The organism is Mucilaginibacter frigoritolerans, from assembly GCF_007830615.1.
GTDB classification, from domain to species: domain Bacteria; phylum Bacteroidota; class Bacteroidia; order Sphingobacteriales; family Sphingobacteriaceae; genus Mucilaginibacter; species Mucilaginibacter frigoritolerans.
The window spans coordinates 1-57671 of record NZ_VLLI01000019.1 but is presented as its reverse complement, the minus strand read 5'-3'; the positions used below and the strand labels follow the sequence as shown (position 1 = coordinate 57671).

Annotated in this window: 44 protein-coding genes and 1 pseudogene (1 of these 45 running past the window's edge); 25 read left to right on the top strand and 20 right to left on the bottom strand. The window is 39.3% G+C overall.

Annotated features, from left to right (window positions below; translation table 11 throughout):
* From JN11_RS23000 to JN11_RS22990, 3 genes are all read left to right on the top strand, one after another.
* Window positions 1-1267 carry the 3' portion of a radical SAM/SPASM domain-containing protein gene (locus JN11_RS23000; RefSeq protein ID WP_144916508.1) on the top strand. The gene continues 29 nt to the left of window position 1, outside the view, so only the last 1267 of its 1296 coding nucleotides appear in the window; the start codon falls outside the window, past its left edge; it ends in the stop codon at window positions 1265-1267.
* Complete coding sequence (locus tag JN11_RS22995; protein WP_144916506.1) at window positions 1254-3470, top strand: peptidase domain-containing ABC transporter; 2217 nt, start codon at window positions 1254-1256, stop codon at window positions 3468-3470. The genes JN11_RS23000 and JN11_RS22995 overlap by 14 nt, the downstream gene beginning before the upstream one ends.
* 496 nt (window positions 3471-3966) lie before the next feature.
* Window positions 3967-5070: a S41 family peptidase gene (locus tag JN11_RS22990; RefSeq protein ID WP_144916505.1), complete on the top strand. Its 1104-nt coding sequence runs from the start codon at window positions 3967-3969 to the stop codon at window positions 5068-5070.
* Between the two features lie 245 nt (window positions 5071-5315).
* Here the strand turns inward: JN11_RS22990 and JN11_RS22985 are convergent, their stop codons facing one another.
* A complete protein-coding gene (locus JN11_RS22985; protein WP_144916503.1) occupies window positions 5316-6230 on the bottom strand; it encodes an AraC family transcriptional regulator in 915 nt (304 codons plus the stop codon).
* A gap of 96 nt (window positions 6231-6326) precedes the next feature.
* On the opposite strand from JN11_RS22985, the gene JN11_RS22980 reads away from it, so the two are divergent.
* Window positions 6327-6692 (top strand): nuclear transport factor 2 family protein, encoded by a 366-nt coding sequence (locus JN11_RS22980; protein WP_144916502.1) that lies wholly within the window; start codon window positions 6327-6329, stop codon window positions 6690-6692.
* 427 nt (window positions 6693-7119) lie between these two features.
* Here the strand turns inward: JN11_RS22980 and JN11_RS22975 are convergent, their stop codons facing one another.
* Window positions 7120-8424 (bottom strand): glycoside hydrolase family 71/99-like protein, encoded by a 1305-nt coding sequence (locus tag JN11_RS22975; protein WP_144916500.1) that lies wholly within the window; start codon window positions 8422-8424, stop codon window positions 7120-7122.
* 462 nt (window positions 8425-8886) lie between these two features.
* Between JN11_RS22975 and JN11_RS22970 the strand changes: the two genes are divergently transcribed.
* From JN11_RS22970 to JN11_RS22915, 13 genes are all read left to right on the top strand, one after another.
* The gene (locus JN11_RS22970) at window positions 8887-11373 is read left to right on the top strand and encodes a galactose oxidase (RefSeq protein ID WP_144916499.1); all 2487 of its coding nucleotides are present in this window, start codon (window positions 8887-8889) and stop codon (window positions 11371-11373) included.
* Between the two features lie 190 nt (window positions 11374-11563).
* Complete coding sequence (locus tag JN11_RS22965; protein ID WP_144916497.1) at window positions 11564-13813, top strand: GH92 family glycosyl hydrolase; 2250 nt, start codon at window positions 11564-11566, stop codon at window positions 13811-13813.
* A gap of 30 nt (window positions 13814-13843) precedes the next feature.
* Window positions 13844-16108: a glycoside hydrolase family 3 N-terminal domain-containing protein gene (locus JN11_RS22960; protein ID WP_144916496.1), complete on the top strand. Its 2265-nt coding sequence runs from the start codon at window positions 13844-13846 to the stop codon at window positions 16106-16108.
* Between the two features lie 35 nt (window positions 16109-16143).
* Window positions 16144-17589 (top strand): GDSL-type esterase/lipase family protein, encoded by a 1446-nt coding sequence (locus JN11_RS22955; protein ID WP_144916494.1) that lies wholly within the window; start codon window positions 16144-16146, stop codon window positions 17587-17589.
* Window positions 17590-17632: 43 nt separating this feature from the next.
* Window positions 17633-19825 carry a DUF5703 domain-containing protein gene (locus JN11_RS22950; protein ID WP_144916492.1) on the top strand — a complete coding sequence of 731 codons (2193 nt, stop codon included), beginning with the start codon at window positions 17633-17635 and terminating at the stop codon, window positions 19823-19825.
* A gap of 540 nt (window positions 19826-20365) precedes the next feature.
* Window positions 20366-23419 (top strand): SusC/RagA family TonB-linked outer membrane protein, encoded by a 3054-nt coding sequence (locus JN11_RS22945; RefSeq protein ID WP_170227835.1) that lies wholly within the window; start codon window positions 20366-20368, stop codon window positions 23417-23419.
* A gap of 36 nt (window positions 23420-23455) precedes the next feature.
* Window positions 23456-24121: a RagB/SusD family nutrient uptake outer membrane protein gene (locus tag JN11_RS22940; protein ID WP_144916489.1), complete on the top strand. Its 666-nt coding sequence runs from the start codon at window positions 23456-23458 to the stop codon at window positions 24119-24121.
* Between the two features lie 47 nt (window positions 24122-24168).
* Entirely contained in the window at window positions 24169-24975 is an 807-nt protein-coding gene (locus JN11_RS22935) for a RagB/SusD family nutrient uptake outer membrane protein (protein ID WP_144916488.1), read from the top strand.
* Between the two features lie 45 nt (window positions 24976-25020).
* A complete protein-coding gene (locus JN11_RS22930) occupies window positions 25021-27078 on the top strand; it encodes a GSCFA domain-containing protein (RefSeq protein WP_144916486.1) in 2058 nt (685 codons plus the stop codon).
* Window positions 27075-27473, top strand: coding sequence for a hypothetical protein (locus JN11_RS22925; RefSeq protein ID WP_144916485.1), 399 nt, complete (start codon window positions 27075-27077; stop codon window positions 27471-27473). The genes JN11_RS22930 and JN11_RS22925 overlap by 4 nt, the downstream gene beginning before the upstream one ends.
* Window positions 27474-27477: 4 nt before the next feature.
* The gene (locus JN11_RS24995; RefSeq protein WP_394348834.1) at window positions 27478-27627 is read left to right on the top strand and encodes a DUF5989 family protein; all 150 of its coding nucleotides are present in this window, start codon (window positions 27478-27480) and stop codon (window positions 27625-27627) included.
* Window positions 27628-27633: 6 nt separating this feature from the next.
* Window positions 27634-29451, top strand: coding sequence for a carbamoyltransferase family protein (locus tag JN11_RS22920; RefSeq protein WP_144916483.1), 1818 nt, complete (start codon window positions 27634-27636; stop codon window positions 29449-29451).
* Between the two features lie 312 nt (window positions 29452-29763).
* Entirely contained in the window at window positions 29764-31065 is a 1302-nt protein-coding gene (locus JN11_RS22915; protein ID WP_211360891.1) for a hypothetical protein, read from the top strand.
* A gap of 245 nt (window positions 31066-31310) precedes the next feature.
* Here JN11_RS22915 and JN11_RS22910 read toward each other — a convergent pair whose 3' ends face one another.
* Genes JN11_RS22910 through JN11_RS22900 form a run of 3 tightly spaced genes read right to left on the bottom strand, consistent with a single transcriptional unit; the run spans window position 31311 to window position 34048 of the window.
* A complete protein-coding gene (locus tag JN11_RS22910; protein WP_144916481.1) occupies window positions 31311-31751 on the bottom strand; it encodes a c-type cytochrome in 441 nt (146 codons plus the stop codon).
* Window positions 31751-33022, bottom strand: coding sequence for a PQQ-dependent sugar dehydrogenase (locus JN11_RS22905; protein WP_246139083.1), 1272 nt, complete (start codon window positions 33020-33022; stop codon window positions 31751-31753). Before JN11_RS22905 ends, JN11_RS22910 begins: the two co-directional genes overlap by 1 nt.
* 30 nt (window positions 33023-33052) lie before the next feature.
* A complete protein-coding gene (locus tag JN11_RS22900; protein WP_144916480.1) occupies window positions 33053-34048 on the bottom strand; it encodes an aldo/keto reductase in 996 nt (331 codons plus the stop codon).
* 162 nt (window positions 34049-34210) lie between these two features.
* Between JN11_RS22900 and JN11_RS22895 the strand changes: the two genes are divergently transcribed.
* From JN11_RS22895 to JN11_RS22880, 4 genes are all read left to right on the top strand, one after another.
* Complete coding sequence (locus JN11_RS22895) at window positions 34211-34582, top strand: winged helix-turn-helix transcriptional regulator (RefSeq protein ID WP_144916478.1); 372 nt, start codon at window positions 34211-34213, stop codon at window positions 34580-34582.
* Window positions 34583-34698: 116 nt separating this feature from the next.
* Complete coding sequence (locus JN11_RS22890; RefSeq protein ID WP_144916477.1) at window positions 34699-35490, top strand: NIPSNAP family protein; 792 nt, start codon at window positions 34699-34701, stop codon at window positions 35488-35490.
* A gap of 168 nt (window positions 35491-35658) precedes the next feature.
* Window positions 35659-36237 (top strand): Crp/Fnr family transcriptional regulator, encoded by a 579-nt coding sequence (locus JN11_RS22885; protein WP_144916475.1) that lies wholly within the window; start codon window positions 35659-35661, stop codon window positions 36235-36237.
* Window positions 36238-36318: 81 nt separating this feature from the next.
* Window positions 36319-37488, top strand: coding sequence for a lipocalin-like domain-containing protein (locus JN11_RS22880; protein ID WP_211360890.1), 1170 nt, complete (start codon window positions 36319-36321; stop codon window positions 37486-37488).
* Window positions 37489-37627: 139 nt separating this feature from the next.
* Here the strand turns inward: JN11_RS22880 and JN11_RS22875 are convergent, their stop codons facing one another.
* Window positions 37628-38122, bottom strand: coding sequence for a hypothetical protein (locus JN11_RS22875; protein ID WP_144916474.1), 495 nt, complete (start codon window positions 38120-38122; stop codon window positions 37628-37630).
* A gap of 403 nt (window positions 38123-38525) precedes the next feature.
* Here JN11_RS22875 and JN11_RS22870 point away from each other — a divergent pair, with 403 nt between their 5' ends.
* Window positions 38526-39488 carry a family 43 glycosylhydrolase gene (locus JN11_RS22870; RefSeq protein WP_144916472.1) on the top strand — a complete coding sequence of 321 codons (963 nt, stop codon included), beginning with the start codon at window positions 38526-38528 and terminating at the stop codon, window positions 39486-39488.
* Window positions 39489-40172: 684 nt separating this feature from the next.
* On the opposite strand, the gene JN11_RS22860 is transcribed toward JN11_RS22870, so the two are convergent.
* Window positions 40173-41222, bottom strand: coding sequence for a PLP-dependent cysteine synthase family protein (locus JN11_RS22860; protein WP_144916470.1), 1050 nt, complete (start codon window positions 41220-41222; stop codon window positions 40173-40175).
* 170 nt (window positions 41223-41392) lie between these two features.
* Between JN11_RS22860 and JN11_RS22855 the strand changes: the two genes are divergently transcribed.
* Complete coding sequence (locus tag JN11_RS22855) at window positions 41393-41860, top strand: Lrp/AsnC family transcriptional regulator (RefSeq protein WP_144916469.1); 468 nt, start codon at window positions 41393-41395, stop codon at window positions 41858-41860.
* A gap of 174 nt (window positions 41861-42034) precedes the next feature.
* On the opposite strand, the gene JN11_RS22850 is transcribed toward JN11_RS22855, so the two are convergent.
* The 13 genes from JN11_RS22850 to JN11_RS22795 form a co-directional block, all read right to left on the bottom strand.
* Window positions 42035-42277 carry a hypothetical protein gene (locus JN11_RS22850; RefSeq protein ID WP_144916467.1) on the bottom strand — a complete coding sequence of 81 codons (243 nt, stop codon included), beginning with the start codon at window positions 42275-42277 and terminating at the stop codon, window positions 42035-42037.
* A 9-nt stretch (window positions 42278-42286) separates the two neighbouring features.
* A complete protein-coding gene (locus JN11_RS22845) occupies window positions 42287-43639 on the bottom strand; it encodes a glycoside hydrolase family 47 protein (protein WP_170227834.1) in 1353 nt (450 codons plus the stop codon).
* Window positions 43640-43694: 55 nt separating this feature from the next.
* Entirely contained in the window at window positions 43695-44453 is a 759-nt protein-coding gene (locus JN11_RS22840; protein ID WP_144916464.1) for a phytanoyl-CoA dioxygenase family protein, read from the bottom strand.
* The gene (locus JN11_RS22835; protein WP_144916462.1) at window positions 44450-45265 is read right to left on the bottom strand and encodes a sugar phosphate isomerase/epimerase family protein; all 816 of its coding nucleotides are present in this window, start codon (window positions 45263-45265) and stop codon (window positions 44450-44452) included. Before JN11_RS22835 ends, JN11_RS22840 begins: the two co-directional genes overlap by 4 nt.
* Before the next feature lie 189 nt (window positions 45266-45454).
* Window positions 45455-46327, bottom strand: coding sequence for an AraC family transcriptional regulator (locus JN11_RS22830; RefSeq protein WP_144916460.1), 873 nt, complete (start codon window positions 46325-46327; stop codon window positions 45455-45457).
* 255 nt (window positions 46328-46582) lie between these two features.
* On the bottom strand, window positions 46583-46705 hold the full coding sequence (locus JN11_RS24890) for a YciI family protein (RefSeq protein ID WP_262713305.1): 123 nt from the start codon (window positions 46703-46705) through the stop codon (window positions 46583-46585).
* Between the two features lie 47 nt (window positions 46706-46752).
* Complete coding sequence (locus JN11_RS22825) at window positions 46753-47907, bottom strand: type II secretion system F family protein (protein ID WP_144916458.1); 1155 nt, start codon at window positions 47905-47907, stop codon at window positions 46753-46755.
* On the bottom strand, window positions 47894-48400 hold the full coding sequence (locus JN11_RS22820; RefSeq protein ID WP_144916457.1) for a PulJ/GspJ family protein: 507 nt from the start codon (window positions 48398-48400) through the stop codon (window positions 47894-47896). Before JN11_RS22820 ends, JN11_RS22825 begins: the two co-directional genes overlap by 14 nt.
* A complete protein-coding gene (locus JN11_RS22815; protein WP_144916455.1) occupies window positions 48400-48750 on the bottom strand; it encodes a hypothetical protein in 351 nt (116 codons plus the stop codon). Before JN11_RS22815 ends, JN11_RS22820 begins: the two co-directional genes overlap by 1 nt.
* Window positions 48732-49997, bottom strand: coding sequence for a hypothetical protein (locus JN11_RS22810; RefSeq protein WP_144916454.1), 1266 nt, complete (start codon window positions 49995-49997; stop codon window positions 48732-48734). Before JN11_RS22810 ends, JN11_RS22815 begins: the two co-directional genes overlap by 19 nt.
* Before the next feature lie 12 nt (window positions 49998-50009).
* Window positions 50010-50486 (bottom strand): toxin-antitoxin system YwqK family antitoxin, encoded by a 477-nt coding sequence (locus tag JN11_RS22805; protein WP_144916452.1) that lies wholly within the window; start codon window positions 50484-50486, stop codon window positions 50010-50012.
* Window positions 50483-50989, bottom strand: coding sequence for a hypothetical protein (locus JN11_RS22800; RefSeq protein ID WP_144916451.1), 507 nt, complete (start codon window positions 50987-50989; stop codon window positions 50483-50485). Before JN11_RS22800 ends, JN11_RS22805 begins: the two co-directional genes overlap by 4 nt.
* Before the next feature lie 11 nt (window positions 50990-51000).
* A complete protein-coding gene (locus tag JN11_RS22795; RefSeq protein ID WP_144916449.1) occupies window positions 51001-51960 on the bottom strand; it encodes a fibronectin type III domain-containing protein in 960 nt (319 codons plus the stop codon).
* Between the two features lie 511 nt (window positions 51961-52471).
* Here JN11_RS22795 and JN11_RS22790 point away from each other — a divergent pair.
* Both JN11_RS22790 and JN11_RS22785 read left to right on the top strand, forming a co-directional pair.
* Window positions 52472-56494, top strand: a complete 4023-nt coding sequence (locus JN11_RS22790; protein ID WP_144916447.1) for a SpvB/TcaC N-terminal domain-containing protein — start codon at window positions 52472-52474, stop codon at window positions 56492-56494.
* Between the two features lie 130 nt (window positions 56495-56624).
* Window positions 56625-57671: pseudogene (locus JN11_RS22785) on the top strand (hypothetical protein); the annotation flags it as partial.

Here is a 57671-nt window from a genome sequence, read left to right as displayed (position 1 = left end):
TCCTTATGAGGATAAAATCATAGGTTTCAATGCATTAAAAAATGACTTTATTATTTTGATGCCAGAGTTATATGAAATGCTTAAATCAGCAATCCACTTTAAAAACTTAGATGAGTTAAAAGACATTCATGAAGATTTTTACAATCATCTTGTCGATAAGGGTTTTATTGTTGATATAGATTTTGATGAACTCAACGAAGTGAAAAGGATGGTTCAAGAGGTCGATCATGAAAATGAACACGTATTTCAATTAACCATAAATCCAACTATGAATTGTAACTTCAAATGCTGGTATTGTTACGAAACACACATCAGACAATCCAAAATGAATGTTGATGTGATTTCATCAGTTGGGAAACTGATGCAAAAAATTGTCGATGAAAAAAAAGATCTCAGGGCGTTCTCAATAAATTGGTTTGGCGGTGAACCTTTATTGTACTTCGATACAACTGTGGTGCCAATTCTTGAAAAGGCCTGTGAAATAATGAATGGAAAGGGAATAGCGTTTGGTACCGGTTTTACAACGAATGGTTTTTTATTAAATCAGGAGAAGCTTGATAAGTGTAAAAAGCTTAATGTTCAAAGTTTTCAAATTACTTTAGATGGTCATAGGGAACGGCACAATCAGGTGAGATTCGTCTCGGAAAACAGGGGCTCTTATGACGAAATTATAAGTAATATCAAACTGGCTGCAAGTAATGGTTTCAGGGTAACTGTACGACTCAATATTTCAAAAGAAACTTTAAACGAAGGCATTATGAGGATAGCTGCGGATTTCCTGGATTTAAACATGGAAACTCGCGAAAAACTATTCTTTTCATTCCATGAAGTTTGGCAAAATGAAAAGGACTTATCCAGGGACATCCAAGATGTAGTTAAATATTTTAGGGAATGGGGTTTTAACACTAGCTTTAAAGCAACTTGGGATTTTGTTAGGGAATCATGCTATGCCGATAAAAGGAACCATGCCACTATAAATTATAACGGGGACCTATTCAAATGCACGGCACGCGATTTCGAGACTGCAAATAGGGAAGGTCATATTGATAGCGAGGGCAATCTCATCTGGAATGAAAAATACGAGCGCCGAATGAACTCGAAATTTAAAAACAAACCATGCCTAGAATGCAGAATTATGCCAATATGCAACGGCGGCTGTTCTCAGCAGGCTATTGAACATGAGAATATTGACTATTGTGTCAATGGCTTTGATGAAGAGAAAAAAACAAGTTTAATTAGGGAGAAGTTTTTCTATGCGATCAGTTAAACAAAAATTCATTCCTCAAAAGGATTATATGGACTGCGGCCCAGCCTGCCTGGCCATGGTTGCGGCGTCATATGGAAAGGATATCGGCGTTCAATACATCCGCGACAAAAGCTATCTAACCCGTGATGGTGTTTCATTGATGGGAATAACAGAAGCCGCTGAGGAAATCGGATTTAAAAGTTTCGCTGCTGAAGTAGATACTTCCGCCATTTCAGATGAGTTTTTACCTTGCATCCTGCATTGGAATCAAAATCATTTTGTTGTACTGTACCAGGTTTACCGTCGTTTTACAAGCCGAAAAATTTATTTTAAAATAGCGGATCCGGCACATGGAATAATTTCGCTATCCGAGGAGAAATTTAAAAAATCGTGGATCGTCGGAGACGACAAAGGTGTCGCATTGTTTTTGAGACCTACCACTGCCTTCTATGAGAAAACCCTTCCAAAAGAAGAGACCCTATCAATTAAGCATTTGATCAATTATCTTACTCCATTCAAAAAACAAATGTTTTGGATGATGCTGTTATTATTATTGGGCACACTTACGACTTTTGTGTTTCCAGTTTTAACGCAGCGTCTCATTGACGATGGAGTGAGTAAGAAAAATTTAACCATTATTTCCTATATACTGCTTGCTCAGTTAGTGTTCTTTTTAGGTAATATCATTTTTGGCGTTCTGCGAAATTGGATTGCCCTGATTGTTGGAACTAAAATTAACATTAAGATTATATCTGATTTTCTAAAAAGACTTTTGGCACTCCCAATTCGTTTTTTTGACACAAAATTAATGGGAGACTTCAATCAACGTATTCAGGACCACGAGCGGATAGAGAATTTCCTCACATCTCAAAGTCTTTTAACATTATTTTCCATTGTAACTTTTTCCGTTTTTTTTGCTTTTCTATGGTTTTATGATTTTCGAATACTGGTGGTATATGTTTCGTTGACCGCCATTTCTGTATTTTGGTCGCTGTTCTGGATGCGAAAGAGGAGAATTTTAGATTATTTTCGATTCCAGCAAAGAATTGAGAATCAGCAATCAATTTATGAAATAGTTGATGGGGTTTCAGAAATGAAACTCAATCAGTTTGAAGACTATAAAAGAAAAGAATGGGAGGAAATCCAACAAAGGCTGTTCGATATAAACGTTCGTATTTTGAAGTTTGAACAGGTGCAAACATCGGGTTTTGAGTTTATAAATCAGCTGAAAAATATTTTGGTAACTTTCTTGGCTGCCACGTTTGTCGTTCAGGGGCATATGTCTTTAGGAGCACTATTAAGTGTTTCATATATTATCGGGCAAATGAATTCACCGGTTTTTCAGCTGATCAGTTTTTTTCGGTCAGCGCAGGATGCGAAACTGAGCCTTCTGCGTCTTAGCGAGGTTCAAAATCATCCCGTAGAAGAGCAGGAGCAATTAATTTTATTGTTTGAAAACAAATTCGGGAATAACGGCTCCATAAAAAAAGGGATTGACATTAAGAATATTTCTTTTCAATATGAGGGACCTCAATCGCCATTTGTATTAAAGGATATAGATATTTTGATACCGGAGGGAAAGGTTACAGCGATAGTAGGCGCCAGTGGAAGCGGAAAAACAACATTGTTGAAAATTCTTTTGAAATTTTACGAGCCAATCCTCGGGGACATTATATTTGGTGATATTAATTTAAAAGATATTTCGCCAACCAGCCTAAGAAAGAATTGTGGAGTAGTTATGCAGGATGGTTATATTTTTTCCGACAGTATAGAAAGGAACATAGCCACGGGAGATGAAATCATCAACTATGAAAAGCTTGAAAAAGCGATTGATATAGCCAATCTAAACGAGTTTATCAAAGAATTGCCACTTGGTCTAAAAACGAGAGTAGGTTCAAAAGGTAATGGCATTTCGGGAGGTCAAAAGCAAAGAATTCTTATTGCTCGAGCAGTTTACAAAGACCCGCACTATATTTTCCTTGATGAAGCAACATCTTCTTTGGACGCAGAAAATGAAAAAATTATTCATGACAAATTACAAGCTTTTTTCAAAAGCAAAACTGTAATAATCATTGCGCATAGACTGTCAACTGTAAAAAAAGCTGACCAAATCTTGGTCATGAAGCAAGGAACTATTGTTGAGACTGGTAATCATCGCGAGTTAGTTGAATCTAGGAATGAATATTTCGATCTCGTTAAAAATCAGTTAGAGTTAGGCAATTGATGCGCTCAACGCACAACTTTCTAATCCGCACTGCACATACTGGTCAATAATATCTGATTAAAAGGTGGCTTGTTAACGGATGGTTATAACTTACCACGAAATGAAATCATCCTTCAACCCATCAATCATAAACCTGAGAGGTGCATGACAAAACTCCCTTTTTTTACTTTAAAGTCAAAAACATGATTGCGGTAACGTTTCAAGAAGACAGAATTGCTTAAGCAAGTACCATATAATCGTTTTCAAGATGATACATTTATTTATGGAGTAAATAAGTTAACCTCCAGCAATATTAGCGGCCTCGCTAACAAACTGAAGCACTTTTGCTTTTATCCAATTAGATGCTCAGCTGATTATAATTAGGTTACTCAAAAGATAGATGAATAGCCCGTTTTCTTTAGCTTTCAATTATGCAATACTATCCACTGTTATTTATAAGGATGCAACATTTCTTTTTTTTATACGACTTTTGAAATGCATTTACCCTTATAATTCAATGAAAAAAATTAAATACATTATTTTTTTTGCAGTGATACTTTTAACCGACAATATTGCGTTCGCCCAAAAATGTGATTGCAGCACTGCTTTTAAATGGATGAAAACCGCGTTTGAGGAAAACGATGCAGGTTTCAGATATATCCTTGATCAAAAAGGATACGCGGCTTACGAAACACATAATAAGCTTTTTGAAAATAAAGTTGGCGAGATAACCGAACCAGATTCCTGTGTTTCTGCGATACGGCAATGGGCCAAGTTTTTCAGGGTGGGACACTTTGGGTTCATTGTAAATCAAGTTCATATTAAAAAAAATAAGGATTCGGAAAATAAAAGTGTTGGACCGTCAAAAAATAAAATCAATAATATTCATTTAGATAGTGAGCCATACGTGCAGGAGTATGATTCGACAACTGTTTATCTCCGTATTGCTACATTTGAGTCACAGTATAAAAAAACAATTGACAGCGTAATTCATGCTAACAGTGAACTAATATATACCAGGAAAAACCTAATTATTGACATCCGAGATAATGGTGGTGGCGACGACGCGAGTTTTGATGAAATTCTTCCCATAGTATATACCAACCCCATAAGGGATGTTTCGGTAGCGCGTTTATCAACGCCTCACAATAATAAGATCTGGGAAGATTACATGTCGCAAAATAGTGTTTCCGCATCTGACAAAGCTGTTTACGCTGGGTATCTTAAAAAGCTTAATGCCAATCTCGGAAGATTCGTCATGCTCCATGATAGTGTGAGGACTTTTCGATACCAAAAGGTAACTCAATTCCCTCAAAATGTTGCCATAATGATTAACGGAAATAATGGAAGTACAGCGGAGCAATTCCTGCTAGCGGCTCGGCAAAGTAAAAAGGTAAAATTGTTTGGAACAACCACTATGGGAGAATTAGATATATCCAACATGTACTACATAACATCTCCGGATGGAAAATATACGCTTTGGTACTGTACATCCAAAAGCTTACGGATTCCTGAGAATAGCATTGATAATAAAGGTATATCGCCCGACTTTTATCTTGATAAGTCGATTCCAAAAAATCAGTGGCTGCCTTATGTTGCAGGTATTATGCGTTACTGGTAAAAAATGTAAACAAATTTCATCTGAGTACGTTCCTTTTACGGCCTAAGCAAAAGATGACTCAACTAATTAAAATGTAATATTTATAACAGCTAAAGTGTGTAAGTTTTAAACTGAGCAGTTCGAGTTTTAGTCTGATTTGGGCTACCTTTTTAAAAGTCAGAAGCCTCAAGTCGAAAGTCTTAAGGCATTTTTGCGTTTAAGTTATGTTATAAAATTAGTGGTGAATAATGATCATATGCTAAAAATTACTGGAAAAACTTACTTCTTCTATAAGCTGCGGGAGTCTGTCCTGTTTTTGACTTAAATATCCGATTAAAAGCTGCTTCCGACTGATATCCAACGTTCACTGCAATTTGGGATATATTGCGGTTATCCATAATTAACAGCTTTTGAGCTTGTCTAATACGCCAGTTAGTAAGGTAGGTCAACGGTGTTTCATGCACTAATTTTTTAAATTGATTAAAGAAAACAGAACGTGACATGCCTATCTCAGATGCAAGCGATTCCAGCGTCCAGTTGTTTTGGGGGATGTCCTGCATCAGTTTTAGTGCCTTGCTAATCCTCGGGTCATTTAACGCGGAAAGAAAACCACTGTCGGGTACAACCTGTTCTAAATATGCCCTGATGATATTGATAAACATTATTTCCGACAAACATTTCAGCATTATACTGCTTCCTGGTCGTTCGTTGTTGAGTTCTTCCAGCATTAATTGAGTAACCTGCTTTAGTAATAGCTGGTTTTCCGTCACATATTGCCTGATATGTATAATTGAAGGCAAATCCTTTAAAAAAGGATGCAAGGGCTGGTAATCAAACTCAAAATGACCAGCTATAAGAACAGTTATATCGCCGCCAGTGTTAAAGACAGGAGTCCCCGCCCTGCGGGCCTTAACAAATTCGGGCGAGGGCATGCGTAAACTTGTAGATTTATCTCCTATCCAGTGCGCGCTTCCGTGAGGCACAAAAACCAGATCGCCTTCTGCTAATTCTATCACGCGGCCATCAGGCGAACCAACAGTACAACTGCCGCTCACCAGCCGCCAGAATTGTGAATTTCCGTCCTGAACAATATCCAGTCCCCAAGGCGCCGCAAGAGGAAATTTGCTGTAAACTACACTTCTCAGCCTGGTTGCATCTAACACGGTACTTAAAGCGTCCATTTTTATAAATTAATACGATTAAACAAATATATGATACTTTTTAACACCATAAGTGTTAAATAACAGAATACCTTTGTATTATAAATAATCAAACAAATGACAACTCAAGAATTAGCCAATCGTTACTTTGATCTTTTTCAACAAAGAAAAGTGACAGAAATTTATCAACAGTTTTATAGCGCCGACATTGTTTGTACCGAACCTGAACATGCTTTGACAATGGGAGTACCTACCATAACCAAGGGGATTGAAGCGGTTTTAGCCAAGTCAAAAGCCAGACAGGAAATTATTGCAGAAGTACACAGCTTCTTCTGTAGCGAGCCGGTGGTTGGAGGAAACTTTTTTAGCATGGCCATGGGCAGAGACATGACTTTAAAAAATGGACAGCGATTACAATTGGCAGAAATTGCAGTTTTTGGCGTAAAGGACGATAAGATAATATCCGAAACCTTTTTTTATTAGCAATCAGTTAAAATTAGTTGAATAATAAACTATCTGCAAGGTGCCGCAAATCTTCAAAAATGCGGTTCAAGTTTAGTCATGCTCCAGCTCAAATTAATCGGAGCCAATCGGACTCGAACCGCCTATGGGAAAGGTATGAGTCTTTTGGTTTTGTTCAGCCATGTTTATTTACAATTTAATTTTTAATCGAATTTGACAGGGTCTTAAAAGAGGCCTGTTCAATGAAAACTGCTATAGGAGCAAATCCGGGGCTCCTTTAATAAAAAGTATAAATCGCTCCCTCTCCGCTGAATTTAATATTAAAATAGACAAAAGTCTGCAAGTCAAATAATTGCAGACTTTTGTTTTAAATGACCACATTATTCACCAGATCGCTACAAAAAGGTGCATAATTCAGGATGTTAAAGGATACGATCGTTATCGATGTTTATTGTTTTTCAGGCTTTCGCTCCGGCAATTTAAAATTAAGCGATTCTTGGTGTTTTAATATTTTACCGGCCTCGCCGGTTAACCATAAGTAATAATCAGATGGCTTACCATCAAGGTTAGCAAAAGCTGTATTTGAATTAGCGCATACCGGCGGATTATTGGTCACCTTGAAGATAGCTGTACCTTCGTTTATTTCATCAAACATGGCCACATATAACATGCTTGCACCGGTTGATATTGCGGTAGATAACATTTGCCAGTAGAATCGCCCTCCCATTCGTGGTATTGATGCTAACGGCTTAACATCATCCGGAAATTCATAGCGGCTCAGGTTATGCCAGCTAAATCCCGGATATACACATGGCACATAGCTTAAATTATTTTCCCGGCACCATTTCATATCCTCTATTAAATCATCCCTGTACCTGTTCATATCATTATGGAGCAATGGGGAATAACGTTGTACGCTCCAGGGCAAAACAATATCGCATTGTTTAATCAATTCGTGCAGGTAAGGGTCGGGATTACAATCGCCATTCAAAGTACGCCATGAGTTAGGAACACCGATCATAACTGCGCAGCCACCATAAACAGGATCATTTTTTAAAAAGTCTATCAGTCTTTCCAGACCAATATTCCTGATGTTATAAGGCCGGTCAGGAAAGCCTACTCCCCAAATGGCAACAACCGGCTTTCCGTTAAAATGCAGGTAGGTTTGTGTACCTTCCTGGTTGGTAACTTTTAACTGGTCTACCAAATATTTCCAATCATCTATTATAGCAGAACAATCTTCCCCGGATGCTGCCAGTCCTGACAAATCATACATAACCGCTATAGCCCTTTTATACTTTGAAGCTGCTTCCATAGCATTTTGCAATATAAAAGAGGACCTGCTGTTATTTTTGTCTTTACTTTTTGCGACATTAAAAAAACGTTGCATAAATACGCCGTCAACTCCATATTGCTGCATCCATTTAAAATGAAGGTCTATAGTACTTTTATCTGCCGAGCTAAAAAAAAGCGCAGGCTGTCCGTTTGAAAGTTTAAAGGGAGTTGGATATGTTTTTTCATATTCGCTTACGTCTGGCCATAAATCAATTCCTGAACGCTCCTCATTCCCATAAACATAATGCGAAGAATTGCTTCCATCTCCGGCGGCACTGAACCAGCCCTGATAGCCGGCCATAACCAAGCCCTTGTAAGTAGGGTAAAGTGTGCTTTTGCTATGCTTTGTTTGCGCTCTGCTGGTAATGGTAAAGCACAGCAGTAAAAGTACGAGAACTGGATAATTAATTATTTTCATTTTATAAATTAGTAAATTGGTTAGCGATATAGTATGGCCCATGTTTCGGATGAAATAGAGATAAGTTACCGGCCTGTTTTGTTGTTTTACTCTGAATCATTTAGGTTGGCCAAAGACTTTAGCATTGTTGCAGCAAATAAACGGGCCGGAGTTAAAAAAAAATTAATTATGTATTAATTTCAATGCCTTTAAATAGTGAAAAATGACAATTCACATTAAACACGTTGCAGATGTTAATTATCGTTATAATTTTGAGTTGAAATAAAAGTTACAGATACTACGCTGGGTTTTGTAGCTATTGACCATATTTTTCAGATTATAAACTAACTTAGGCGCTCTTATCCCGGGATAATTATTAACCCCAAATGAATGAGATTAATTTGTTGTTTTTTTAAGGCTATATTTTTTATAATTTTTTTAGCTGTCATCTTTAATCAGGATAGTTATGGCCAATCTTATGGGATGGGTTTTCACAGCCACGAAGTTGTGCAGGATAAAAGAACCTCACTTGACCTTAGCCCGGAAAAGACATTATGTTTCAATAACAATTTTGAAATTTCCTTCGATTTGTCATTTTACCTCAACCGGGCTGTCTATTTTGGTTATATAATAAGAATAATTGAGGATGATCACCGGAATATTGATCTGGTTTATAATGCAGAAGCATTAAAAAACCATTTTAATTTAATAATAGGTGATAAGCTGACAAAGACAGCCTTTGATATTGATCCAAATAGCCTCTTTAACCGGTGGAATAAGTTATCGATCAAGTTTGATTATGATAACGATAGGATAATTTTCAGATCAGGTGATCGTACATTTATTGAAAAAAACATGCATTTAAAAAGAAGTGCATGCTATAAAATACTTTTTGGTGTAAACAATTATAAGCAATTTAAAACCACCGATATACCGCCAATGAAGCTGCGGGATATAAAGATCATTAGTAATGGATCATTAACATACAACTGGCCTTTAAACGAAGAACTTGGCCAGACAGCACATGAAATATACTCACAAAGTGATGGAGCAGTGATTAATCCATTATGGATCACGGCCTTGCATCATGACTGGCAACCTGCCCAGGGATTAAAAATTAATGGGGTTGCTAGTGTTGCTTTTGATCCGAAAAAAGAAATAGTTTATGTTATTGGCTCCGATTCTATTTATAGTTACCAGGCAGACAGCTCACATTGGAGCAGCACCGCTTATTCTTCAGGCAAATTGATCCTTAACCAGGGTAATCAATCTGTTTTTAATCCATATGATAAAAACTTATACAATTTTTATCTTTTTGTAAATAAAAAATTCATCGCCAAATACAACACAACTACACATGCCTGGGACAAGAAGTTTGAAGCTGGAGATGTTTCTGACTTTTGGCATCTCAATAAATCAATATCAATAAGCGACTCTTCCTTGTACTTATTTGGTGGTTATGGACATTTAGTTTATAAAAACACTGTACAGCAATATCATTTTAATACTCATACCTGGGAAAATATTGTGCCTAATCGCGATTTTTTTATGCCGCGATACCTCGCCGCATTGGGCGCAACTGAAAAGGGTGATACGGTTTACATCCTGGGAGGATATGGTAACTCGAGCGGACAGCAGATACTTAATCCGAACAATATGTATGATATGATGCGTTTTACCGTAAAAGATAAGACGTTTAAAAAAATGTTTACATTAAAGGAGGGTGATAACGATTTTGCAATGGCGAATTCACTCATTATTGATAGTCATTCAAATTCATACTACGGCCTTATCTTCCCGCAGCATAAATATAACTCAACACTTCAGCTCATATACGGATCGCTATTAAAACCTTCGTATACTTTTGTTGGTAATTCAATACCTTACAACTTTCACGATACACATTCATTTGCCGATCTTTATTATTGTAAAACAAGTAAAAAGTTTATTGCAGTAACATTGCTGCGATCTGAAACTAACCAAACCAAAGTAAATATTTACACCTTGCTTTCTCCTCCATTTGGATCCGGGTCTACCGTATCATTGGCAAAAAGGAGCTATTACTTGTATTATATTGCTTGTTTTCTGTTGATTGCCGCGGCGACAGCATTTATATATTTAAAACGGCGCAAAACAAATAGTCCCATTTTAATCTCCTCACCGGTAATAAATGATGCGGAAGCATCTGAAATACCAAATAAAATAAAAGCCTATAGTAGTGGGACCCTATGTAAAAATTCAATTTTTCTTTTTGGCGACCTGCAGGTATTTGATGCAGAAGGGGCTGATATAACCAAACATTTCACCCCTCTTATAAAGGAACTTTTTTTGGTTATTCTTTTATACTCCATTAAACACGGGCGGGGTTTAAGCTCGGAGAAACTGAATGAAATATTGTGGTTTGATAAAGATGCTAAAAGTGCGCGTAATAACAGGTCTGTTAATATAGCCAAACTAAAAAGCCTGCTTGACAGACTGGATCATTGCAGTTTATCAAAGGATACTGGCTATTGGAAAATAGATATTGATTTTGACCATGTGCATGTTGACTATGGCGATTATTTAAGCATAGTAAGGGATAAGGCCCTGCTGGATATCGAGCGAATAAAATTTCTTTCTGCTATTACCCAAAGGGGAAACTTTTTGTTAAATAACGAATACGAATGGCTTGATAGTTTTAAATCCGAAATATCAAATGATGTGATAGATACGTATCTGCATTATGCACATTCACTTGATCCAACTCACGATGCAGAATTATTAATTGAAATATCAGCCTATATTTTTCATTTCGATCCGGTTAATGAGGAAGCTACTATATTAAAGTGTAAGGCGCTATCTTCATTGGGTAAGCATTCATTAGCTAAACATACATTTGAAAACTTCATAAAAGAGTATAAAGTTATTTATGGTGAAGATTTTAAGATGGATTTTCATGATATACTCGAAAAAAAAACATCTCAAAAATGATAATCTTCGGTTAGGCTGAACCTGTATAATGGTATTATTTTAACTAATTCAACTGAAATTATAACAATTACTGTCAATTAAGCATGTATTAATCTTTTATTAATCATATAGTCTTTATTCGTGGCTAAATATTTTAGATGTTTTATCAACCGTAAAACTTTTAAACAACCCATTAAGCCATATTTCAGCCATGAGTAAATTTTCACGTTTCTTTTTTATTGCAATATTTATTTTTTATTGTGTGGGCAAACTTGCAGCACAAGATGCACACGAAGTTAATGCGGGTAGCGGAAACCTTAAATATATTGATCCGCGTATCGGCAACGTGGGCCAGTTACTGCAGCCAACCCGGCCTACTGCTCAACTCCCAAACCAGCTTATCAGGATGTATCCAGAAAGGGAGGATTACATGGATGATCAGATATCGAGTTTTCCCTTAACAATAGTATCCCACAGGCTTGGTGAAGTATTTGCTTTGAAGCCTTCAGTAAAACAGCTATCAAAAGAAGCCTGGAAGCAAAAACTCACTTATGATCATGATCTTGAAGTTACCCGGCCCTGGTATTATTCAACATACCTTGTTGACGATGGTACAACAGTAGAGTTTGCTCCAGGTAAAAAAACCGGTATATTCCAGTTTGTCTTTGCAACTGATGCAGCCAATAAAAATTTACTGTTTGATCTTTATAACGATGGCGGCGGCGCCTGGAGCTTCGATAAGGATAATGTAATAACAGGCATGGAAACCTATCACGATGATATTAAAGTGTATCTGTATGGTGTTTTTAGTCTGGCAGGTAAAACAGGCACAGTAACCAACGGACAATTGAGCAGCAACAGCACAGCAATAGGTAAGAGTGTGCAGGCATGGATTAGCTTTCCTAAAAACTTGTCGGATACGGTGGAGTTCAGGTATGCGATATCTTACATAAGCCCTGAACAGGCTAAGGCTAATTTTAACGAAGAGATAAAGGAACGCACTTTTGCATCAGTAAAGAATGATGCCGAAAAAGCGTGGCAAAAAATAGTTGATCAAATAAAAGTTACCGGGGGAACAGAGGCTCAAAAAAGATCTTTTTACACTGCATTATACAGGTGTAATGAGCGTATGGTTGATATAACCGAAGATAACAAGTATTACAGTGGCTTTGACAAAAAAATACATACCAGCAACAAGCCGTTTTATGTTGATGACTGGATCTGGGATACTTATCTCGCCCTTCATCCTTTGAGGACAATATTAAACCCGGCTTTGGAGCAGGATATGCTTAATTCATATGTAACGATGTATCAACAAAGTGGCTGGATGCCCACTTTTCCAGTGCTGTTTGGCGATAACCCCTGCATGAATGGTTTTCACTCATCAATAATGATACTGGATGACTATCGTAAAGGAATTAAAGCATTTGATACTGAAACAGCATATCAGGGTATGATAAAAAACGCAACCATGGCTACTATGCTGCCCTGGAAAAATGGCCCTAAAACTATTTTAGATGATTTTTATTATAAAAACGGTTATTTCCCGGCTTTGAAACCAGGCGAAAAAGAAACTGTGGCCGAAGTGCATCCTTTTGAAAAAAGACAACCTGTTGCAGTAACGCTTGGTGGTAGTTATGATGATTGGGCCGTAGGCGAAATGGCCAAAGAACTTGGTCATACTGCCGACGAGGAGAAATTTAATGTACGATCAAAAAACTATAAAAATTTGTGGGATAACAACAATAAAATGTTTATGCCCAAAGATGAAAATGGAAACTGGATAAACATTGACCCCAAATTTGATGGAGGTTTGGGAGGACGTAACTATTACGACGAAAATAACGGGTGGACCTATTTATGGCAGGTACAGTATGATACCAAAGGTTTAATTACGTTAATGGGAGGCAAAAATGCCTTTGAAGAAAAACTGGACCAATTGTTTCGTGAAGGTCTTGGCCGGAGCAAATATGAATTCTGGAGCAAATTCCCCGATGCTACCGGCCTGGTTGGCGAGTACTCAATGGGTAATGAGCCTAGTTTTCATATCCCCTACCTATACAATTACACAGCACCCTGGAAAACACAGAAACGAATCAGGTTTCTGCTAGACGTTTGGTTTAAGGACAATATTTTTGGCATACCAGGAGACGAAGACGGCGGCGGTATGTCTGCATTTGTAGTATTTTCATCAATGGGATTTTATCCAATAACACCTGGCATACCGGTTTACACAATTGGTAGTCCGCTTTTTACAAATGTAACTATTGATTTGCCAGGGGGTAAACAATTTACTTTAATAGCAAATAACTGCTCTGTTGTTAATAAATATATTCAGAGCGCAAAATTTAACGGGGAACCTTTGAATACCCCATGGTTTACCCATCAGCAATTGGTGGATGGCGGCAAACTTGAATTGGAAATGGGCCCAAAACCTAATAAAAGCTGGGGGCTTCAATAATTTTTTTTTCTTAATTATAAAATCATAACAATGACCCATTTAGTTAAATATGGCGTTTTTTTATTGCTGCTTTTTTGTTTACTGTCTTTCACAGTAGAAAGAAAACCTTCCATCTATCCTTATAAAAATCCGAAACTGCCGGTTGAACAGCGGCTTGCCGATTTGATTGGCAGAATGACATTGAAGGAAAAGATATTACAACTTGATATGTTTTCGGGCAAAAATGAATATGGCTTTAAAGGCCACGAGGCCACTGAATATTCTGAAGAGATAACAGCCAGGATCATTGGCAATACAGGCATTGGATCCATACACGATCTTTACCCTATTAATGTTGATATAGCCAATAAAATCCAGAAATATGCAATGGAAAAAACACGGCTGGGAATCCCTGTATTATTTATTGAAGAAGGCTTACATGGCTATAGCGGAAAAGGAAGTACATCGTTCCCAATACCGATTGAATTATCATCTGCCTGGGATACTTCCCTGGTAAGACAGGTGGGCCACGTTATTGCAACAGAGACAAGAGCACATGGAGTAGAGATGATATTAGGGCCGGTACTTTGCCTGCCCAATGATCCGCGCTGGGGACGTGTAGAAGAAACCTATGGTGAAGACCCCTACTTAGATGCACTTAACGGAGTGGCAATGATAAAAGGATTACAAGGCAAAAGGTTAAGCAATAACGATGCGGTAATTGCCGAGCCAAAACATTTTGCTGTGCATGGTATACCAGAAGCCGGTAGCAATACAGCACCGGTAAATATAGGCGAACGTGAAGCGCGTTCCAGATATCTGTACGTTTTTGAGAAAGCGATAAAGGAGGGCGGCGCAATGGGTATAATGGCTGCATACAGTGAAATTGACGGCGTTCCCTGTGTAGATAATAAATGGTTGCTTACTGATGTTTTGCGTAAGGAGTGGGGTTTTAAAGGCTTCGTTCTGTCAGATTTGGGGGCTATTAAGATGTCTCTTCAAAACCATGCAGTGGCAGTCGATGCAAGTGATGCTTTATCGCAAACGTTTAATGCAGGGCTTAACATGCAATTTTATGATTTCGGGCATGACGACTTTGTAAAGGCTGTTACCACTGCGGTAAATAATAAGACTTTGTCGTTAACACAATTAAACAAAACTGTAGCGGATATTTTGCGGGTAAAATTTCTGCTCGGCATGTTTGACCATCCTTACACCAATCCGGCACTTATTTCTGAAGTATTTCATACTGAAGCTAACCAGGATCTGTCTTTAAAAGCTGCAAGGGAAGGTATCTGCCTTTTGAAAAATGACGAGTCGGTATTGCCTATAACCAATGCGAAATCAATTGCGGTTATTGGCCCGTTGGCTGAAAGTACTTACCTGGGCGGATATTCAAATGATGAGGATAAGGCCATATCCATATTGGATGGTTTAAAACAACGGGCTGGTAATAACATACATGTTAATTACGAGCCCGGTTATCAGCTTGATGGTAAACAAACCGACTTACAGAATAAAGCTGTAGATCTTGTAAAAAAATCAGATGTGGCAGTAGTTGTGCTAGGCGAAGAAACCAATATTGTAGGCGAGGGTAAAGATCGTGCCGAACTTGATTTGAGCGAGCAGCAGATGAATTTGATAAAAGCTATTCAAGCAACCGGTAAGCCTGTTGTTGCAGTATTGTCAAATGGAAGGCCAATCACCATAAATTGGGTTGCTAAAAATATTCCGTCCGTTTTGGAAACCTGGTTTGGCGGCGAAAAGAGCGGCCTGGCGGTGGCCGATGTTTTGCTGGGGAACGTAAATCCATCAGGCAAGCTTCCTATTACTTTTCCACGATCTGTTGGACAAATTCCTTTTTATTACGATCATAAACCAACATCGTATCATAAATATGTTGATGAGCAGAATACACCATTATTTGCCTTTGGCCACGGGTTAAGCTACACTACATTCGATTATTCGAATCTCCATATTAGTCCTGCTGTTGTCCCTGTTAATGGAACAGCCGAAGTAAGTGTAAAAGTAAAGAATAGCGGTAAAGTTGAAGGTACTGAAGTTGTTCAATTATATTTAAGGGATGAAGTAGCAAGCGTAACAACACCAATTCTGGCTTTAAAAGGCTTCCAGCGAATCAATCTCAAACCGGGTGAAAGCGGTATAGTTAAATTTAAGATTGGGCCCGAACATTTATCACTATGGAACCGTCAGATGAAACGGGTTGTTGAGCCCGGAATGTTCAAAATTATGGTTGGAAGCGCATCTGATGATATCAGACTGACTGATAGTTTAAAAGTTGTAAGTAAATTGTAAGGTGTAAATACCGGCATCAATAATTATAAAGCATTATGGCAAAATCTTATTTCTTAGTAATTGGTTTATTTGTTTTACAGATTAGCGTAAATGCGCAAAATAAATTAAAAGTAGCCTGTATAGGCGCCAGCATTACTTATGGCGCCAGAATAGAAAATCGCGACCAAAATTCCTATCCGGCGCAACTTCAACACATGCTGGGGAATAATTACGAGGTAACCAACTATGGTGTAAGCGGAACTACGATGTTGAAGAAGGGAAATTCGCCATACTGGAATTCAAACGAATATAAGTCTGCTTTAGCTGCTAATCCGGATGTTGTGATCATTGATCTTGGTGGTAACGACAGCAAATTAATAAACCGCGTTTACCTGAACGATTTTGTGCCTGATTACCACGAATTTATTCAACCATTTGTTAAATTACCTTCCCATCCACGTATCGTATTACTGCTCGCCATGCCGTCGTTTGTAAAGGACACAACGGATATTTGGGATCCTGTTATAGTGCAACAGGTCAATCCCCGCATTCAGCAGGTTGCTTTTGAGAATAAGGTTGAGGTAATTGATATGCATTCGGCATTTGTTGATAAAGAAGCGATAACGCCTGATAAGATCCATCCAAATAAAGAAGGTGCAGCAATTATGGCCCAAACCATATATGAGAACATAGCTCAAAAAAAAGACACAAGTTTTAACATTTTTAAAAACCTAAAAACCGAATATAAAGTAAGTTCCTTTTTGGGTTATGAATGCGCAGATTTTACGTTTGATAACCGTGCTTGTAAAATTGTAAAACCTAAATGGAGTGCGCCTGGCCATCCATGGATCTGGCGTGCACGGTTTTGGGGACACGAACCTCAAACGGATGTATCCTTATTGCAGCGCGGATTTCATTTAGTTTATTGTGATGTTGCAGAGTTATTAGGTAATGACGAATCTATTAAATACTGGAATGACTTCTATAACCTGGTATATAAGGCTGGTTTAGGAAAGAAAGCTGTAATGGAGGGGATGAGCCGCGGTGGTGTGTATGTATTTAACTGGGCTGCTGTTAATATCAATAAAGTGTCTTGCGTTTATGTGGATAATCCGCTTTTAAATATCCCTTCATGGGCAGAAGGTTTTATGAAAACACCTGAAATAAAGAATGATATGTTTGAGGCCTTTAAGAAAGATTATAATATAACCACAGATGAGCAGGTACGTGAATTTAAGAACAGCCCGATTGATAAGGTAAAGCAAATTGTAAGAGGTAAATACCCTATCTTAATTTTATGTGCTGATGAAGATGAAGCAGTATCGCCTGCAGATAATACCTTGCTTTTTGAAAAAAGTGTAAAAGCATTGAACGGTGATATCACTGTTATTCATAAACCTGGTTTTAAGCATCACCCGCATAGTTTCCCTAACCCAAAGCCAATTACAGATTTTATACTGAAAGCGACTGGGCAATATTTGCAGATTCCTGAAAATAATTAAAGAATTGCGAACTAAACACATGGCCCTATAATTTGCAATACAAATGAATAACAAGTTTTTAAATATCGCATTTACCTTATTAGCGGGCATATTTTTTTATGCTGCAACCAGTGCACAGGTAAAAAAGAAGGAATTTAATATCGTGCCATTATTGAATGCGTATAATGTAAACTGGGACACGCCTGGGCCAACGTCCATGCAATCCATGCCAACCGGTAATGGCGATATTGGCCTCAATGTATGGGTTGAATCCAACGGTGACCTTTGCTTTTTTATAGGGAAAACCGATGCCTGGGGGGCTGCTCCAGCTACAGAAAAGAACAACTGGATAAAAGATGGTGGTGTGTTAATGAAAATGGGAAAGGTACGGGTATCTGTAAGCCCAAATCCGATGGCACAGCAGGGATGTTTCTTCCGGCAAATACTAAAATTGCATAACAGCGAGATATTGGTTACAGAGGGTTCCGGTGCCGATGCTCTCCATCTGAGAGTTTGGGTAGACGCGAACCAGCCGGTTATAAGGGTCGAGTCAAAAAGCGTAAAGCCGGTTTCTGTAAAAGTTGCGCTGGATAACTGGCGGGTTGGGAAAGGTGATACCATTTTGCCGAGACAAGCCAATAGAATTACCTGGTACCATCAAAATCCGGATGATGCTGAAGCGCATCTGCGTGGCTTTGTTTTCGGCGGAATTATTAAGGGTAAAGGGTTGGTAAGCAAAGGCGATACTTCCCTGCAAACAATTAAAGCTGTTAATTATCAGTTAGTCTCCGTCTATGCTTTAACTACAAAGGAACTGGCCCTTGATAAATGGCTGGCAAAACTGAATGGAGAAATTACCCGGATAGATGCTTTGCCACTTGAACAGACACGGCTGGCCCATCAGCAATGGTGGAATAAATTCTGGCAGCGGAGCTGGATATTTATAAATGGCGGCGATGTTGCAAAAGCAACAACACAAGGATATATCCTGCAACGCTACATTACAGCCTGCGCCGGCAGGGGTGGTTATCCTATTAAATTTAACGGGTCCATTTTCGTGGTGGATAATCCACAATATAAAATAAACGAAAAAGCTCAAGCAATAGCTATAGATGCTGATTATCGTGAATGGGGTGGGCAATACTGGATGCAAAATACCCGAGCTATGTACTGGCCGCGCCTGATGGCAGGCGATTTTGACGAAATGTTGCCCTTGTTTAAAATGTACCTGGATATATTACCAGGCAATAAGGAGGCTGTAAAGAATTATTACCATCACGATGGCGCTTATTTTCAGGAAACATCGCCCTTTTGGGGCGGCCTGCCTTATATGGGGGCAGAGGTAAAGGAAAACTGGACGGGCCATTACTTTACCCCAATATTGGAGTTAAGCATGATGATGCTGGATTATTATGAGTATACCGGCGACAAAAAATTTGCCAGAGAAATGCTTTTGCCCATAGCAACAGCCGGCGTGGAATTTTTTGATAAGCATTTTGGCCGCGATGCTCAGGGGAAATTATTGCTTGATCCTGATAATTCTATTGAGATGTTCTGGAAGGCACACGATCCGGCACCTGATATCGCTGGTTTACATGCCGTTTTGAGCCGGTTAGTGGCCCTGCCGCCTGATTTAGCCGATGAGAAATTGCGGGAAAACTGGAAAAGGTTTTACGGTGAATTACCCGAGCTCCCGATAGGTGACAAAGACGGTAAAAAGGTATTATTGCCTTATACTGGTCCTCAAAACATTAAGGGGCACAACCTGGAAAATCCGGAATTATATGCAGTTTATCCGTTCAGATTATACGGACTGGGCAAACCCGGACTGCAATTAGCGAACAATACTTTTGATGAGCGCCATTTTAAAGATATGGGTTGCTGGGTGCAGGACCCGATACAGGCAGCTATGCTTGGTTTGGCAGATGTAGCTAAAACTTATGTAACTTTCAATTTTACCCGTAAGGATCCTCTCCTTAAGTTTCCGGCATTTTGGGCAACAGGACATGATTATGCGCCAGATGAAGACAATGGCGGTAATGGCGAAAACGGTTTGCAGGAAATGTTGATGCAGGTAGACGGTAAAAAAATCTTGCTGCTGCCGGCCTGGCCTAAAGAGTGGGGCAATACTGAGTTTAAATTGAACGCACCTTATAATACAACGGTTCAGGGCAGAGTAGTGGATGGCAAGCTTACGGATTTGATAGTTACACCTGCCTCACGCAAGGCTGATGTGATCGATATATCAAAACAATAAAATTAAGCAGACATAAATCCTAATTTAGTTTTCGCATTGGCGAAAACTAAAAAATAGTCTGTCTTTTCAAAAGCTACATCGCATATGCAGTAAATAAAACCCACCTTATTTATATGATTTTGTAATATCCAAAGCAAAATCATATACCTCATCAAATCAATTATAAATATTAAAAAATAAAAAACTTTAATAGTTGGGAGAAGGCAGGTCCGTCATTCAGGAGTTGTCCTCCTTATCGTGAAAGTTTATTTTTTAGCATATCCAGGTAATATTTCATGTAGATTAGTTTGTTGTAGGCACTGTTTGATCGAATGGTTTATAGCAGCAAAAATTAATGGATATTTTCTTTTTTTTCCATTCACTTGAATGTGTAACGCATATTATAATACAGTTAACACTTATAATTAATAAAAAAGATTAATACATACCTGTTAATGTATGAAATTAATCTTTTATTATACTTTTTTTAATCGAACTCCGCTTATTTTACCGCAAGATTCCTTAATCTATAAACCAATTTTTAACCAAATCTAAATGAAAATGAAAAGAATTTTATTTATCTTTTTCTTATTTATGTTTGTTGTAACCGTAAAGAGTTATGCAGCATATTTTAAAAGCCCCCCGCCAGTTACAGTTACCGGACAGGTAAAAGATGCGCAAGGTGGGCCTATTCCCGGTGTAACGGTAAAAGTGCAAGGCACAACCATTGGTACACAAACTGATGCAAACGGAAAGTTCCAAATACAGGCACCTAATGATGCCACTTTAGTTTTCAGCTTTATCGGTTTCGCCGATCAAAGTGTAAAATTAAATGGGCAAACCGTATTAAATATTACTTTACTGGAAAGCACAATCGGTTTGCAGGAAGTTGTAGCTGTAGGTTATGGTACACAAAAAAGGAGCGAAATTACCGGTTCCAGCAGCTCTGTAAGTGCTAAGGAAATTGCTAAACGCCCAATTACGCAAATATCACAGGCGTTACAGGGTACAGCTGCGGGTGTATCGGTTTCCAGCGCTAATGGTCAGCCGGGTCAGGGGCCTCAGGTACAAATTAGAGGTGCTAATTCTATTACCGGAAACACAGAGCCGTTATATGTTACCGATGGTAATATTGGCGCGGCACCGGATGACCCAAATGATGTTGAATCAATTGAAATTCTAAAGGATGCCGCTTCGACAGCCATTTATGGGTCGCGCGGTTCTAACGGAGTTGTTTTGATTACCACTAAATCTGGCCATACAGGTAAAGCCCGTATTGAGTTTAACACCTGGGTACAAAATGATCAAATGCCGAAGACGCTTGATCTGATGGGCGCTTATGATTTTGCAAGGTCAGTTAATAATCAGTTTGAATCTACGGGGCAAACTGATGCTTTTACCCAAGCGCAACTTAATAGCTTCAGAACAAACGGAGGTGGTACCAATTGGCAGAATGCCCTTTTCACCAAACCATGGGTAAAGTATTATAACGTCGCTGTCTCAGGCGGTTCCGATGCAGTAACCTATCGTGTGTCTTTAGGCTACCTCGATCAGCCGGGTACCATACTTAATACCTTTTATAAAAGAACAACATTTAAGTCAAATACGGATTTTAAGCTGAATAAAAAGATGGATGTAAAAATTATCCTGTCAGCATCACTTCCGCAAAACCATAATAATAGCTACGGTGGAGGTTTGACCGATCCATTTAACCAGGCCGTTGAGTGGGACCCGACCTCTCCAATAAAAGATGCTACAGGTGCATACATAAGCCACTCAAAGTATGCATCTATCCAATTCAACCCGGTAGAACAAGCTTTAAGCCAGGCAGATGATGGATCCGCTACAGATCTTAACGGTACGGCCACATTTAATTATCATATCATAAATGATCTGACATTCACCTCAACCGATGTTTACTCCGTAGGTCAAAATTACCTGCAAAGGCTTTTTGGCCCAGGAACAAGCCAATATGATTCCGGTGCAGGCTATATTAATAACGAAACAAGTAAAACCACCGGTTATTTGAGCAGTAATTTCCTTACCTATCACCACAAATTTGGCGATAACTCAATAACTGCTACCGGCTTATATGAAGTACAATCAGGCACAGCCACAGACTTTATAGCTACTGCTAAAGGTTTATCGACTTATTCACTTGGCTATTACAACCTGGGCCTTGGGGGGTCTCAACAAACATCCTCCACTTATTCGTCAGATGCGCTGGTATCTTACTTAGCCCGCGTTCAATACAATTACAAAGAGAAATATTTTCTTACAGCCAGTGTTCGTACAGATGGATCTTCACACTTAATACAAAAATACAGTACATTCCCTTCTTTGGGAGTTAGCTGGAATGCATCAAACGAAGACTTTTTAAAAGACTCGAAAATATTTTCAGATTTAAAAATTCGTGCAACTTACGGACAAACTGGTAATCAGAATGTAGGAGCATATTCAACTATAGCTCAAATAGGTACTGCTCCTGGTCAAAGTCCCGGTGCTCAGCCTGCTTACTACTATAATGGTGGTACGCCGGGTGCTGCCGGAACTCCAAGTGTAGCTACCCCGTTAGGAACCGGGGTATCAACTGCACTTAATTGGGAAACTAAAACTGCCTATGATTTAGGTGTTGATATGGCTTTTCTTAAAGGGCGTTTAACTTTTACTGTTGATGCTTACAAAGACAATGTCAATAATTTATTATATGCCTACCCGGCCACTTATTATGATGGCGGTGGAACTTATCAACGTAATATAGGCAGCCTTACCAACGATGGCGTTGAATTTGCTCTTGGAGGTACACCTGTTGAGTCAACAGACTTTAAATGGCACACTAACATTACCTTATCAATTAACAGGAATAAAGTTACCAGCCTTGGCGGATTAGATAATCAGGTAGTACAGAGTGGCAATAATACAGTTAACGCCATACTAAAAGTTGGTCAGCCATTGGGAGAGTTTTATGGATATAAATTTTTAGGTACCTGGAAAACCAGTGAAGCTGCTCAAGCAGCATTATATGGCATGAAACCAGGCGATGCTAAATACCTTGATGTAAATGGGGACCATACATATAACTCTGATGATTATCAGTTGCTGGGTAATGCCAACCCACAGTTTACCTATGGGTTTATTAATGATTTCACCTACAAAAACTTTACTTTAAGCTTTATGTTCCAGGGTCAGCAAGGAGGCCAGATATTTTCCCAAACACTTGCCTACTTATGGGGTGGATTGGGTGATATGAAAAACGCTACAACTATTGAAGCTGTACCGGAGAATTTATGGACTCCTTCTCATCAAACAAACAACCCTGCCTGGAGCAGTACAAGCGTGAATTATAACAATAGCAGCCGTTATGTATACAATGACAGCTATGCTAAATTAAAAAATCTGTCACTTTCTTACAGGGTACCAGCTCCTTATTTACAAAAAATAAGTGTCAACAGCCTTGAAGTTTATGTGAGCGGGCAAAACCTGCTTACAATAACACCATACAAAGGCTTTGATCCTGAAGTTAGTAATGCAACAAATGCCATTACACAGGGGCAGGAGTTTGGTGTTATTCCAAATCCAAAAACTTTTACAATAGGTATAAGACTGGGTTTGTAAATAAATTGATATAGATAATTATATAAAATATTAAAGATGAAAACTAAATATTCACTACTATTAGCATTATTTGCTTTAATTGTGATTTCAGGGTGTGTGAAACTTTCTGAAGATCCGAAGGCTACCTTAACGCCGGGTACATATTTCAAAACGCAGAGTGATCTGGATGCTTCTGTAAATGCCATGTATATACAACTTGCAAGAGATGGCGCATGGGGATTTACAAGTAAAGAAACTTCTTATTTTGGTTCGGATGACCTTACAACGGATCCGGGCTTAAATAAGGCAGATATGCGTGATTTTGACAGATTATCAGGCAATAGCGCAAATCAAAGTATGCTTGCTGAATGGCAAGGCCCCTGGGCGGCAATTTACCAGGCAAATAACGTTATTGCAAACTATGCTAAGGTTAACTCAACAGATGCCTTAAAAAATGAGTCTGCCGGTCAATGCTATTTTGTAAGAGGATTATGTTATTACTACATGGTAAGAACATTTGGTGCATTGCCTCTGGTATTAACGCCTATAAGTTTGGATGCAAGGCCACCAAGAGCCGATGTGGCCTCGGTTTATGCTTCAATAATAAGCGATTTGAAAACAGCAAAAAGCCTTCTGAGTAATACCCCTTCATCGGGCAGGCCAACTTCATATTCAGCAAGTGCTTGCTTAGCAGATGTATACCTTACTATGGCTGGCCACTGAATCAAACAAGTAATTATGCCTTAGCTGCCACTGAAGCCAATTCAGTTATGCAAGATGGTGTGTATAATTTAAGTACCCCTTACGACAAGGTTTTTACAACTAATGGTTCACCCGAAGCTCTTTTTGAATTGGAATATAGCGTCGTTGGCAACTTACCTAATCGTAGTTTTGGATCTACCAATGTTCCATTAGACGAGGTAGCTCTTGATGGATCAAGTGGCTGGGACGATGTATATCCGGAAATAAACTTCTTTAAAAATGCGCCGGTGTGTACCAGAACGGACCTTACTTTCTATACCACGCTTAAGTTAATACAGCCTGATAAAAGTTTTGTACTTACCCCATGGAATTCTCCTGTTACGCACGCCAGACATCCTTATTATAAAAAATTCAGGGCTGGGCTTAATGGGGATGGTGTCAACGAAAATGCCACACAGATTCTTTCCATTCAACCAAGTACGAATAAATCAACAATTATTATTCGTTATCCACAGGTTCTGTTAGATTATGCAGAAGCATCGGATATGGCAGGCGGCGGTCCAACATCGGCGGGTTATGCGGCTATTAATATGGTTCGGGCACGGGCAGGCGAAGCGCCGCTAACTCCCGGACTTTCTCAAACCGCTTTTCGCGATTCTGTAGTTTACGAAAGAGCTTACGAATTTGCCGGCGAATTTGGTATGCGCTGGTTTGATATTGTTCGTTTGCAATTGCTTCCATCTGTAATTGCTGCAAGAGACCCTTCAGAAAATTCAATTCCGGCAGGCGCGAATGTTTCTCAGAAGTACCTGGCACCTATTCCTTTTAGTGAAATGTCCCTAAATCCGCAATGGGCACAAAACCCGGGATACTAGTTTTAACCAGATGTACCTATATTTGAACAAGTGAAGGATTAATTCATGCCAAAAAGACCAATTATACCCTCATCAAAAGGGCCATCTAAAAAAAGAATTATTTTGTTTAAAGGGATCAGTATAATACTGGTCCCTTTAGTTATTTTATTATTACTTGAGCTGCTTTTAAGAATATGCAATTACGGGAATAATTTAAGCTTGTTTATTGAATACAAAGGCGACAAAAATTACCTTGTATTTAATCCGGATGCGTCAAAAAAGTTTTTCACCGAACAGCAGATGGCTACAAGGGGTAACAGCGAAATATTTAAGAAGAACAAAGATAGCAACACACTAAGAATATTTGTACTGGGAGAATCAACAACCATTGGGTATCCTTATTTTCACAACGGCTCTTTTCATAGGTGGCTGCAGTATCGTTTAACACACACCTATCCCGATAAAAATTTTGAAATAATTAACCTTTCTTTAACAGCTGTAAACTCTTACACCGTATTGGGTTTTGCGAAAGAGATTGTAAATTATAAGCCAGATGCTGTATTGATTTACACTGGCCATAACGAATTTTATGGTGCTATGGGAGCTGCATCAACCCAAAACATAGGTAGTAACCCTCATGTTATTAATTTTATACTTGGCCTGCGCGATTTAAGGCTTGCTCAGCTGATAATTAATATTTATGAAGGTGCAAAAAAAAGTTTCGGATCTACAGGTTTACAGCCTGGCGGCGACCGGATGCAGTTAATGGTTGCCAAACAGGAAATTCCTTACCATTCTGATTTGTATGAAAAAGGAGTGACCCAGTTCAGGGAAAATATGGATGAGATAATGGATTTGTTCGGCAAACGGCAGATCCCTCTTTTTATAAGTAACCTGGTAAGTAATGAAAAGGATTTGAAACCCTTTATTAGTTTTAAGCCAGACGGCATAAAACTCGCTGGATTTAAAACTGTTTTCGATAATGGACTGAAAGCTTTTGAAAATAATGATTTAAACTCAGCTGATACCTGGTTCAAAAAGGCAGATGAGATTTACGTTTCCAGCGCGCTTTGTAATTACTATTTAGGACAACTGGCATACAAACAAAACGATTTTGCAAAGGCAAAAAAATATTTTATAAAAGCTAAAGACCTAGATGGTTTAAGGTTTAGGGCGCCTGAACAGTTTAATGAAATATTAGCGACTTTGTGTAATAAATATCCAAACACACATCTTGTTGATACAAAAGCTGCATTTGAAAAAAATTCAGATCATCAAATTATAGGTGATGAATTAACAGTGGACCATGTTCATCCAGATTTAAAGGGCTATGCTATAATGTCGGATGCGTTTTATGAGGCTATAAAAAAATATATAGTACTTCCACCGGCAAATGAAGCCGATATTACCTTTGAACAGCTGTTAAAAAAAATGCCGAAAAATTCGATCGATTCATTATCAGGTGTTTACAGGGTACTTAACCTAAAAAAACGATGGCCATATAATGACCCGCATGCCGGGGATATGGTTAAAATTGAAACTAAAGAAGAGACGCTGGCTTATGAGCTTGTTTTTAAAAATATAAAGTGGAACGACGTAATGGGCAATTTATTTGGAGACTATTTAAACAACCACGAATTGTTAAAGGCAAGAAATGTGCTTGAAAACTTATCACTGGAATATCCGGCAGATCCTGGTATTTATGAACGCATTGCCATGTTAAGCGGAGAAATGAACGATACCGAAAATATTATATTTAATTTCAGAAAATCATTTAACCTGGCGCCAACGTTCAACAAAGCCCGCTATTTGTTTGTGACCTATTTAAAAATGGATCAACCAGCCGAAGCCATCACCTATATCAATTATGCCATCAACAATAATCCTTCCGGCTTTAACCTGGCTGCGGTTAAAAACAACACTGAACAAATTATACAATTGCAAAAACAATATTTAATTGATACAACTAGTGTTTCTGTTTTAATGAATATAGCAAATTCATATTCTGAAATGGGAAGTAGGGAAGGGGCAACAAAATATGCCGAAAAAGCATTGAAATCTGATCATGAAAACAAGGCTGCATTGTTACTTCTTGGGCAAAGTAAAGGCACATTAAACAAATGAAAATAGCTAAAAAAATATCTATAAAAGTTACAAAAAAGCAATGCACGGAGTTTGGCCAGGTTGCCACCCTTGCTGTATTATTTTTTGCACTACGGTATAAAAATGAGCACTTGATTATTGCTGCATTTATGCTGATACTCATTACTATTGTTTTACCAATTATTTTCTATCCTTTTACTGTTGTTTGGTTTGGCCTGTCTGAATTATTAAGTAGGGTAGGTCCTGCAATTATATTGACAATAATATTTTTTTTAATAGTAACTCCTGTAGGTTTAATCAGGCGGTTTTTAGGAAAAGATAGCATGCAATTAACGCAATTCAAAAAAAACAAGCAATCTGTAATGATTAACAGGAATCACTTATATACAGAATCTGACCTTTTACATATATTTTAATACGATGGAATTTTTAAAAGAGCTATTACTTTTTTTAAAGACACGGAAAAAATTCTGGTTAATTCCGCTGGTGGTGATTTTATCGTTATTTTCTATTCTGATCATACTAGCAAGTGTACCGGCCTTGGGTCCCTTTATTTATTCTTTATTTTAATAAAAAGTGGCCATTGTAATACTTGGAATTTCGGCATTTTATCATGATAGCGCGGCAGCCCTTATCATTGATGGCGAGATAATTGCCGCCGCTCAGGAAGAGCGGTTTACGCGAATAAAGAATGATCCGGGTTTCCCAGACAATGCAATAAAGTATGTTTTAGAAGAGGGCGGTATAAATTATAATGATCTTTCGGCTATTGCGTTCTACGATAAACCACTGCTCAAATTTGAGCGCCTACTGGAAACATATCATGCTTTTTCCCCAAAAGGACTATTAAGTTTTGTTATGGCAATGCCGGTATGGATCAAAGAAAAACTTTTTATAAAAAAATTGATCCGGAAAAAAATCAGTCGATTTGGAAGCAGCAAAATACCCATCTTATTTCCGGAACATCATTTATCGCACGCTGCCAGCGCTTATTATCCTTCTCCTTTCGATGATGCGGCGATTTTGACTATTGATGGCGTTGGCGAATGGGCAACTACCACCATTTGCCATGGAAAGGCTAATAAAATAACCATATTAAAAGAACTTCATTTTCCGCACTCTGCAGGTCTTTTATATGCTGCTTTTACCTATTATTTAGGGTTCAAAGTAAATAGTGGAGAGTATAAATTAATGGGATTGGCTCCTTATGGTAACCCCAATTCAATTCAAACCGAAGAATTCAAAAAAAAAATATTAACAGAATTGGTTGATATAAGGGAAGATGGATCCATAATACTTAACATGCATTATTTTGATTTCGCCACTAAACAAAGAATGGCAGATGATAAAAAATGGGAAGCTTTATTTGGGATGCCCAGGCGGGAGCCTGAGTCTGTTATCAGTCAAATACATATGGACCTTGCCCTGGCAATTCAGGAAGTCACCGAATCAATTATAATTGCATTGGCTGGTACTGCACAAAAAATTACCGGCAGCAAAAACCTGGTTATGGCCGGTGGGGTTGCTTTAAACTGCGTAGCCAACAGTAAAGTAGCAAAGTCGGGCATATTTGAAAATATATGGATCCAACCTGCGGCAGGAGATGCGGGTGGGGCATTAGGCGCCGCTTACGCTGCCTACCACATTTGGGGTAAAGGAGAAAGAAAAAAACATGGTTTTGCTGATGCCATGAAGGGCGCTTTCTTAGGGCCACAATACGACGATAAATATATTTTGAGAGCGATCCGCAAATATGAAGTTGGATTTTCGCATTTTGAAAACTTTGCTGAATTAACTGCCATAGTAAGTAAAAAAATTGCTGATGGAAATGTAGTCGGCTGGTTCCAGGATAGAATGGAGTTTGGCCCGCGGGCCCTGGGCAACAGAAGTATTCTTGGTGACCCCCGAAACCCGGAAATGCAAAAGATCATCAACGTAAAAATAAAGGCGCGGGAAGAATTCAGACCTTTTGCTCCCAGTATTTTGCTGGAAGATGCGGGGCTGTATTTTAAAACGGATTTCTGTTCTCCCTATATGCTTTTTGTTGAATCACTAAAAGATGAATTACGAAATGATGAACCCGGGAACTACTACGAACTTGGACTTCATGACCGCTTATATCATATCCGTTCAAATATCCAATCAGTTACCCATGTTGATTATTCGGCCAGGGTACAAACCGTTAGCAAAGAATCTAATCCGAAATTTTATCAGCTTATCAGCGATTTCAAAAAAATAACCGGCTGCTCTATGCTAATCAATACTTCATTTAATGTTCGGGATGAACCTGTTGTTTGCACCCCCAATGATGCTTACCAGGATTTTATGAATACCGAAATGGACTATTTAGTAATGGGGAACTTCTTATTAGATAAAAGAAAAGTTCAATCATAACGATTTAAGTACTTAACCAGGTAACAATTTCAAAGTTGACAGTGGGCTTAATATAAATATTCATTTATTATATCAGGATATCCGTTGCTATTAATTGTTTATTAATCATTGATTAATAAACAAACATTTTTTTGCAGATAAATAACTGATTGTCTTAACTGGTTTTATAGCCAAATTTAGTTGATGTTATTAATTTATTGGTTGCAAGTGCGTTTCGGGGTGAGATCCCGAACGCATTTTTCTTTATTGAAATGAAACAGGAAAAAACAATATTCAATTAAATAACCATCGTAAACCCCAATTGGTAACATAATGAATTCTTTCAAAGTTCACTTAAGCTGGGTTTGGCCGCCATCTGCGGTACGAACCTTTTTTTTAATTCTGGTTTTAACAGGCATCTGCCCTGCCGGATCCGCCAAAGCAAGTGCGATGCCTTTCAAATCGGAACCAATTACTATTATCCGTTCAAAAAACAGAGACTATCAATTCGACTCAACTATTTCCCGCAATGTATTGGAAAATTACCTTGAAAGGTCAATTACAATGCAAAGCCTGCTTGTTGGAAAAGGTAATTTTGATGATAATCTTCGGATGATTAAAAATATCGGGGCTAAATTTATTGGAAGAAGTGTATGCCAGTGGGGCGGCGAATCTGAAATCCCGAAAAACCTGCAACAGGAAAAAGAACTCGCTGCAGAAGTACATGAAACCGACCCGGATATAATTTTGCAAGCCTGCATTTTTGAGATAGTGACCAACCAGGTTGATCAGCTTGCTGTACCCGAATGGGCATTTACTGCTTTAAAACTACCTGTTGAAAAACGGAATTTCAGGTATGAAGACATGTTATATCCCGACGGAAAATTTAAAAATCAATGGGGAAGCGGCTCGGTACCAGATGTAAGCCGATTAGAAACTAAACTTTATTTCTATTATCTCGCGGTATCTTATATTGATATTGGCATTGAAGGTATCCACTTCGGCCAGGTAGAACTCATGAACAAAAATGACCCTAATCTGGACAATTATGACCAGGTATTAACCTTAATAAGAAGCTATGCTGCTAAGCATGCCCGCAGACATATCATTTTGTGCGATTCACATGTTCCCAGCGGCGGCTTCGTACGAAATGGAAAACTGCTAATGGATTTCCACGCTTTTCCGTTAAGAATAATGGAAATACCTGACCACCCAGAAGAAGCAATCTTAAAAGTTGGGCATACTGATGCGCTTTATGGACGAAGTAAAGGAGGTATTAGCCCCAGCGGATGGCGATGCGAGCATCTTCCATACTTAGTGGAGTTTGATAATTATGGGGTTAGTAAACGCCCGGGAGAGGAAAAGGCCGGCGACATTCCGTTTTGGGTTTGGGGCTATGATGAGATTAGCTGGTTTGCACATCAAAATAAGCAGTACCGCACCCAATGGCTAATTTATGCATTCAATTGGGTTAAGAAAACAGACATTAACGGACATCTGGAAATGCCGGGGGATCGGCAAACAACATCACCGCTAGACCATAAACACTGGTATTATGCCAATAAGCCGAGTGCTGCGGTGCCGGATGGGGAGGGAGATGAAGATACAATCCGGGAAATTTGGGCCACCAGGTGAACAACAGGAAATTCTGCCGGTATTCACCGTCTGCTTCGGTGCCCAAACTGGTCTAAGTTTTAGCGGCAGCATAACCTAAACCTAAAATGTTAATTCTGTCAAAAATTTAAATAGATGCATTATTGCAAATACTCTTCCTTAACCTAATTTAAGGTAATGTCATTATTCCCCTATTTAAACCTCAATTCTTACGAAAGCCCCTGTCGGCATAACAGTTCCAAGTTGCGGGCTGGAGAGCCCGGCAACTATTTTTTAGAAACTGTTCTTACTTTTGCTACCTCTGCTGCTTTAACAGTGCTCGCCTTATTACCGAAACTATGCCGAACATAGGTTAGCACATCAGCAATTTGCTGATCCTTCAAATCATCATGAGCGCTCATGGAGTTAGAATAAGTTTTTCCATTTATTTCCACATCTTCATTAAAGCCATGTAATACGATTTTAATTAAAGCTGCTTTATCCCCCAATATGTAGGTTGTATTAATTAAAGGTGGGTTCATATTCTGTACACCCCCGCCATCTGCCATATGACAGGGCAGGCAAACATTGGCATATACAATTTTCCCACGTGCCATAGAAGCCCTCACTGTCGTTTGGCCTGTTGGTTGTTTTTTGGTCTGTGCATGTAAAGCGCCAAATAACAATATAAATGATGCCAGAAATAGACCGGTTATTTTAATGTTCATTATTGTTTTTTATAGGTGATCTTATAAATCGTTCCCTGGTTATCATCGGTTACGTATAAAGAGCCATCAGGTCCTTGTGCGAGCCCACATGGGCGATGAACGGCATGTCCGGATGCTTTTTGTTCTTCTGTTCCGGCAAAACCGTCAGCAAAAACCTCCCATTTTCCGTCCGGCTTTCCATCTTTAAAGGGTTGAAATACTACGCAGTAACCGGCCTGTGGTTCAGGTGCCCTGTTCCATGAGCCGTGGAAAGCGATGAATGCGCCATTTTTGTATTTTTCCGGGAATTGGTTTCCGGTATAAAACAATAAACCATCCGGGGCGTAATGGCCCGGGTAGGCTGCCACCGGATTGATATACTTACTGTCAGCCGGTTTTTTGCCATCGCCACCGTACTCAGGACCGAGCATATTTTTTTGCTGCATCCAGTCGTAATAAACATAGGGCCAGCCGGCGTTATCGCCTTTTTTCAGAGCAAACATGCATTCTGCAGGTAATTCGGTTGATTGATGCACGGTATATAAATTCGGAAAAAGATTATGCAATTCATCGCGGCCATGCTGCATTACAAAAAGCTGATTGTCTTGCTGGTTCCAGGCCAGTCCAACCACATTCCTTAAACCGGCTGCATATCGCACGCCATCACCATAAGTCTGGTTGGGTTTATCAGCTTTAAACTGCCAGATACCGGCTGCGGAATCCAAAATGGGGCATCCTGTTTTATTGGGATCAAATTCGCTGCAAATATTTGAATAGGCTCCAATGTTTACATACAGATTCCCATCGTTGTCCAGCTCGATAGCTTTTGGCGCGTGTGTTCTTCTGTCTATTAAACCAGTAACAATTCTTTCCGGCTTGTCCGGGTTGATGACTTCATTTTTATCATCCAGCTTATAGCGATAAACCTCCCTGTTGTTGGATGCATACAAATAACCATTTTTAATAGCAATACCCGTTCCGCCAAAATTAGCAAAGCTCGATTTTAAAGTCGCCTTATCTCCATCAACATGAAGCATCAATATGCCCTTGCCATTTTTGGTCCCGGCAAGATGTACATAAATATCACCCTGGGGGGTTGCAACGAGGTGCCTTGCACTTCCCAAATTGTCAGCAATAATGGCGGCTTGAAAGCCATCGGGAAGTGTAAGTCCCGATTTAACTGTTTGGGGACCACTAAATGAATTATCACTCTTTATTAATTTGAATGACAAAAGCCCCCCTGTCGCAAAAACTGACAGGCATAAGGCGAAAAATATTTTCTTGTTCATCATTGAATTTATGTGGTTAAATAATAATTGGAATTACACGGTCAGTTCCAGTTGTTCAAGATAATCGGTAATTGTCGCGATTTCCTCTTTGCTTAAACTGCTGTCAATGGCTTTAGCATTTTCAATTGCTTGTTCGCTGTTGCGGGCGCCAACAAGGGTTATGGTAATTCCTGGTTGCTGTAAAGTCCACAGAATAACCAGTTGTCCCAGCGTTAAATGCTTCTCAGCAGCAAGCGGTTTTAGCAGATCAAGGAACTCATCTGTTCTTCGCAAATTTTCTTCTTTAAAAAACTTCACATCCTTACGATGATCACCAGGAGCAAATAAATGGCCGGGGCGTATTTTGCCGGTTAAAAGCCCTCTTTCCAGCGGACTGTAAGCCAGAATAGATTTATTGTTTTCTAGGCAGTGAGGAATTAGTTCTGCTTCTATACCGCGGTTAACCATACTGTAGGGCACCTGGTCGGAAACAAGAGTGATATATTTTTCAGCTTCGGCCATTTGAGCTGCATCATAATTACAGACGCCGGCATATCGCACCTTGCCTTGTTCAATCAGGCGCGAAACCGCCTCCATACTTTCTTCTATCGGTGTGGTGGAGTCTGGCCAGTGTATCTGGTACAGATCAATGTAGTCAGTTCCCAGGCGTTTTAAGCTATCTTCACATTCTTTAATGATGCTTTCTTTTCCGGCATACTTATAGATGTCGATATTTTCGCCGCTGTTTTTTTTACTATTAAAGGCAAAATCACCTTTTTTCAAGTCCCATCGCATACCATATTTGGTCAGGATTTGAACCCGGTCACGTTGTAGTCCTTTTATCGCTTCGCCAACAATTTCTTCGCTGGTACCCTGGCCATAGATCGGAGCCGTATCAATGGATGTTACACCGAGAGAGTAGGAAACCCTGATTGCGTCAATGGCATCTTTGCGTTCGGTACCTCCCCACATCCAGCCTCCGGCGGCCCATGCCCCAAAAGTGACTTCAGAAAGTAATAGGTCTGTATTTGCTAATTTTCGGTATTTCATGATTTGTTTAATTTTAGTTACATTCTTTGTTTATTGCACATCAATCATCAACTTTGTTAAGTTTTGCCAATAGAATCAGGCATTAACTACCACAAAGGAACAAACAATGATCGGGGCGGCCAATAGCTTAACCCGTAATTAGTAACTCATTAACAAGTTAGTATGTCAGAAAGAAAACTAAGTTCCACGAATTTTTATAATCAATCATTCCTGGAAGAAAAGTGCGCGCTTAACGAGCTCTTGTATTTATTGAGCAAGCGATGGATGACCGAAGTTCTTTTCAGTATAGAGGAAGGTAACTCACGCTTTAACAGTCTGAGAGAAGATTTGGAACATATCAGTGATCATATTCTTGCCGACCGGTTGAGGAATCTTGAGCAACTTGAACTGATCCATAAAAGTTGTATACCGGGTAACCCACCCAGAACGGAATATACTTTAACAAGTAAAGGCGAGGAATTGAGTGAAATATTGGGCGGATTATGCGATTTTGCAGAAAATAAAATACAGTTTGATCACACAATAGCGGTGTGACTATAAGACACAGGCTCAAATCAATACGTACAACTAATTGGTTTATTAGTAGCCTTATTTTTATTTTTGAAGTAGTATAAGTCTAATTTTGTGATGAACATTAACAAAATAGCGTTATGAAGTTATACCATCTATCCGGATTTATTTGCCTTTGTCTGGCCATTATTTTATTCGCAACTTTAAACGCCGACGCCAATGCACCTGCCAGGGATTATTACCAGCTTAAAATCTACCATTATAAAACCCAGGATCAGGAAACCAGACTTGAACAATATTTACGGCACGCCTATGTACCGGCTATCCACCGTGCCAGAATTAAATATGTTGGCGTATTTAAGCCGGTTACACAACAGGATAGTGACCGGAAAATATATGTTTTTACCCCTTTTTCTACACTGAACAAATTAGCAGGAATTGAGCAACAATTACAGGCAGATGCAAATTATTTGGCCGATGGTAAAGATTATGTAGATGCGGAATACAAAAATGCTCCTTATACCCGAATAGAGACAATTATACTTCAGGCTTTTCCGGGGATGCCATCAACTGCGGTTCCCAACCTTACTGCTGCAAAGGAAGACAGAGTTTATGAATTGCGCAGTTATGAAAGCGCTACGGAAAAATATAATTCCAACAAAGTCCGGATGTTTAATACTGGCGACGAAATAGGACTTTTTAAAAGATTGGGCTTTAATGCTGTTTTTTATTCGGAAGTTATATCGGGCAGCCATATGCCAAACCTGATGTACATGACTACCTTTAACAGCAAAGCAGACAGGGATAAACATTGGGACACATTTGGAAGTGACTCGCAGTGGAAAATGCTTACAGCTAAAGAAGAGTATAAAAACAATGTTTCGCATGCTGATATCATATTTCTTCATCCAACTGAGTATTCTGATTTCTAAAGGGCTGATATTCGACTAGGCGGCTAATTAAATAAACTGGCAGAAAACATCAAAAACAGGAAAACTTCATGTATATTACGTTGTCTGATATGGTACCAAAAGCTAAGGTATTAATCGAATAAGACATAAATAATTGATGTTTAAAACAGCTGTCTTCCAATCAGCAAAATGAATAATAATAGCTTCATTAATGAACTGAGGGCTGCGGGGCTACCTGAGCATTTGATAGACACGGTTATAGGTGTGGGACAGTTGAAAAGTGTAAAAAGCCAAACCACACTTATCGAGGCCGGAAAGGACTGCCGGACGATATATTTTATTTTAAAGGGAGCGTTTGTTTGTCGCCACCTGAACCAGGAAACTGGCGATAAAAGAACCATATCATTTCATATGGTTGATTTTCAGCCATTTATAACGTGCATTGACAGCTATTTTACAAATCTCCCTACAGCGTGTGATTTGTTGGCCATCAGTGAAGCGGAGGTATTGGCGTTTAGAAAGAATGATCTGGAGGAACTCGCCGGCGCCCATCAGATACTCTCTGCGTTTTATAATGCCCATATTATAAATGCACTGGTCAGCGAACATGGTTTCAAAACAAAATTGATCCAATATTCTTCCGAAAGTTTATACAGATACATAATTTGTAATTATCCCCAAATTATTCAAAAAATACCCTCCAAATACATTGCAGAGTTTATGGGTATCTCCCCTGAATGGTTAAGTAAGTTAAAGCACAAGACTTGATTTATTGAATTAATTCAAGATATGGCAACCTTATCCGAAGGTATCTTTGCAGAAATTATTTCCAACTAATTCAGAAAAAGCATGATGACCGGACAAAGGGCAAGGATACTTGCACAACTAATCTTAATATTTTTTGCATCCTTAAATATTTGCTACGGCCAATCGGGCAAAGCGACTGCCGCAATGGAAACATCCGGGGACGATTATAAGAAACTGGGGTTGTCAGGATCTACTGTACAACCGTGGGAAGACGGGATGCGCACTACCGGAGCGCCCGGCACCTATGAATGGTGGTATTTTGATGGCTCGTTAAGTGACGGCTCCTCTTTGGTAATTGTATTTTATACCAAAGACCAGATCATGCCGAACAAGCCTTTGAAACCGAAGGTATCGTTTGAACTGGACAGGCCGGATGGCACCAAGGTGCATAAGGAAGTACAAATGGATTCCAGTTATTTTTCGGCTTCAAAAGATAGTTGCAATGTGCGGATCGGTGCAAATTCATTTAGTGGCAATCTGCACGATTATATTATCCATGTAGAAATTGACAGTTTAAAAGCGGATATCACGTTACATAGAACCGTGTCATCATGGCGGCCAAACACCGGTTTTATAAATTTCCAAAATGGGAAAGACAGTCATTATTTTGCATGGCTGCCGTCTGTGCCCCAAGGGAATGTGGAGGGTACGGTTACTGTTTCGGGTCGCAGCATGGCGATAAAAGGGGTTGGGTACCACGACCATAATTGGGGTGACGTATCGATGCTGAAACTGATTCATGATTGGTATTGGGGAAGGGCACAGGTGGGTAATTATTCTGTTATTGCCTCTTATATTACGGCTGCCGATAAGTATAACAATGCGGTGATGCCAATATTTATGCTTGCCCGCGATGGTAAGATTGTGGCGGATGATTTTACTAAAGTGAAATTTTCAACCAGTAATGTTTATATAGATGCGCATACGAAAAAGCCTGTGGCCAATACTTTGGTATATGATTTTAATGATGGTAACAACCATTACAGGGTTACTTTTGAGCGGTCAAAGGATTTAGTGAGTCAGCGATTTATCGATAATTTAAAGGGATTCAAAGGTGCTCTTGCAAAGCTGGCCGGATTTGACGGGGCTTATATGCGGTTTACTGGGGAGGTGACTGTAGAGCGTTTTGACGGGGATAAAAAAATAGAGACCGTTAAGGAAAAATCTGCTGTTTGGGAACTGATGTATTTTGGTCGGGCTCCTCGCAAATAATTATATGTATGGGGGAATTATGAAAAGACCCTGGTCGGCGCCCCCTGATTTTTTAAACTTCTTTGAGTCGGTTTGCATCCGGATTATAAATAATAATGACTGCGCAAGGAGACAGGACTCCAAAAAGGTGGATTGTTCCTCATTTAGTTAGGTCTTGGTAGATGCCGATCATAAGGAGCCATGCTCCTGAAATGAGGAACGCGAATAAAACAATGATTGCAACAGCCGCGATGTAAAGCCCTGAGGTATATCCAAGAATAAGGAAAATTGCGCCTATAACTTCAGCGAGATAGCATATTGTACCACCTGCAAGACGAGGCATGTTCAATCCAATAGAACTCATACCCGATCTGAGAGCTATAACATAGCCTCTAATGAAGACGATTGTTGCGATGAGCCAGAGAATAAGCCACTCAAAGCCGAGCATTTCAAGATATTGATTCCCAATAAGCGCAAGACCGCTTGCCATGAAAATTGCAGTGAAGCCCGTTAGCATGTTAATTGCCCGGTTTCTATGTGTTGTGTTTCGGATAATGACCTCATGATTGATTGACATAGCTACGAAAATCAAACCTGCGAGCGCCGCCGCGCCGCCACCTACCATAACAAAAAAGTTATTCCATTGCGCTAACATAAAAATATTTTCCTTCAGTTGTAGTTACAGCAGGTTTAATAGTAAGAATGCTGTTTATGTATTCGAATATAAGTTTATTTATATGAATTTGAATGGGTTACGCATCGAATTGCTTGCCGCTATTTTGTATAGATTAATTGCAAATCCGCTATCGTTCCGTAAAATATAGCAATTGTTCTAGGCAAATTGAACTGGCTTTATTGCATAAGTTGCAATATGTTCTATAATTTATCGTCTTTGAGATTTTATAAATTTCAAAAAGATACTCCCATTAATTTATTATTAATGCCTTTTTAATTTTTTTTCCTTTATTCGTAGCCAATGAAGTAATTGACCAATTACAAACACCATCGTTGTAACACAAAACAACAACCAAGATTTATAAACCCTTAATTGATAAAAAATGAGAAAATTAATTATTCTGGCGCTACTGTCAATAGCTTCAATCTTATCATCCAACAACTGTTTAGCGCAGGAACTGGCCCCAAACCCATTTATCAGGCACATGTATACAGCAGATCCTTCTGCAAGAGTATTTGACGATGGCAGGTTATATGTTTATGCTTCACATGATGTGGATCCACCACGTGGATGTGATTTAATGGACCAATATCATGTTTTTTCAACTGATGACATGGTACACTGGAAAGACCACGGCGAAATATTACGCGCCAGCCAGGTACCATGGGGTCGCAAGGAAGGTGGCTTTATGTGGGCTCCGGATTGCGTTTATAAAAATGGTACGTATTACTTTTATTTCCCTCATCCAAGTGGAACAGATTGGAATAAAACATGGAAAATTGGAGTTGCTACCAGTAAAAAGCCGGCAAGTGATTTTGTTGCGCAAGGATACCTTGAATTAGGCGACAACAATTTTGCAATGATTGACCCATGTATTTTTATTGATGATGACGGAACAGCTTATTTTTATTATGGAGGAGGTAACAGATGCGTTGGTGCAAAATTAAAAGACAATATGATTGAATTGGCTCAACCCTTAGTAACTATGGAAGGATTAAAAGATTTTCATGAAGCTACGTGGGTATTTAAAAGAGATGGTTTATATTATATCACCTATGCCGATAATAATCAAGTAAATGGAAAAGGCGCTAACAGGTTGAACTATGCAACCAGTAAGAGCCCTTTGGGCCCCTGGACCTACGGAGGTGTTTATTTGGACCCAACGGGTTGCGATACAAGCCATGGTTCAGTAGTAGAATATAAGGGGCAATGGTATGCCTTTTATCACAATAATGTACTTTCAGGTCAGGGAAACCTCCGTTCTATCTGTGTGGATAAGCTATACTTTAATGCCGACGGATCCATTCAGAAAGTAATTCAGACGGGAATAAAAAGTAATAAATAACAAGCCTTATCAATCGGAACAGGTGAGCTTTTTAGGTAGTAATTAATCGTCAGGATATGCCGGGCATGGTCACTTTGGGTTTTTCGAGATAATAGCATCCGGAATATTGAAACAAAGAGACCGTCTTAAATAAACAATTAAGCACCCGTCTTCCCACGGGTGCTTTTAACTATTAACTGAATTTATTAAAGAACGATATGAAGATCTTATTTATCTGGCCACAGCATTAAATGCGTTTAAGCCGCTGGTAAGGAATTTTAAATAACTTTTGGGGTCATAATTTGCCCCGCTTGGCGGTACCAGCAAATTTCCGTTATTGTTGAGTAATACATAAAAAGGCTGTGAATTGGCCTTGAACTTTTCAGCCTGAAGGTTACTCCACTTACTGCCTATCGTTCTAATGTTCTTGCCTTGAGCGGTTACGGTTTGCTCATCTTTGGCTAGTTAATGGGTTAAATAATTCACAATAAGGGAGTTTCCCCAATACAGACAAAATATTGTAAGCATCAATGTTATATTGCTGAACCTTAATTTCTATATGCCAATAGAAAGATTGTTCATCTCCGGCAATATTATTGTTCACAGCAATTTTATTTCGAACACTGCACGATGCTATTGCAAGGGAAAACATAACTATTACACACTTTAAGCAACAGGAAATAACATTTATAAAATTTAATGATGCTAGTACACAAGCCTGCCGATTGGATGATATCCGGTAAATGTTATTCCTGATGATATGTACCCCTCTTTAACAGGTTCATCTTTCATCAAATCGGTACTCAGGTATTTTTTATTATCATCGCTAAATACCGTTACAACTACGGCATCAGCCCCCATTTTCTCTTTAAGTTTAACTGCACCTATCACGTTAGCTCCCGATGATATGCCTACTCCAAGGCCAAGTTGTTTAGCCAGCTTTTGTGCCATGATGATCGCGTCCCCATCATGTGCTTGTATAACTTCATCCAGTTGGCCCAGCTTAACAATTTCAGGTATAAATTCATCTGATATGCCTTGTATTCGGTGGCTACCTACTTTGTAACCGGTAGTTAGCGTAGGTGATTCAGCAGGTTCAAGCGGGTGAACCTTAATTTTGGGGTTCATCATCCTTAGGTAGTTACCTACACCCATTACTGTTCCACCGGTGCCTACGCCGGCAACAAAGGCATTGGCAATCATGCCGTTTGATGCCAATTGGCGCCATATTTCTTTCCCGGTTGTCTTTTCATGGGCTTCAGCATTATACTGGTTCTCAAACTGCCGGGGTAAAAAGATATGCTTTGCTTCTTTTTCCATCTTTTCAGATAGTTGAATACTGCCCAAAAAACCTCCTTGTTCTTTACTAACCAGAATAATTTCGGCACCCATACTTTCAATGATGGCTATCCGCTCTTTGCTCAACCAGTTTGGCATAATGATCTTTACGGGATGCCCAAGAGCCTTTCCTATCGCCGAAAAGGAGATGCCTGTATTTCCGCTGGTTGCCTCAATTATTGTGTCGCCCGGTTTTATTTTACAGTTCTTGTACGCCTGATACATAACATACAGGGCCATCCTATCCTTTATGCTTCCGGTCAGGTTATAGTTCTCGCATTTTACGTATACTTTACCTGGTTTTCCATTGTAAGTATAATGCAGCTCCAGCATGGGTGTATTACCAACCAAGTGCCACAAATTCCTGAACTTCTCTGCTATATTTTCGGTAAACTCAGCCACAATTACATCTTTCATTTTAAAAAAATATTTCGGATAAATCTCATTATATTATAACTATTTATCAATCATTTTCAATAAATCCATTTATTTTATTGAAAATTGGATATTTTCTATAATTTTATTCAGTTTACTGGCAAGTCAGATATTTTTACCGCCTCTTTTTTCAGTTTCTTAATACAACATTTATGTCGATCAACAACTTGGACCCAACCGATACGGCTATTCTACAGCTCTTACAGCATAATGCAGAGCTATCAAATAAAGAGATCTCCTATAAACTGCATAAATCTATTGCGACCATTCATGAAAGAGTAAAGCGATTAAAAGAACAGGGATATATTAAACGTATAGTTGCTATCCTGGATAGAAAGAAGATAGACAGAAGCCTGATCGCTTTCAGTCATGTACTTCTGAATGATCATACCGCCGCCACACTGGATGCATTTGAACAGGAAGTTGTTAAGTTTACCGAAGTGATGGAATGCTTTCAGATGACAGGAACTTTTGACTTTATTTTGCGCATTGCAACCAGCGATATGGAAGCCTACCGACTTTTTTACCGCAACAAACTGGCAACGCTACCCAATATCACCACCGTACAGAGTTTCTTTGTACTATCAGAAACAAAAAGTGAAACGGCTTATCCCCTTTAACACATTTTGTTTCTGACACCACTTTATTCTTAGTTAGGGAATAACTCTTGCAGCTTTTATTTAGTTCCTCCCCTTTAATGAGAAGTAAATTTGTTAACTTTTTAAATGATATGTTATGTGTAGAAAAAAGCTTTTGGTTGAAACAATCCAAAAATCGAACCGATGATGTTAGGTTCACTGGTCGCAGTTTAATTTTGTTGGATTAAATACGGATTCAGGTGTTTCAGGATCGGGCCAGTCAGCATTCTCATAAGTGAGGATATTAAGATGGATAAACATGCCAAACCGCAAACCGACAAATGACTGTTGCAGTTCTGAAAGCGGACGCTGACCTCTGGATGGGTGATTTTGCGCTTTTAACGCGTTACTTATAAAAGGAAGATACAATACACAGATTACAATTCTAATTTTTGCCATAGATAACATTTAATTATTGATCCCCAAACGTTTATTAACCTCCTTTGGAACAAACCCCGATTTTTTAAATGGATGAGCTTCTGTATTAAACACATACTCTTTCAGGTTAATATCAGGGTTGCCGCCAAAAAGCAGGTAAAAATATTTCATTGTCTCTGCAAAGAAGAATGTAGGCAATTCATTGTTCTGCTTCATGGTTCTTACGTCGGCAATTGATGAAAACGCTATATCTGTTTTACAATATTTAAGAATGTCTCTGTAATATTGCTGGCCCCTTGCCTCGTATTTTGGATTTTTGGTGTAGTAATGCAGGTAGTAAGCCGATTCTATGATCTCGGGGTTAAGATCATATACCGGATAGGTTGGCTCCTCTTTTTTATAATCATATCCGGAAGGTTCCAGCCCGTATTTATTCCATAAACCATCCCATGTGTCATCAAATGCTTCGGCCCTTTTAATATCCCCTCCCAGCGAATACAAAGCAGGCCAAAAAGCATCGTATAAGGTAACGGTAGATTTTGTTTTCTCACCCGTATCCATATTTACATAGCCATACCAAACACCGGTATTTGTTTGTTCAGGGATATATTTGTTAATGGCGGCAATGCTTATATCCCACATGTTTTTTAACTGTGGATCTTTAAATAGTACCCAGGTCTTTAGCAAATATTCAAAATAAGAATCATCTCCTGCTCCTATATAACTGTTACGGTCTATCCATTCACCTGTTTCATTGTTTATCACATTACCCACAAGGTTTATCTTTGAGCGCTTATTCCAGATGCAAAGATTTGCTTTTTTAGCGGCCTGGTAATAAGCAGGATTTTTGGTATAATAACTAAGAATACCCATTTCAAACATATAAGAGGCCGCTTCGGCTGTATTTACCTGTGACCCTTTTACTGCACCTGTTTTAAGGTTTACCCAATAATAAGGAATGCCGGTAGGTGAGTTAAAAGCTTTCAGCATTCTGTCGCCAAAATCTTTTGTTTGCGCCAGTATACGCGGATCGTTTGTATATTGGTACATACACAGCAAGCCACCGAGTACACGTATATTTACCTCGAAGGTTTTTACATAAATATCCTTGTCAAAACTTACACTATCTTTAATGTACTGCTCCACTTCTTTTGCATATTTATCCAATTTCATCACCTGCATGGTACTGTAAGCATCAATTGGGGATATGTGTAATGATTCCTTATACCAGTCGGCATTGGTTTTGGTAATTGGCAGCAATACATCATGCCCCCAAGCATATTGTTTATATGCCAGCCATGTACGTACAAATTCGTCTTTTACATCCTGTGCAGTATATATTTTTTTATCCTGGGCCTTTAGGGATAAACCTATTAAACACACGATAATCGTGCTGAATTAATATTTCTTCATTTATTTTTATCTTGCTTTGTAAATACTATAAATAGATTAGTGGATTATTGCCGTTGTTTTCGCCTCTGCAATGATAAATGCGATGTTGAAGGTTATTGGGATGGGTACGGTTCAATACCAGGTCGGTACTAAAATATCGCATAGTATAACCGGTTCTGCGCGTATTGCTGGTATTGGCATGCGCACCGTGTATAATACGTGAGTCATGTAAAGAGTAATTTCCTTTTTTCAATTCAAACCATACTATCTTTTCCTCATCAACTTTATTCTTTATTTCAATGTTGAATATTTTGTGATTGTTGTTCTCAATTTCCTGGTACTCAGAAAATCCCTTATCATGCGACCCGGGTAATACGCCCATACAGCCATTTGCTATATTGGCATCATCTATGGCTAACCATATAGTTACAATACTATCAAACTTGTTAAAGCGCCCCTGCCAGTAGGCACTATCTTCATGCCAGGGTGTATTTTTACCGGTTTTAGGTTCCTTACAAATAAAATGACTGCTCCATAAGCCAATATTGGGACCTATAATTTTCTCTACTACATCCAGCACTTCATCAGCCATTAAAAACTCAAACAGTCTGCTGTCTTTGTGATGGGGTACATCCAGTTCATCAGGCTGCAGTTCTCCTCTGTTTTTTAAATGCTCCTCAAAAATATTGAAGAGCCTATTAAATTTTTCTTCGCTAAACAAGGGTTTCCCGGGTAATAAATAACCGTTCTCCCTAAAAAAAGATACTTCCTGTGGGGTTAGTATTTCTTGCTGTTGTAACTTCATGCTATAAGGTTTTTGACTAAGTAGTCCTTCATAAATAAATTCAATTCCCATTGTGATGCAACGGGTTGCTTTGTAAATGGTAATACAGGCAGATACGGGGGCGGTCCAAATTCACAGGTAATGGTTATTTGCTGTTTACCTGCTTTAATATGCTCTTGTGCTATTTGTTTCCACCAATTCATATGGGCATTAAGTTCGTTCTCATATTCAGGTGCAGCCGGGTTGGCAACCTGCGGCCCTTGGGCATATCCTACTCTTGCATGCAGATGGATACAATTCGGGATCACCTTATCCAATATATCTTGTTGTGCTTCTAATAACGATTCTGATACAACACACCAGTGAGAGAAATCTGCTGTTAATTCCAATTGTGGAAATAATTCAAGGTATTGGGTGGTGGTTGTAGTGCAAAATGTAAACCTGCCCCTATGAATTTCATGCGCAACCGGTACCTGGTATTTTTTGGCCAGTATGGCGGCGGCATTTAAAAATGGAACATTTTGTGCTATACTATAATAATCCTTCCCGGTATGGCAGTTTACCATTATGGGCTTTAAAGCCATAATCATTTCAAGCTTGCGGGTGTAATCATGCAAATGCTCGTCAGGTGTGTTACCTTTGGCATAAGGATGCTGCGCGATTAATAGCAGGTTATACTTATTACATAATGGAACGGCTTGCTCATAGCCCTCAACATCCGGATCAATGGCCAATTCAATACCATCATATCCGGCTGCTTTTATTTGCTGCAATGCTTCTTCAAGCGGTAACTGGCTCATCCCCCAGTAAGGACAAAAAAATTTCAGCTTCATTACAAGTCAAAAAAATAGATGTTTGTTATAATATAAAAGTAGCGCTAAAATATTGGCCATTAGGTGTTCTATTATTGTTGTAGAACAACGGTTAATTGTGGTATAACGACTTTTTTAAGGATTGATGGTCGATAAACATAATGTTCATCACATACTTTATCATCATCTTGAATGCTACGCAGTACAGACTTAAACAATTGTTTGAGTCGCTTTTCTGTAAACTGAAGGGGGCTGATGATAGGTTTCTTTGAAAATTTTATAAAAATGTGCCAGGTTTGTAAGTCCGCAATCAATACAAATAAGTTTTATGGGCACATTAGTAATGGAAAGCTGCTGGGCAGCATAATTCATTCTTAATTCGGTAATCAATTCAGTAAGTGTTTTGTTGAACACCCTTTTTACTGTCCTGTTTACATGATCAATATTCTTTTCACATAAATTGGCAAAACCATTTTGACCTGCCTTAAACAGTTCAGGAGAAGTAAACTCCTGCAAAGCTTTGTTCAGCCAGGAAGGGATTTGCTGGTTGTCAACTTTCACATTATCATATAAGCTAATAAAACGAAATATGCTTAATAACAGGCTATCGACATAAAGATTGGATTTCTGACACTTCCAATAACCTTCAGCCCTTTTTGAAATTTGATTGATTGTAGTTAAGTCCAGTAGTTTTTGGAAAGGTAGTTTGTCGTTTGTCCAAAAATACAATTTGGAATCTGGAAAATATCTTGCTCTTAAGTGTGCCAGCGTCTCTAATGAGAAAGCCAGATTCATAATGGTGATCCCATGTTTGTCAGATGTAAAAGTGTGCTTATCATCCGGACGGATCATCACCAGATGCCCTGGTTGTAAAAGCACTTTCTGGTCATTAATGAGGTGATAGCCTTTACCCTTTTCCACCCAAAAAATTTCTGCATAATCATGACTGTGCAGCGATAGGTCCTCTCTGGTATGTATGGTGACCCTGGCAATATGAAATGCATCATTCTCATGAATGAAATTTCCAAGCAAAAATTTTTGAACGTTTTTTTCAACAGGTGTTTTAAAAACATGGTTTGTCATAAATTTCAATTAAGGAAATTCAATAATTCAGAATAACTTGAACAATACAAATATATCGTCGTTTTTGATTGTCAAAACGATATTTCTTATGCTAATATCCTCTTTTTTTATGGCAAAGCGACAATATGTGAAATTTCATAATTCTGGAAATTGTTAAATGAAAAGGCAATTAAATTTGCAGTACACACCGAAGGCGGTGTTCTTAAGTTGCGTATTAAATTGCAATTTAAACCACTCTCATTAATAGCTGGTTGCCTATTTGGGGTAAACAAAGTTAGTTTGCTCTTCTTTTACTTTTATTGGCCTTACTTCAATCGTTGCTGATACTACGTATTCAAATTCAGGATTACTTTTTGCAATAGCTACCGCTTCATCCATATCTTTTGCTACGATATGATAATAACCAACCTTAACCTCTTTTCTTTTTACTGAAAACTATTGCTCATTTGGAACAGCGGCAGATACATGGCTATCAAAATAATACCCACAATCAATCCCAAAAAAATGATAATGAGTGGCTCCATCATACTGCTTAAGGTAGAAGTTTTGAATTCCACCTCTTCAATATATTGATCGGAGATGATGCCAAAGAAGTAATCCAATTGATTGGTTTCTTCACCTACTTTAACCAGCTGGATCATTTTGGAGGGGTAAATCTTAAATTGTTGTAAACTTTCATGCAGGGATTTGCCTTTCATAATATCATCTTCCACTTTTTGGAGAGAAGATTCAATAGGGTAATAGCTGATCATTTGCCTGATTAGGGCTATGGCGCGCAACAAAGGTAGTTTGGCGTTGATCAACAGCCGCATGGAATTACAAAAACGGGCCAGGTAGATCTTTTGTACCAGGTTGCCGATAAGTGGTGTGCTTAATAAAAACTGTGAGAATATCCGCCTGAATTGTTCTGTTTTCCGGGTAAACAATATGAAGCCAATGATAAGTATTAGCAAGATTACAAACCTCCAGAAATTATGTTCCATTGCGTTGGATACGCCGATGATTTTTTCAGTTATCCAGGGTAGTTGACCTCCAAAGCGCCTGAAGACATCGCCAAACATAGGCACCACAAATTTGAGCATAAAAAATACAGCTCCTAATGAAGAGCAGAGTACTACACAAGGGTAGGTAAGTGCCGATACAATTTTGCGTCGCTGTTTGATTTTATTTTGGTAAAAGGTAGCCAGATCCTGCAAAACTTCAATCAGCTTGCCGGTTTCTTCACCAATTTGCAAACTGTAAACTTCGTATAAAGAAAACTTGCCTGTTTGCCGTAAAGCTTGTGAAAAAGTAGTGCCGCTTAAAACAGCTTCCTCAATGGTTTTATAAAGCTGTCTGTCTTTTTCCTTTTCTAATGCTGCTATAATCAGTTCAAAACTACTTTTTAAATTAATGCCGGCCTGTAATAGCGAACTGAGTTCCAGATAGAGCGATTCTTTCTTTTTGTCATTCAGTTCCTTGCTGCCAAAGCTGATATCTTTGTTCAATAAAGCCATTAAACCACCCTCATTGTTTGTTTGAGAGGCCTTTGTGGTTTTTTTCTTTTTTTGTTCGTATCTGCTCAGGTCAATGGATGGCATTTGGATTTCGTTGAATAAGGTTTGCAGCACTATATCGTTTGCCGTAATGATAAGGAATTTTTTCGTTCTGAAACAATAAGGTAAAGCTCAGTTCGTCAATGCGGTTTTGTTCTTCTGTTTCCTGCACTTCGATTATCGGAACGTGCTCAAACGACGTTTGCATATCCTGAATTTGAACATTAAAGGTATCGGTTTTCAGCGCTTCGCGAACAATGAAAGTGGGGCTAATGCTGTATTTTATGGAGTACTGAGTGTTTTTTAAAATAATACCTTCATTGTCTTTAGTAACAATCTCTGCTCTATCAAAATCTCTTGCTAATACGTGATCCAGGCTAACTAATTCCTGCATACTATCATTTTTTACAACGAAGGAGCGGTAAGATTTAACAAGAATCCCATAGGAAGTATAAGCAAGGCCAATTAATATTGCTGTAATAAGCATAGTAATGGCTACTTCCAGTAGGGTAAAGGCTTTAACGTTATGCTTATTCATCAGTAAATTGCTTTTTCCATTTCGGCTATTTTTTGCTGATTTTGATCATATGCCGTTAAGTGGATATCCGTTAATGCATTGTTGCCCAAATAAGGTTTTATTTCTTGTTCAATCCTGAAATCATCTACTTGAAAAGTTTGTGTGGTTTTAATACTGTCACGTTCCGCATTGATCATGGCTTCCTGTAATAAAGCCTGTGCACGGATTTTTTTGGCAGATAATGACAGCCGCAAAACATTGGTATAGATCATCATAGCAATACCGAACACAATGACGATAACCACCATGGAAACGATGACTTCCATTAGGGTGGAGGCCTTTACCTTGTTATTTAATTTGCTTCCAGCCATTGTAAAACTTTCTTCTTTTTACTGGCAACCGGCAGTAAATCTCCGCTAAGGTAATAAGGCGAGAGTGCTTTCGAATTGATAGTGGTATTGATCAGGTAATTTTCAAATAACGTAAATGCGTTACGGTAGTAAAACAGGCTTGTAAAAACACTGCCGTCCACTTCGGTACTATCCTTTAATTCCAATATGCCCTGTGAGTATACCTGACCAATTATCTGCGTATGTTTCCCAATGGAAATGGATGGCTTCAATTGATTCTGCGCTTTTTCGTAGTTAAAAATAATACCACTAAAATAATCTCCCGGACCTAAAGTAATCTTTTCCTGAGTAGTGGATACTGCCGATTGATAGCGTAATACGCCCAGGCAGGAAGGATAATCAAAATGGCAACGCGCCCCCACAAAAATAGAATCGGTAGCAAAGAGCTGGCAATTGCCATGAAAGCCGCTTTTTATGGTGATGGATTTAGCAAAGATTAAAATGTTATGCAGTTCTGCTGTACTGTCAATAACGATGGAAGTATCCGATCGTAAAATGATATTGTCTTTTAGTTTGATGTTGCTGATTGTCTGCGCTTGCTTTTTAAAATTGAAAACTTGTGTGGCTAAAAGAAAGGATTGCTGGAGGGAGTCTGCCTTAGGCAGGGTTCGTACAATTGTTGAATCTTTATTAAAGAAACTTTGTAATAGTGTTAATCGGTTACTATTAAGTACCGGTAATGTTTTTGCGCTAGTATGCTTTGTGCCAATAATCAGGCGCTTATCGCCGCTGTAAGCTTTATTATCGATATAGGCTTCCTGCACTCCTGCTTTAGGAATATAGGCATCGCCCCTTATAGTGGTTTTTCCGCTTAAAGAAAAAGGCCGGTCTTCATCCACTAAGTAGATGGCTGCCCATTTTGTAGAATCGATGGTGTTGGCGATGGAGAAAGTTTGGTACAGGGTATCTTTTTGTATGATAGCTTTTGCCACACCGATATTGTATATCCCCCAGTTTAACTTTTTGAGGGATACGGAATCCGCGTCGCCGCCAAAAAGACTAAATGTTTTTTCCGTAGTGAAGGAAGTATCTTCTCCCGCAAGTAAAATGTTAACGCCAGATTGGAGGTTGCTTTCCAGCCTGCTATAGCGGAATTTCTTTTGGTATTCGAACTTATAATAATAAGCCGCTACGATGAGAGAAGAACAGATCAGCCCTATGACCAGCGCAATGATGATAACAATATAAAGGGCTGACGCCTTCAGCATGGTTTAATCCGGTTATTTGCTTGCTTTATTAACAATGGCCACTGTGCTATCGGTATGTACTTTTTTGTGCTTGAAAAATGGTAATTTTTTCCAGATAGGAACCTCTTTTTCTATTACGACTTTCCCGTTTTTCCACAGTATATCTTCTTTTAAGGTGCCGTCTTCGTTCCAGCTTTTCCAGTTACCGTTTTTTAATCCCTTTTTAAAAGTGCCCTGTTGTTTGAGGCTTTTGCTTAGATAATATTCGTTATAGTAGCCATCCAGCAGCTTGCCACTATATCCTCCCTGGGTTGAGTGAATGCCACCGGCATAATACCAAAAATAAAACAGGTCTGCTTTGGGCGAGGTAACCTCGGTCACTTCGTTCACTTCAGCAACGATGGTTTTGTCGGTTGCAGTGATGCGAACCTTAGTGCTCATCTCGGGCATGGTTTGTGCACAGGCATAGCCCGAAATTAATAATAATATGGCTAGTAATCGTTTCTTCATAAAGTACTTGTGCTCATTGGTATAAATTTCACTTTGCCGCTATAGCTGATCTTGATTGAATCCCGCAGGTTTTTGAGCAACTTTACCTGGTCTTTGGTCTGTCCTTCCACAAACATTTCATTTTTACCATTAATGCTAACCATAGCCACCAGTTTTTTGGTTGCTGGGTTACGAATATAGCCTGCATAGCGGATAAACCCCCAATTAAATGCCGGTTTTGCTGGGACCGGGATCATATTTCTAGATAGGATCTTTTTTACAGGCAATTCAGCGGTGTCTTTTAGTTTAATTAAGCTAAAAGGGTCTCTATAGTTCAACAACAGATGTGTAGTATCTTTTACTATAGTCTCATCATTATAGGGTTCTTTTTTTTGTGGCGCATTACTTACTGTAGTAGCATCATCGTTATTATCCGCGGCAGCATTAAACACACGGTAAATAATCATCCCCCATACCACTAACACAGCAAGCCCTAAAACGTAAGTGAGTTTTTTGTTTTTCATGCCCCTTGGGATTATTGCAAAACAAAATTATTCAGGGTGCTTGCAGCACTTTCGTTACCGGCGGCATCAAAGGCGGTTACCTTCCAGTAAACTTTGCTGCCGGAAGTCCCAAGATTAAAACTATAGGAGGTAGTAGTTACCTGAACAGGGAAGCTGCTGTTATACAAAGTGACAGAATCACTCTGAAAAATGTATACTTTATATTTTACCGCAGTTGCTGAAGCATTCCATTGCAGAGAAACCGGCAGACTTACCGTTGCGGCGTTGGCTGGAGAGATCAGAGTTGGCGCAGCAGGTGGTATATTATCAAACGTTACAATATTAATGGCCGACCACTGTGATTGCGCCGTATCATTTTCTGCCCTTACACGCCATTGATACGCCTGGTTTTTGGGAAATGTGAAATTAACCTGCTGGCCTGAATATGCCTGGTTTAGCACCAGGGAATTGGCATTCGCAAAATTATTGGTGTCAATTTCCAAACGGTATTGTGTGGCTCCGTAAAGGCTTCCCCATTGAAACGTTGTACTGCTTTGATTGGTGAGGGAATTGTTTGCAGGAGCATTTAATAGTACTGTTTGCTGCGTAATAGATGACAAAGCAATGGTAAAACTCTTGGGAGTAGAATAAGCTGTTTGCGAACTGCCATTCTCGGCCATTACGCGCCATTGGTAATTACCGGGACTCATGGTAAATGAAAATTTATTTGCAGCGATAACGGTATCAAGGATCAGGTTTCCGGGAGCTGCAAAAGTGGGGGTTACCACCTGTAAATGATAAGTTAATGCATGGTTCACGGGGTCCCACCAGAAATTAATATTGTAGTTGGTACTGACATATTGATTTGCAGGTGCTTCAGGGTTAACAATGCTTTTGCTGATGGATGGTTCAATGATATCATCGCAAGAAGATAGCAAGTTAATGCCAGCAAATAGAATTGGAAGCAGATAAAGTAAAGGCCTTAGTTTCATTGCGGGCTAAAGTACAAAATCTTTGATATTTTAAACATGGAGATGGAATTAATAAAAATAAACTATACTTCATCGGCTGTAAAATATATGAAGTCAGCCTGGGTATTGATTTGATAATTCTTGGAAAAGCAAAGCGGAACCCTCCTAAAAGAATATCTATTGAATAATTAAAAAAATACAAATATATGTTTTTTATTGTATAAGATAAAAAACATATATTAGAAAACTTTAAAACTAATCACAATTAGAATAAAAAAATATGAATATCGCAATCTTATCCAATAATATTTACGATTACGGCAAGTTCTTGTCAGATAGCTCAGAAATCAAAGTATTAATCAAATCTTAATATCAATTTTTATCGCACATATCAAGTGCTGATATAATAACATTGCTTCATGTTTCCTTTCAAAGGTTTGAAGTGGTGAATTATGTCATTATTGGTTTGAATTGATATCACACCTGATCTTTAATCATCACATTTAAATTAAAAAGGTTGCCTTATATTTTCATGAAAAAAGCACTTTTAACATTAGTTTCTTTATTAATAATAGTTCAATTTCCGTTTTCCGCATTTGCTCAGGTGGACCCATCCCTGGAAAGCCTCAGAAACTATGTACCACCCTCACCGAATGCATCAAGCCTTGGCCGCTATGCCGAGTGGCCGGTGAGCCTCTATACCGGCCTGCCCAACATCAGCATACCAATTTACCAGTTAAAAGGAAGAAGTTTAACAGTTCCCATAGATATCTCTTACCATGCAGCAGGTAACAGAGTAGGCGACGTGGCTTCTAATGTCGGACTTGGCTGGTCTTTAAACGCAGGAGGTGTAATAACCCGAACGGTTAGGGGGCTTCCTGATGAATTTTCTTACTTCGCTTACGCGAGCTTTTACACCAATCAAAATGACTTTACCTCGGCAACGACGCCTTCAGACTATTACCAAAAACATCAGGCAGACGTTGCCAATCTGAACGGAGACAGTGAACAGGATATTTATACAATTAACGCGATGGGTAGATCTTACCGGTTGCTATTGAAAGCCGATGGGTCTGTAAGTACCATGCCGGCAAGTAACATACAGGTTTACTATTCGAGCCCTAACTATTGGACTGTAATACTGGAAGACGGCACCAGGTTGTTATTCGGCAATGGTAATAATTTTACTGAGACCAACACAATAACTTACGGTAATACTGTCGGTGGATTACAATTTCCAACAGCCTGGTATCTTAACACTATTACTTCTCCGGTTGGTGAAAAAGTAAATTTTACCTATTCGTATAGTAATCTTATTACCCAGGATACGCATATTACTCAAAGCGATTGGACACAATATAAAACAGGTGATAATTATGGGAATACCACAGAATCATGCGGGCTTTTGTCTAACGGCGGAATGGCTACCCATCTTCAAAATCAGCAGTTGTTCATGCTTTCTGTTGCCACTATAGAATCTGATTTAACAAAAGTTACATTCATTCCGAGTACAACCGGGAGACTTGATCTCAACGGTGCATTTGCACTTTCGGAGATTCAGGTTTTTTCTAAACTATTAAACAAACAGATTGATGATTATTTGTTCAATTACACTTATACGCAGGCCGCCGCAATGCCAGGCAATGAATTGCCAGGCCCCACGTCGGATACTTCCTACGTGCACCAGCGGTTAAAACTCATGAGCCTTAAGCGCCAGGCGCTCAATAATTCAGCTTATATGTTATGGTCATTTCAATATAACCCGTTGCATTTACCTTCCAGACGATCTTACGCTCAGGATCATATGGGTTTTTATAATGGCGCCATTTCAAATACTAGTTTTTTGCCGCCCCTATACTTTGCGCTGCCTCAGTCAAATTATTGGCCTGCCTCTTTTCAGTATAATAGCGGATTCACGCCATCTAACAATCATGACCCCGGAGCAGTAAAGGGATTCAACGGTAAATATATGCAGGCCGAAATGCTAACCCAAATCACTTACCCAACAGGTGGTTATACGCAATTTAACTATGAGCCTAATAGCATTCCGGTTAGTGCCGAGCAGTTTACAACCGGCGTGGCAAATATCGTACTGAACGTAACTCCCAGCCAGCCTATCAGCACGCAAAGTTCCACCTTTACCATTACCAAGCCGCAATATGTAATGTTAAACTTTTCCAGCATTATTAGTGCAACAGTAGTGGCCGACCAGTCGAGTGTGCTGACCTATGCAGTGATATTGGATTCAAGCGGGAATACCGTTGCCCAATTTACTTTGGGGCCTGTGGCCGAAAATGGCAGCTCCGGCGGTTACAATGGCAACGCAAGCAGCTATTTTAACCTGCTGGCCGCCGGAACCTATACGCTTAAGGTATGGACCAATGCTTCGGCTACAGACTTTTCCAACACCCCGGACTATGTAGACATGAACGCTTACCTAACCTACAGCCAGTCATTGGGCCAGCAAAGCTTTAACCAAATGGTGGGTGGTTTGCGGGTTAAGAGCATTCTCAATTACGATGGCGTGAATCCCCAGCCAATAAATGACCGTTATTTTAATTATAGTGAAGGATTTGTAATTAATCCCGTTGATTCCCTAAACGACTATATGACAACTCAACAAAGTATCATTAAGAATATTTGGACTGATCCAGAATTAGAAGTTACTTACACTCAGTTTTGCCAGTTTACAAAAGTTACCAGAAACAGTTCTACAAAATATTCATTAGGATCAATACAGGGGGGCGTTATTGGTTATGGGGCGGTTACTACCCTGTATGGGCCTAACGGTGAAAATGGCAAAACTATATCTCAGTTTAGTAACGCACCGGATATCGGAACATCAACTGCCAAGCTCTTTCCCTATCCGCCAACAGATCCGCGGGAATGGCGGCGTGGCCTGTTGTTATACCAGACCGATTTTAATGCAATCCAAAAGGTTAAGATGAGCAGCAATACTTACTCGTTTAACCCTGTAACAAACGTTACTAACTTTGCTGCCGGATTTGCCACCATTTATACAAATGGAAGTGGTTCTGATGGCACTTCCGCCTGTCAAAACCAATATGGATGGTGCGGTATCACTGCAATACCATTCAATATTTCTTCTGAACAGGTTCTCCATAATAGCTCAACCGAAACGACTTACAATACGCTTGGCACCGATTCTGTTTCAACCACTACCAATTTCTATTATGACGATGCTGCCAATATGCAGCCGGTAAGGACGGTAAGCATTAACAGCAAAGGCGACACGGTAATCAACTATAACCGCACCGCCCTGGAAGAAGCCGCCATTAACAGCAGCATCCCGCTATCGGCAAACGCCGTTACGGCCATTGATACCATGCTGGCGCGCAATATGGTAGGCGTACCGGTCGAATCTGAAAAATATGTAAGGGGCTTGCTTACCGATAAAATGCTGATCAATTATCAACTGATTAACAATTTTGTGCTGCCGCAGGAAATTAAGAGCCAGGCAGCAAGCAACCCGATACAAAGCCGGTTGCTGCTGAATAATTACGATACCTATGGCAACCTGCTTGACCAGCAGAAAACCACAGGGCCAGTGAATGATTATATTTGGGATTATGTATCCAGCTATCCCATAGCTTCGGTGGTGAATGGTGGCCAGGCCGACATTGCCTATACCAGCTTTGAATCTAACGGCACAGGGAACTGGACCATCCCTTCGACAGTGAGGGACAGTATTACCGCTGCCTTAACGGGATATAAATCGTATAATTTATCAAACGGGGCAATAAGCCGCCCGGGTTTAACGGCGGCCACTACTTATATCATCTCTTACTGGACCCTAAATACATCGCCTTATTCCATTACCGGCACCATTTCCGGTTACCCTATACAGGGGGCGACCATTAATGGCTGGACCTACTATGAGCATCGGGTTACCGGGATAACGTCCGTTACACTTAGCGGTTCTGGTAATATTGATGAGTTGCGTTTATATCCTGTAAACGCCCAGATGACAACTTATACGTATGATCCATTAGTTGGGGCGACAAGTATGACAGATGCAAAGAATGAGACTACCTATTACGAGTATGACGGATTGTTACGTTTGCGTAATATAAAGGATCAATATGGCAACATCATCAAAAGCTACTGTTACAACTATGCCGGGCAGGCTTACGGGTGCAATATTGGAGGGATAAATTCCGCACCACCTTATGTACAAATGACGGTAACCTCAGCAGGTACTACAACGGATATTGATGGTAACACGCAAGCGAATAATATCTACACTTTTAAATCTTTTTCAGATGCAGCGGGTACGATTCCTTATACCTTGTCAACAGCAATAACGGTTAATTACCAGATCAATACGACAACTACCTATGATGCCAGTGGAGAGGTTATTCCCACCAGTACTCCAATGACTATTACGATACCAGCAGGTGCCAATCAGTCAAGTACCAATTCCATAATGGTGAACGGCTGTACCGGAACATCGGCAAAAGGTAGTTGTTCTACCTCAACAGTAGTTTTATCAACCGGAATGGCATATCTATTACTAAGTAATAGTAATGATTAAAAGCAAAGCAAATATAAAGTGGTTGGTATAGGTGTTCTGCATTGCCACTTTATATTTAAGTTAAAATAAATCGCTATTATTAAGAGAATCAAAATACAACAACATCTGCTAACCGGCTTATCACAAATAAATGAATAAGATCAAGTTATTAATTATAACGGTGTCAGTATTGCTGTCACTTCAGGGCCTCAGCCAGGTACCTGCTATATCATACGGCAACAATACCTTCTCCTTTACAACGGGCTTGCCCGTTGGCCCAATCTTTCCAACCAATACGGGTGGTGCACCCTATGCCTATGGCCAGACGCTTACCTTTGTAGGCAGCACAACGGGAACTCAGGGATATGCCAACGGTACCGGATCGGGTGCTGAGTTTTTCCGGCCCTTCAGCCTGCTTCCGGATCAGTTAGGAAATTTTTATTTGTCAGATGGTGGCAATAACAGGATCCGATTCATCAGTGCTGGGGGCGTGGTGACCACGCTAGCTACTAATGTTGGTACTAGCACGGAACTGAATTATCCTACAGGCTTGTCAAAGGATGTCAGCGGGAATCTGTATGTGGCTGAGAATTACGGCAACAGCATATCCATGGTTACCGCTTCAGGAGTAGTAAGCCGACTAGCTGGTAATGGCACTAAAGGATACGTTGATGGCCCTGCTGCTAATGCAGAATTTAATTTCCCCATTGGTACAGCAGTAGATGCTTCAGGAAATGTATATGTGAGCGATTGGGGTAACCATGTGATCCGAAAAATTACGCCATCAGGAACAGTAAGTACGTTTGCAGGAAATGGTACAGCAGGCTATGTAAATGGCGCAAGTACCACAGCGGAGTTTGATCATCCATCGGGACTGATCTTTGATTCGGCGGGTAATCTATATGTGGCAGATGAATATAACCAGGTAATCCGCAAGATCACGCCAGCCGGGGTCGTGAGTACCCTATCTGGAAGCGGTAATGAAGGTTATCTGAACGGAACATCAGCTAATGCGGATTTTTTCTTTCCGGCGGATGTTGCTCTTGATGGAGCAGGAAACTTTTATGTAGCCGAGTATGGTAACCGGGATATCCGGAAGATCGGCACGGACGGAACGGTGAGTCTCCTTGCCGGGACACCCAGAACAGCAGGCTTAACAGACGGAGTGGGTGCAGCGGCCAGTTTTAACATAATAGAG

Excerpts from the sequence above, each read along its gene's own strand:
- JN11_RS22995 (WP_144916506.1), top strand. The coding sequence starts at position 1,254 with ATGCGATCAGTTAAACAAAAATTCATTCCTCAAAAGGATTATATGGAC.
- JN11_RS22990 (WP_144916505.1), top strand. The coding sequence starts at position 3,967 with ATGAAAAAAATTAAATACATTATTTTTTTTGCAGTGATACTTTTAACC.
- JN11_RS22985 (WP_144916503.1), bottom strand. The coding sequence starts at position 6,230 with ATGGACGCTTTAAGTACCGTGTTAGATGCAACCAGGCTGAGAAGTGTA.
- JN11_RS22980 (WP_144916502.1), top strand. The coding sequence starts at position 6,327 with ATGACAACTCAAGAATTAGCCAATCGTTACTTTGATCTTTTTCAACAA.
- JN11_RS22975 (WP_144916500.1), bottom strand. The coding sequence starts at position 8,424 with ATGAAAATAATTAATTATCCAGTTCTCGTACTTTTACTGCTGTGCTTT.
- JN11_RS22970 (WP_144916499.1), top strand. The coding sequence starts at position 8,887 with ATGGGTTTTCACAGCCACGAAGTTGTGCAGGATAAAAGAACCTCACTT.
- JN11_RS22965 (WP_144916497.1), top strand. The coding sequence starts at position 11,564 with ATGAGTAAATTTTCACGTTTCTTTTTTATTGCAATATTTATTTTTTAT.
- JN11_RS22960 (WP_144916496.1), top strand. The coding sequence starts at position 13,844 with ATGACCCATTTAGTTAAATATGGCGTTTTTTTATTGCTGCTTTTTTGT.
- JN11_RS22955 (WP_144916494.1), top strand. The coding sequence starts at position 16,144 with ATGGCAAAATCTTATTTCTTAGTAATTGGTTTATTTGTTTTACAGATT.
- JN11_RS22950 (WP_144916492.1), top strand. The coding sequence starts at position 17,633 with ATGAATAACAAGTTTTTAAATATCGCATTTACCTTATTAGCGGGCATA.
- JN11_RS22945 (WP_170227835.1), top strand. The coding sequence starts at position 20,366 with ATGAAAAGAATTTTATTTATCTTTTTCTTATTTATGTTTGTTGTAACC.
- JN11_RS22940 (WP_144916489.1), top strand. The coding sequence starts at position 23,456 with ATGAAAACTAAATATTCACTACTATTAGCATTATTTGCTTTAATTGTG.
- JN11_RS22935 (WP_144916488.1), top strand. The coding sequence starts at position 24,169 with ATGCAAGATGGTGTGTATAATTTAAGTACCCCTTACGACAAGGTTTTT.
- JN11_RS22930 (WP_144916486.1), top strand. The coding sequence starts at position 25,021 with ATGCCAAAAAGACCAATTATACCCTCATCAAAAGGGCCATCTAAAAAA.
- JN11_RS22925 (WP_144916485.1), top strand. The coding sequence starts at position 27,075 with ATGAAAATAGCTAAAAAAATATCTATAAAAGTTACAAAAAAGCAATGC.
- JN11_RS24995 (WP_394348834.1), top strand. The coding sequence starts at position 27,478 with ATGGAATTTTTAAAAGAGCTATTACTTTTTTTAAAGACACGGAAAAAA.
- JN11_RS22915 (WP_211360891.1), top strand. The coding sequence starts at position 29,764 with ATGAATTCTTTCAAAGTTCACTTAAGCTGGGTTTGGCCGCCATCTGCG.
- JN11_RS22910 (WP_144916481.1), bottom strand. The coding sequence starts at position 31,751 with ATGAACATTAAAATAACCGGTCTATTTCTGGCATCATTTATATTGTTA.
- JN11_RS22905 (WP_246139083.1), bottom strand. The coding sequence starts at position 33,022 with ATGATGAACAAGAAAATATTTTTCGCCTTATGCCTGTCAGTTTTTGCG.
- JN11_RS22900 (WP_144916480.1), bottom strand. The coding sequence starts at position 34,048 with ATGAAATACCGAAAATTAGCAAATACAGACCTATTACTTTCTGAAGTC.
- JN11_RS22895 (WP_144916478.1), top strand. The coding sequence starts at position 34,211 with ATGTCAGAAAGAAAACTAAGTTCCACGAATTTTTATAATCAATCATTC.
- JN11_RS22890 (WP_144916477.1), top strand. The coding sequence starts at position 34,699 with ATGAAGTTATACCATCTATCCGGATTTATTTGCCTTTGTCTGGCCATT.
- JN11_RS22885 (WP_144916475.1), top strand. The coding sequence starts at position 35,659 with ATGAATAATAATAGCTTCATTAATGAACTGAGGGCTGCGGGGCTACCT.
- JN11_RS22880 (WP_211360890.1), top strand. The coding sequence starts at position 36,319 with ATGATGACCGGACAAAGGGCAAGGATACTTGCACAACTAATCTTAATA.
- JN11_RS22875 (WP_144916474.1), bottom strand. The coding sequence starts at position 38,122 with ATGTTAGCGCAATGGAATAACTTTTTTGTTATGGTAGGTGGCGGCGCG.
- JN11_RS22870 (WP_144916472.1), top strand. The coding sequence starts at position 38,526 with ATGAGAAAATTAATTATTCTGGCGCTACTGTCAATAGCTTCAATCTTA.
- JN11_RS22860 (WP_144916470.1), bottom strand. The coding sequence starts at position 41,222 with ATGAAAGATGTAATTGTGGCTGAGTTTACCGAAAATATAGCAGAGAAG.
- JN11_RS22855 (WP_144916469.1), top strand. The coding sequence starts at position 41,393 with ATGTCGATCAACAACTTGGACCCAACCGATACGGCTATTCTACAGCTC.
- JN11_RS22850 (WP_144916467.1), bottom strand. The coding sequence starts at position 42,277 with ATGGCAAAAATTAGAATTGTAATCTGTGTATTGTATCTTCCTTTTATA.
- JN11_RS22840 (WP_144916464.1), bottom strand. The coding sequence starts at position 44,453 with ATGAAGTTACAACAGCAAGAAATACTAACCCCACAGGAAGTATCTTTT.
- JN11_RS22835 (WP_144916462.1), bottom strand. The coding sequence starts at position 45,265 with ATGAAGCTGAAATTTTTTTGTCCTTACTGGGGGATGAGCCAGTTACCG.
- JN11_RS22830 (WP_144916460.1), bottom strand. The coding sequence starts at position 46,327 with ATGACAAACCATGTTTTTAAAACACCTGTTGAAAAAAACGTTCAAAAA.
- JN11_RS24890 (WP_262713305.1), bottom strand. The coding sequence starts at position 46,705 with ATGGATGAAGCGGTAGCTATTGCAAAAAGTAATCCTGAATTTGAATAC.
- JN11_RS22825 (WP_144916458.1), bottom strand. The coding sequence starts at position 47,907 with ATGCCATCCATTGACCTGAGCAGATACGAACAAAAAAAGAAAAAAACC.
- JN11_RS22820 (WP_144916457.1), bottom strand. The coding sequence starts at position 48,400 with ATGAATAAGCATAACGTTAAAGCCTTTACCCTACTGGAAGTAGCCATT.
- JN11_RS22815 (WP_144916455.1), bottom strand. The coding sequence starts at position 48,750 with ATGGCTGGAAGCAAATTAAATAACAAGGTAAAGGCCTCCACCCTAATG.
- JN11_RS22810 (WP_144916454.1), bottom strand. The coding sequence starts at position 49,997 with ATGCTGAAGGCGTCAGCCCTTTATATTGTTATCATCATTGCGCTGGTC.
- JN11_RS22805 (WP_144916452.1), bottom strand. The coding sequence starts at position 50,486 with ATGAAGAAACGATTACTAGCCATATTATTATTAATTTCGGGCTATGCC.
- JN11_RS22800 (WP_144916451.1), bottom strand. The coding sequence starts at position 50,989 with ATGAAAAACAAAAAACTCACTTACGTTTTAGGGCTTGCTGTGTTAGTG.
- JN11_RS22795 (WP_144916449.1), bottom strand. The coding sequence starts at position 51,960 with ATGAAACTAAGGCCTTTACTTTATCTGCTTCCAATTCTATTTGCTGGC.
- JN11_RS22790 (WP_144916447.1), top strand. The coding sequence starts at position 52,472 with ATGAAAAAAGCACTTTTAACATTAGTTTCTTTATTAATAATAGTTCAA.